The organism is Methylobacterium sp. A54F (assembly GCF_053346035.1).
This window is the reverse complement of sequence record NZ_JBKFBF010000015.1, coordinates 55,719-108,970: the sequence shown is the minus strand read 5'-3', so window position 1 is coordinate 108,970 and position 53,252 is coordinate 55,719. Positions and strand designations below refer to the sequence as shown.

57 protein-coding genes and 2 riboswitches (1 of these 59 only partly in view) are annotated in these 53,252 nt (G+C 73.0%); of the genes, 35 read left to right on the top strand and 22 right to left on the bottom strand.

What is annotated here, in order from left to right; genetic code table 11:
* Positions 1-19 precede the first annotated feature (19 nt).
* From ACLBXP_RS21740 to ACLBXP_RS21715, 6 genes are all read left to right on the top strand, one after another.
* Positions 20-790, top strand: coding sequence for a DsbA family protein (locus ACLBXP_RS21740; protein ID WP_447669902.1), 771 nt, complete (start codon positions 20-22; stop codon positions 788-790).
* Positions 791-897: 107 nt separating this feature from the next.
* Positions 898-1,401: a type II 3-dehydroquinate dehydratase gene (gene aroQ / locus ACLBXP_RS21735; protein ID WP_447669901.1), complete on the top strand. Its 504-nt coding sequence runs from the start codon at positions 898-900 to the stop codon at positions 1,399-1,401.
* An 11-nt stretch (positions 1,402-1,412) separates the two neighbouring features.
* Positions 1,413-1,892, top strand: coding sequence for an acetyl-CoA carboxylase biotin carboxyl carrier protein (gene accB, locus ACLBXP_RS21730; RefSeq protein WP_447669900.1), 480 nt, complete (start codon positions 1,413-1,415; stop codon positions 1,890-1,892).
* A gap of 5 nt (positions 1,893-1,897) precedes the next feature.
* The gene (gene accC / locus ACLBXP_RS21725) at positions 1,898-3,250 is read left to right on the top strand and encodes an acetyl-CoA carboxylase biotin carboxylase subunit (protein ID WP_447669899.1); all 1,353 of its coding nucleotides are present in this window, start codon (positions 1,898-1,900) and stop codon (positions 3,248-3,250) included.
* Positions 3,251-3,318: 68 nt separating this feature from the next.
* Positions 3,319-3,984 carry a leucyl/phenylalanyl-tRNA--protein transferase gene (aat, locus tag ACLBXP_RS21720; RefSeq protein ID WP_447669898.1) on the top strand — a complete coding sequence of 222 codons (666 nt, stop codon included), beginning with the start codon at positions 3,319-3,321 and terminating at the stop codon, positions 3,982-3,984.
* 107 nt (positions 3,985-4,091) lie between these two features.
* Positions 4,092-5,156: a PAS domain-containing protein gene (locus tag ACLBXP_RS21715; RefSeq protein WP_447669897.1), complete on the top strand. Its 1,065-nt coding sequence runs from the start codon at positions 4,092-4,094 to the stop codon at positions 5,154-5,156.
* A gap of 35 nt (positions 5,157-5,191) precedes the next feature.
* Here the strand turns inward: ACLBXP_RS21715 and ACLBXP_RS21710 are convergent, their stop codons facing one another.
* The 5 genes from ACLBXP_RS21710 to ACLBXP_RS21690 form a co-directional block, all read right to left on the bottom strand.
* Positions 5,192-5,869 carry a DUF2155 domain-containing protein gene (locus tag ACLBXP_RS21710; RefSeq protein ID WP_447669896.1) on the bottom strand — a complete coding sequence of 226 codons (678 nt, stop codon included), beginning with the start codon at positions 5,867-5,869 and terminating at the stop codon, positions 5,192-5,194.
* 107 nt (positions 5,870-5,976) lie between these two features.
* Complete coding sequence (locus ACLBXP_RS21705; protein WP_447669895.1) at positions 5,977-6,393, bottom strand: NADH:ubiquinone oxidoreductase subunit NDUFA12; 417 nt, start codon at positions 6,391-6,393, stop codon at positions 5,977-5,979.
* A gap of 126 nt (positions 6,394-6,519) precedes the next feature.
* On the bottom strand, positions 6,520-6,984 hold the full coding sequence (locus ACLBXP_RS21700; RefSeq protein WP_447669894.1) for a hypothetical protein: 465 nt from the start codon (positions 6,982-6,984) through the stop codon (positions 6,520-6,522).
* A complete protein-coding gene (locus tag ACLBXP_RS21695) occupies positions 6,981-7,307 on the bottom strand; it encodes a hypothetical protein (protein WP_447669893.1) in 327 nt (108 codons plus the stop codon). Before ACLBXP_RS21695 ends, ACLBXP_RS21700 begins: the two co-directional genes overlap by 4 nt.
* 366 nt (positions 7,308-7,673) lie before the next feature.
* The gene (locus tag ACLBXP_RS21690) at positions 7,674-7,802 is read right to left on the bottom strand and encodes a hypothetical protein (RefSeq protein WP_447669892.1); all 129 of its coding nucleotides are present in this window, start codon (positions 7,800-7,802) and stop codon (positions 7,674-7,676) included.
* On the opposite strand from ACLBXP_RS21690, the gene ACLBXP_RS21685 reads away from it, so the two are divergent.
* Entirely contained in the window at positions 7,801-11,535 is a 3,735-nt protein-coding gene (locus ACLBXP_RS21685) for a vitamin B12-dependent ribonucleotide reductase (protein WP_447669891.1), read from the top strand. The genes ACLBXP_RS21690 and ACLBXP_RS21685 overlap by 2 nt on opposite strands.
* Positions 11,536-11,650: 115 nt before the next feature.
* Here the strand turns inward: ACLBXP_RS21685 and ACLBXP_RS21680 are convergent, their stop codons facing one another.
* From ACLBXP_RS21680 to ACLBXP_RS21655, 6 genes are all read right to left on the bottom strand, one after another.
* Positions 11,651-12,472 carry an oxidoreductase gene (locus ACLBXP_RS21680; protein WP_447669890.1) on the bottom strand — a complete coding sequence of 274 codons (822 nt, stop codon included), beginning with the start codon at positions 12,470-12,472 and terminating at the stop codon, positions 11,651-11,653.
* Positions 12,473-12,635: 163 nt separating this feature from the next.
* Positions 12,636-14,033 (bottom strand): MATE family efflux transporter, encoded by a 1,398-nt coding sequence (locus ACLBXP_RS21675; RefSeq protein ID WP_447669889.1) that lies wholly within the window; start codon positions 14,031-14,033, stop codon positions 12,636-12,638.
* A gap of 162 nt (positions 14,034-14,195) precedes the next feature.
* Positions 14,196-14,744, bottom strand: a complete 549-nt coding sequence (locus ACLBXP_RS21670; protein ID WP_447669888.1) for a PaaI family thioesterase — start codon at positions 14,742-14,744, stop codon at positions 14,196-14,198.
* 298 nt (positions 14,745-15,042) lie between these two features.
* The gene (locus ACLBXP_RS21665) at positions 15,043-15,585 is read right to left on the bottom strand and encodes a TetR family transcriptional regulator (protein ID WP_447669887.1); all 543 of its coding nucleotides are present in this window, start codon (positions 15,583-15,585) and stop codon (positions 15,043-15,045) included.
* 83 nt (positions 15,586-15,668) lie between these two features.
* The gene (locus ACLBXP_RS21660; RefSeq protein ID WP_447669886.1) at positions 15,669-18,776 is read right to left on the bottom strand and encodes an efflux RND transporter permease subunit; all 3,108 of its coding nucleotides are present in this window, start codon (positions 18,774-18,776) and stop codon (positions 15,669-15,671) included.
* Positions 18,773-19,858 (bottom strand): efflux RND transporter periplasmic adaptor subunit, encoded by a 1,086-nt coding sequence (locus ACLBXP_RS21655; RefSeq protein ID WP_447669885.1) that lies wholly within the window; start codon positions 19,856-19,858, stop codon positions 18,773-18,775. The genes ACLBXP_RS21660 and ACLBXP_RS21655 overlap by 4 nt, the downstream gene beginning before the upstream one ends.
* Positions 19,859-20,083: 225 nt before the next feature.
* Here ACLBXP_RS21655 and ACLBXP_RS21650 point away from each other — a divergent pair, with 225 nt between their 5' ends.
* Positions 20,084-20,326 (top strand): DUF2171 domain-containing protein, encoded by a 243-nt coding sequence (locus ACLBXP_RS21650; protein WP_447669884.1) that lies wholly within the window; start codon positions 20,084-20,086, stop codon positions 20,324-20,326.
* Positions 20,327-20,417: 91 nt separating this feature from the next.
* A complete protein-coding gene (locus ACLBXP_RS21645) occupies positions 20,418-20,630 on the top strand; it encodes a hypothetical protein (protein ID WP_447669883.1) in 213 nt (70 codons plus the stop codon).
* Between the two features lie 33 nt (positions 20,631-20,663).
* Here ACLBXP_RS21645 and ACLBXP_RS21640 read toward each other — a convergent pair whose 3' ends face one another.
* The 3 genes from ACLBXP_RS21640 to ACLBXP_RS21630 all read right to left on the bottom strand — a co-directional run bounded on the left by ACLBXP_RS21640 (position 20,664) and on the right by ACLBXP_RS21630 (position 21,988).
* Positions 20,664-20,891, bottom strand: coding sequence for a hypothetical protein (locus tag ACLBXP_RS21640; RefSeq protein ID WP_447669882.1), 228 nt, complete (start codon positions 20,889-20,891; stop codon positions 20,664-20,666).
* A 96-nt stretch (positions 20,892-20,987) separates the two neighbouring features.
* Complete coding sequence (locus ACLBXP_RS21635) at positions 20,988-21,263, bottom strand: adenylosuccinate synthase (RefSeq protein ID WP_447669881.1); 276 nt, start codon at positions 21,261-21,263, stop codon at positions 20,988-20,990.
* A 200-nt stretch (positions 21,264-21,463) separates the two neighbouring features.
* A complete protein-coding gene (locus ACLBXP_RS21630) occupies positions 21,464-21,988 on the bottom strand; it encodes a MarR family winged helix-turn-helix transcriptional regulator (RefSeq protein ID WP_447669880.1) in 525 nt (174 codons plus the stop codon).
* A 114-nt stretch (positions 21,989-22,102) separates the two neighbouring features.
* On the opposite strand from ACLBXP_RS21630, the gene ACLBXP_RS21625 reads away from it, so the two are divergent.
* From ACLBXP_RS21625 to ACLBXP_RS21575, 11 genes are all read left to right on the top strand, one after another.
* Positions 22,103-23,386: an amidohydrolase/deacetylase family metallohydrolase gene (locus tag ACLBXP_RS21625; RefSeq protein WP_447669878.1), complete on the top strand. Its 1,284-nt coding sequence runs from the start codon at positions 22,103-22,105 to the stop codon at positions 23,384-23,386.
* A gap of 10 nt (positions 23,387-23,396) precedes the next feature.
* Entirely contained in the window at positions 23,397-24,266 is an 870-nt protein-coding gene (locus tag ACLBXP_RS21620; protein ID WP_447669877.1) for an alpha/beta hydrolase, read from the top strand.
* Positions 24,263-26,617, top strand: coding sequence for a xanthine dehydrogenase family protein molybdopterin-binding subunit (locus ACLBXP_RS21615; protein ID WP_447669876.1), 2,355 nt, complete (start codon positions 24,263-24,265; stop codon positions 26,615-26,617). Before ACLBXP_RS21620 ends, ACLBXP_RS21615 begins: the two co-directional genes overlap by 4 nt.
* Complete coding sequence (locus ACLBXP_RS21610; RefSeq protein WP_447669874.1) at positions 26,614-27,492, top strand: FAD binding domain-containing protein; 879 nt, start codon at positions 26,614-26,616, stop codon at positions 27,490-27,492. The genes ACLBXP_RS21615 and ACLBXP_RS21610 overlap by 4 nt, the downstream gene beginning before the upstream one ends.
* A complete protein-coding gene (locus tag ACLBXP_RS21605; RefSeq protein ID WP_447669873.1) occupies positions 27,489-28,715 on the top strand; it encodes a xanthine dehydrogenase family Fe-S subunit in 1,227 nt (408 codons plus the stop codon). The genes ACLBXP_RS21610 and ACLBXP_RS21605 overlap by 4 nt, the downstream gene beginning before the upstream one ends.
* A gap of 34 nt (positions 28,716-28,749) precedes the next feature.
* Entirely contained in the window at positions 28,750-29,898 is a 1,149-nt protein-coding gene (locus ACLBXP_RS21600) for an ABC transporter substrate-binding protein (protein WP_447669872.1), read from the top strand.
* Positions 29,899-29,968: 70 nt separating this feature from the next.
* The gene (locus tag ACLBXP_RS21595) at positions 29,969-30,841 is read left to right on the top strand and encodes a branched-chain amino acid ABC transporter permease (RefSeq protein WP_447669871.1); all 873 of its coding nucleotides are present in this window, start codon (positions 29,969-29,971) and stop codon (positions 30,839-30,841) included.
* Positions 30,838-31,890, top strand: coding sequence for a branched-chain amino acid ABC transporter permease (locus ACLBXP_RS21590; protein ID WP_447669870.1), 1,053 nt, complete (start codon positions 30,838-30,840; stop codon positions 31,888-31,890). The genes ACLBXP_RS21595 and ACLBXP_RS21590 overlap by 4 nt, the downstream gene beginning before the upstream one ends.
* Positions 31,887-32,699, top strand: coding sequence for an ABC transporter ATP-binding protein (locus ACLBXP_RS21585; protein WP_447669869.1), 813 nt, complete (start codon positions 31,887-31,889; stop codon positions 32,697-32,699). The genes ACLBXP_RS21590 and ACLBXP_RS21585 overlap by 4 nt, the downstream gene beginning before the upstream one ends.
* Positions 32,692-33,396 carry an ABC transporter ATP-binding protein gene (locus tag ACLBXP_RS21580; protein ID WP_447669868.1) on the top strand — a complete coding sequence of 235 codons (705 nt, stop codon included), beginning with the start codon at positions 32,692-32,694 and terminating at the stop codon, positions 33,394-33,396. Before ACLBXP_RS21585 ends, ACLBXP_RS21580 begins: the two co-directional genes overlap by 8 nt.
* The gene (locus ACLBXP_RS21575; protein ID WP_447669866.1) at positions 33,389-33,715 is read left to right on the top strand and encodes a Rieske (2Fe-2S) protein; all 327 of its coding nucleotides are present in this window, start codon (positions 33,389-33,391) and stop codon (positions 33,713-33,715) included. Before ACLBXP_RS21580 ends, ACLBXP_RS21575 begins: the two co-directional genes overlap by 8 nt.
* 9 nt (positions 33,716-33,724) lie before the next feature.
* On the opposite strand, the gene ACLBXP_RS21570 is transcribed toward ACLBXP_RS21575, so the two are convergent.
* On the bottom strand, positions 33,725-34,552 hold the full coding sequence (locus ACLBXP_RS21570) for an EamA family transporter (RefSeq protein WP_447669865.1): 828 nt from the start codon (positions 34,550-34,552) through the stop codon (positions 33,725-33,727).
* A gap of 152 nt (positions 34,553-34,704) precedes the next feature.
* Here ACLBXP_RS21570 and ACLBXP_RS21565 point away from each other — a divergent pair, with 152 nt between their 5' ends.
* Together ACLBXP_RS21565 and ACLBXP_RS21560 are read left to right on the top strand one after the other, a co-directional pair.
* Positions 34,705-35,586: a LysR substrate-binding domain-containing protein gene (locus tag ACLBXP_RS21565; RefSeq protein WP_447669864.1), complete on the top strand. Its 882-nt coding sequence runs from the start codon at positions 34,705-34,707 to the stop codon at positions 35,584-35,586.
* Positions 35,587-35,649: 63 nt separating this feature from the next.
* Positions 35,650-37,089, top strand: coding sequence for a phosphatase PAP2 family protein (locus ACLBXP_RS21560; protein WP_447669862.1), 1,440 nt, complete (start codon positions 35,650-35,652; stop codon positions 37,087-37,089).
* 263 nt (positions 37,090-37,352) lie between these two features.
* Here the strand turns inward: ACLBXP_RS21560 and ACLBXP_RS21555 are convergent, their stop codons facing one another.
* Complete coding sequence (locus ACLBXP_RS21555) at positions 37,353-38,012, bottom strand: SDR family NAD(P)-dependent oxidoreductase (protein ID WP_447669861.1); 660 nt, start codon at positions 38,010-38,012, stop codon at positions 37,353-37,355.
* Between the two features lie 92 nt (positions 38,013-38,104).
* On the opposite strand from ACLBXP_RS21555, the gene ACLBXP_RS21550 reads away from it, so the two are divergent.
* The 5 genes from ACLBXP_RS21550 to ACLBXP_RS21530 all read left to right on the top strand — a co-directional run bounded on the left by ACLBXP_RS21550 (position 38,105) and on the right by ACLBXP_RS21530 (position 42,626).
* Positions 38,105-39,028 (top strand): LysR substrate-binding domain-containing protein, encoded by a 924-nt coding sequence (locus tag ACLBXP_RS21550; RefSeq protein WP_447669911.1) that lies wholly within the window; start codon positions 38,105-38,107, stop codon positions 39,026-39,028.
* A gap of 674 nt (positions 39,029-39,702) precedes the next feature.
* On the top strand, positions 39,703-40,590 hold the full coding sequence (locus ACLBXP_RS21545; RefSeq protein WP_447669860.1) for a sulfonate ABC transporter substrate-binding protein: 888 nt from the start codon (positions 39,703-39,705) through the stop codon (positions 40,588-40,590).
* Positions 40,591-40,610: 20 nt separating this feature from the next.
* Positions 40,611-41,414 (top strand): aliphatic sulfonate ABC transporter permease SsuC, encoded by an 804-nt coding sequence (gene ssuC / locus ACLBXP_RS21540; protein WP_447669859.1) that lies wholly within the window; start codon positions 40,611-40,613, stop codon positions 41,412-41,414.
* A 4-nt stretch (positions 41,415-41,418) separates the two neighbouring features.
* Entirely contained in the window at positions 41,419-42,249 is an 831-nt protein-coding gene (locus ACLBXP_RS21535; RefSeq protein WP_447669858.1) for an ATP-binding cassette domain-containing protein, read from the top strand.
* 134 nt (positions 42,250-42,383) lie between these two features.
* A complete protein-coding gene (locus ACLBXP_RS21530) occupies positions 42,384-42,626 on the top strand; it encodes a hypothetical protein (RefSeq protein WP_447669857.1) in 243 nt (80 codons plus the stop codon).
* 4 nt (positions 42,627-42,630) lie between these two features.
* Here the strand turns inward: ACLBXP_RS21530 and ACLBXP_RS21525 are convergent, their stop codons facing one another.
* Together ACLBXP_RS21525 and ACLBXP_RS21520 are read right to left on the bottom strand one after the other, a co-directional pair.
* The gene (locus ACLBXP_RS21525; RefSeq protein WP_447669856.1) at positions 42,631-43,302 is read right to left on the bottom strand and encodes a class I SAM-dependent methyltransferase; all 672 of its coding nucleotides are present in this window, start codon (positions 43,300-43,302) and stop codon (positions 42,631-42,633) included.
* A 90-nt stretch (positions 43,303-43,392) separates the two neighbouring features.
* Positions 43,393-43,887: a ferritin-like domain-containing protein gene (locus tag ACLBXP_RS21520; protein WP_447669855.1), complete on the bottom strand. Its 495-nt coding sequence runs from the start codon at positions 43,885-43,887 to the stop codon at positions 43,393-43,395.
* 186 nt (positions 43,888-44,073) lie between these two features.
* Positions 44,074-44,169: riboswitch (glycine riboswitch) on the top strand.
* 1 nt (position 44,170) lies between these two features.
* Positions 44,171-44,263: riboswitch (glycine riboswitch) on the top strand.
* 292 nt (positions 44,264-44,555) lie between these two features.
* On the opposite strand from ACLBXP_RS21520, the gene ACLBXP_RS21515 reads away from it, so the two are divergent.
* From ACLBXP_RS21515 to ACLBXP_RS21505, 3 genes are all read left to right on the top strand, one after another.
* Positions 44,556-45,698 (top strand): pyridoxal-phosphate dependent enzyme, encoded by a 1,143-nt coding sequence (locus ACLBXP_RS21515; RefSeq protein ID WP_447669854.1) that lies wholly within the window; start codon positions 44,556-44,558, stop codon positions 45,696-45,698.
* A gap of 48 nt (positions 45,699-45,746) precedes the next feature.
* A complete protein-coding gene (locus tag ACLBXP_RS21510; RefSeq protein WP_447669853.1) occupies positions 45,747-46,868 on the top strand; it encodes a DSD1 family PLP-dependent enzyme in 1,122 nt (373 codons plus the stop codon).
* 105 nt (positions 46,869-46,973) lie between these two features.
* Positions 46,974-47,906, top strand: a complete 933-nt coding sequence (locus tag ACLBXP_RS21505) for an ornithine cyclodeaminase family protein (protein WP_447669852.1) — start codon at positions 46,974-46,976, stop codon at positions 47,904-47,906.
* Positions 47,907-48,073: 167 nt separating this feature from the next.
* On the opposite strand, the gene ACLBXP_RS21500 is transcribed toward ACLBXP_RS21505, so the two are convergent.
* Positions 48,074-48,343: a hypothetical protein gene (locus tag ACLBXP_RS21500; RefSeq protein ID WP_447669851.1), complete on the bottom strand. Its 270-nt coding sequence runs from the start codon at positions 48,341-48,343 to the stop codon at positions 48,074-48,076.
* Positions 48,344-48,621: 278 nt separating this feature from the next.
* Here ACLBXP_RS21500 and ACLBXP_RS21495 point away from each other — a divergent pair, with 278 nt between their 5' ends.
* Positions 48,622-48,894 (top strand): hypothetical protein, encoded by a 273-nt coding sequence (locus ACLBXP_RS21495; protein ID WP_447669850.1) that lies wholly within the window; start codon positions 48,622-48,624, stop codon positions 48,892-48,894.
* Here ACLBXP_RS21495 and ACLBXP_RS21490 read toward each other — a convergent pair.
* Entirely contained in the window at positions 48,824-49,312 is a 489-nt protein-coding gene (locus ACLBXP_RS21490) for a hypothetical protein (RefSeq protein WP_447669848.1), read from the bottom strand. The two genes, ACLBXP_RS21495 and ACLBXP_RS21490, sit on opposite strands and share 71 nt — an antisense overlap.
* Positions 49,313-49,472: 160 nt before the next feature.
* On the opposite strand from ACLBXP_RS21490, the gene ACLBXP_RS21485 reads away from it, so the two are divergent.
* From ACLBXP_RS21485 to ACLBXP_RS21470, 4 genes are all read left to right on the top strand, one after another.
* Positions 49,473-49,772, top strand: coding sequence for a hypothetical protein (locus ACLBXP_RS21485; RefSeq protein WP_447669847.1), 300 nt, complete (start codon positions 49,473-49,475; stop codon positions 49,770-49,772).
* A gap of 153 nt (positions 49,773-49,925) precedes the next feature.
* Complete coding sequence (locus tag ACLBXP_RS21480) at positions 49,926-50,081, top strand: hypothetical protein (RefSeq protein WP_447669845.1); 156 nt, start codon at positions 49,926-49,928, stop codon at positions 50,079-50,081.
* A gap of 213 nt (positions 50,082-50,294) precedes the next feature.
* A complete protein-coding gene (locus tag ACLBXP_RS21475) occupies positions 50,295-50,642 on the top strand; it encodes a hypothetical protein (protein ID WP_447669843.1) in 348 nt (115 codons plus the stop codon).
* Positions 50,643-50,683: 41 nt separating this feature from the next.
* On the top strand, positions 50,684-52,078 hold the full coding sequence (locus ACLBXP_RS21470) for a hypothetical protein (RefSeq protein WP_447669841.1): 1,395 nt from the start codon (positions 50,684-50,686) through the stop codon (positions 52,076-52,078).
* Between the two features lie 356 nt (positions 52,079-52,434).
* On the opposite strand, the gene otnC is transcribed toward ACLBXP_RS21470, so the two are convergent.
* The gene (gene otnC, locus ACLBXP_RS21465) at positions 52,435-53,118 is read right to left on the bottom strand and encodes a 3-oxo-tetronate 4-phosphate decarboxylase (RefSeq protein ID WP_447669840.1); all 684 of its coding nucleotides are present in this window, start codon (positions 53,116-53,118) and stop codon (positions 52,435-52,437) included.
* 10 nt (positions 53,119-53,128) lie between these two features.
* Positions 53,129-53,252, bottom strand: the final stretch of a protein-coding gene (locus ACLBXP_RS21460; protein WP_447669910.1) for a LacI family DNA-binding transcriptional regulator. It continues 887 nt past the right edge of the window; the window shows 124 of its 1,011 coding nt (coding positions 888-1,011); the start codon falls outside the window, past its right edge; its stop codon occupies positions 53,129-53,131.

The following is a 53,252-nucleotide window of genomic DNA, read 5'->3' as shown; positions in this document are numbered from 1 at the left end:
GCGCGCCCCGCGAGGACGCATGCCCCTGTTTCGCCCGATCTCGATCCTGGCCCTCGGCCTCGCCCTCGGGGGGCCGGCGCTGGCGCAGCAGCCGGCGGCGCCGTTCACGGACGCGCAGCGCCAGGCCATCGAGGCCATCATCAAGGACTACCTGGTGAAGAACCCGGACGTCCTGCAGGAGGCCATCGCCGAGGGCGAGAAGCGGCAGCTCGAGACGCAGCGCCTCGCCCAAGCCGCAGCGCTCAAGGAATCGCACGAGGCCCTCGTCAACGGCCCGCACGACGTGGTCGCCGGCAACCCGCAGGGGGACATCACCCTGGTCGAGTTCTTCGACTACAATTGCGGCTACTGCCGCAAGGCGCTGGGCGACGTGCAGGCGCTCATCAAGGGCGACCCGAAGCTGCGCGTCGTGATCAAGGACTTCCCCGTCCTCGGCCCGGAATCGCTGGAGGCGAGCCAGATCGCGGTAGCGGCCAAGCAGCAGCTCAAGGGCGACAAGCTGTTCGAGTTCCACCAGAAGCTGCTGGAGTCGAAGGGCCGGGTGAACGGCGCCAAGGCGCTCCAGGTCGCCAAGGACATGGGCCTCGACACCGCCAAGCTGCAGAAGGACGCGCAGGGCCCCGAGGTGAAGGCAGCGCTCGCCGAGAACCGCGGCCTCGGCGACAAGCTCGGGCTCTCCGGCACCCCGGCCTTCATCGTCGGCGACGAGATCATCCCGGGCGCCGTCGGCGTCGACCCGATCCGCAAGACCATCGGCGACGTGCGCCAGTGCGGCCATGCCTCCTGCTGAGGACGCCCGGCGGCTGAGGCGCGCGCTCTTGTCGCGCCCGGCGCGCTTCGTCTAAGAGCGGCCCCTCACGGGCCCGGCTCCGGCCGGGCGCTCCATGCTCCGGTGCCATGCACGCGATCCACGTCCTCAACGGGCCGAACCTCAACCTCCTCGGTCGGCGCGAGCCCGGGATCTACGGAACCGCGACGCTCGCCGACATCGAGGCCGACCTGCGGGCCCGCGCCGGGCGGCGCGGCCTGGAGCTGTCGTTCCGGCAGACCAACGCCGAGGGCGAGCTGGTGGGCTTCGTGCAGGAGGCGGGGCTGTCGGGCGCCGGCATCCTCATCAACGCGGCCGCCTACACCCACACCTCGGTCGCCCTGCGGGACGCGATCAGCGGCTCGGGGGCGCTCGCCGTCGAGATCCACCTCTCGAACGTCCATGCCCGCGAGGCCTTCCGGCACGTCTCGCTGATCGCCCCGGTCTGCGCGGGCGTGATCTGCGGCTTCGGCCCCCGGAGCTACGCCCTCGGGTTCGACGCCCTCGCCGACCTGATGGCCGCGCGCGACAGCGTCGCCCTCAAGGTCGTCGAGACGCCCAGAATCGCCCGCAAGAAGAAATCGCCTGCGTGAAGACGGATCCGATGCCCAAGCACGAACCCATCGACCCCGAGCTCGTGCGCGAACTCGCCCTGCTGGTCACCGAGACCGGCCTCTCCGAGATCGAGGTCGAGAAGGGGGACCTGCGCATCCGCGTCGTCCGCCGGATCGAGCCCGTGACCGTCCAGGTCGCGGGGCCCGCCCCCGTCGCGGCCGTGGCGGCCCCCGCCCCGGTGGCGCCCGTCGCGATGCCGGGGGCGGCCCCCGCCGCGAAGGCGGGCGCCGGCCACCCCGGCGCGGTCCCCTCCCCCATGGTCGGCACCGCCTACCTGCGGCCCTCGCCGGACGCCAAGGCCTTCGTGGACATCGGCTCCCAGGTCGCGGCCGGCGACAAGGTGCTCCTCGTCGAGGCGATGAAGACCTTCAACGAGATCGTGGCGCCCCGCGCCGGCACCGTGACGGCGATCTTCGTCGAGGACGGGCAGCCGGTCGAATACGGCGAGCCGCTCCTCGTGATCGAGTGAGCGCGATGTTCGACAAGATCCTGATCGCCAACCGCGGCGAGATCGCGCTGCGCATCCTGCGGGCCGCCAAGGAGCTCGGGATCGCGACCGTGGCGGTCCATTCCACGGCGGATGCGGACGCCATGCACGTGCGCCTCGCCGACGAGAGCGTCTGCATCGGCCCCCCCGCCGCCCGCGAGAGCTACCTCAACATCCCCTCGATCATCGCCGCCTGCGAGATCACCGGCGCCGACGCGGTGCATCCGGGCTACGGCTTCCTCTCGGAGAACGCCCGCTTCGCCGAGGTGCTCGCCCACCACAACATCGGCTTCATCGGTCCGAAGGCGGAGCACATCCGCGTGATGGGCGACAAGATCGAGGCGAAGCGCACCGCCAAGCGCCTCGGCATCCCCTGCGTGCCGGGCTCGGAGGGCGGCATCGAGGACGCCGACGAGGCGAGGCGCGTCGCGGCCGAGATCGGCTATCCGGTCCTCGTCAAGGCGGCCTCGGGCGGCGGCGGGCGCGGCATGAAGGTGGCCCGCTCCGAGGCCGAGCTGGAGCAGGCGGTGAGCCTCGCCCGCACCGAGGCCAAGGCGGCCTTCGGGGACGATGCCGTCTACCTCGAGAAGTACCTGGAGAAGCCGCGCCACATCGAGGTGCAGGTGCTCGGCGACGGCCGGGGCGGAGCCGTCCACCTCGCCGAGCGCGACTGCTCCCTGCAGCGGCGCCACCAGAAGGTCTGGGAGGAGGGCGGCTCGCCGGCCCTCAACGAGGCGATGCGGGCCGAGATCGGCGGCATCTGCGCCAACGCCATGAAGGAGCTCGGCTACCTCGGCGCCGGCACCGTCGAGTTCCTCTACGAGGACGGGCGGTTCTACTTCATCGAGATGAACACCCGCATCCAGGTGGAGCATCCCGTCACCGAGATGATCACCGGCATCGACCTCGTGAACGAGCAGATCCGGGTCGCGGCGGGCGGCACCCTGTCGGTGACGCAGGCGGACATCCGGGTCGAGGGCCACGCCATCGAGTGCCGCATCAACGCCGAGCACCCGGCGACCTTCCGGCCCTCGCCCGGGCAGATCACCTACTACCACCCCCCGGGCGGCCTCGGCGTGCGCGTCGATTCCGCCGCCTTCCAGGGCTACCGCATCCCGCCGAACTACGACTCGCTCATCGGCAAGCTGATCGTGCACGGGCGCACCCGCAACGAGTGCCTGATGCGGCTGCGCCGGGCGCTCGACGAGTTCGTGGTGGACGGGGTGGACACCACGCTGCCCCTGTTCCGGACGCTGGTGCGCAACGCCGACGTCCAGAACGGCCTCTACGACATCCACTGGCTGGAGCACTTCCTGGAGACCGAGGGCCTGGAGGCCTGACGGGCACCGGCGTTTCGTCGGCCCGGCCCCTGGCGTTCCGACCCGGGCCGGGCCAGATTTGTCGGATCATGCACGATGGCGCCCGCGTGGAGATCACCCCGGAGATCCTGCTCAAGGCCTACGCCGCGGGCATCTTTCCGATGGCGGAGGACGCCAGCGACCCCACCCTCTACTGGGTGGAGCCCCGGGCCCGCGGCCTGCTGCCGCTCGACGGGTTCAAGGTCTCGCGCCGCCTCGCCCGCACCGTCCGCTCCGACGCCTTCGAGGTCCGCAGCGACACCGACTTCGACGGCGTGATCGCGGGCTGCGCGGCGCCCCGGCGGGACAGCGAGCGCACCTGGATCAACGGCCGCATCCGCGACCTCTACGGCGCCCTGTTCGACCAGGGCCACGCCCACACGGTGGAGGTCTACGCCGAGGGGCGGCTCGTCGGCGGGCTCTACGGCGTCTCCCTCGGCGCGGCCTTCTTCGGCGAGAGCATGTTCCACGAGGTCCGCGACGCCTCGAAGGTCGCCCTCGTGCACCTGATGGCCCGGCTGCGGCGCGGCGGCTACCGCCTCGCCGACACCCAGTTCGTCACGGAGCACCTCGCCCAGTTCGGCGCCCGCGAGGTGCCGCGCCACGTCTACAAGCGGCTGCTGGCCGACGCCCTGGGGCACCGGGGGGACTGGGCGGCCTGGCCCCGCCCCGCCTCGGGGGCCGAGGCGCTCGAAGCCCTGGGCGCCGCGCCCTGACGGGCGGGCCCGGGCTCGATTGGATCGCCGCGACGACTTCCGGTATGCGTCGAGGACAGTCCGTCACCCGTCGGTCCGGAGCCGTACCGGCAAGCGGAGGCCGTTGCGTGAGCCCACGAACCGCTGGCTCCCTGCTCGACGGAGCCGGTATCGCCTTCTCGTCGCAGGCCTCGCTGCGCCTGATCGAGGGGCTCGGCCTGATCGGCACCTGGAGCTGGACCTTCGCGTCGGACGAGCAGACCTGGTCCCTCGGCCTGTACCAGCTCCTCGGGCTGGAGCCGGGCGACGTGGTGCCGAGCTACCAGGCGCTGCTCACCCGCCTCCATCCGCAGGACCGCGCCGTTCTCGACAGCCCCCAGCAGATCCGCCAGGGCGAGCCGCTCGGGAGCCAGACCGTCGTGCGCGTCCTCCGCCCCGACGGGTCGCAGCGGCTCCTGTCCAGCCGGACGGAGCTCTACGTCGCGCCGGACGGACGGCCCCGGGCCGCGGCGGGCACCCTCCTCGACGTCACGGAGACGGAAGGGCTCGCGCGGGTCCGCCAGGCGGAGGCGAGGGCCCGCCGCGCGCTGTTCGAGGCGACCCAGACTTGGTTCACGGCGCAGTCCTTCGCGCCCGCCGACCTGATCCGGTTCCAGCCCAGCCCCGAGCTGGTCGAGCTCACCGGCCGCCCTCGCCTGGACCTCACCGAGGACATCGCGCAGGCCATCGTGCCCCCGGAGCGCCGGCACTGGCACGACACGTTCGGCGCCCTGATCGCCGCCGACAGGCCCTTCGTCGTGACGCCGAGCATCGTCCTGGCGGAGGGCGGCGCCCGCCGGCTGCGCGCCTACTACGTGCCGGTGCGCGAGCAGGGCCGCACCCGGGACTGGATCATCGTCAACGGGCCGGCCGAGGCCGCCCCCGCGGTGGCGGGCGGTGCGGTGTCCGGCGCGCTGCGCCAGGGGCTGGAGCAGGCGGTGTCGGGACGCCACCTGCGGGCCGCGCGGGCACTCGTCGGCTGGTCGATGCAGGACCTCGCGGCGGCGAGCGGCATCTCGTTCTCGACGATCCGTCGCCTGGAGGAGGACGCCGTCCTCGGCCGCTCGCACCACGCGGCGGTGGGCGCGCTGCGGCGGGCCGGAATCCGCTTCGCGCTGCTCGACAGCGGGGTCATCGCCGTCGCGCGGGGCTGACGGGCGGGCCTAGTCGGAATCCGCGATCCGGATCCTCAGCGGAACAGGGCGTCGAACAGCCCCTGCGGCTGGGGCGGCGGCGGGGGGGCCGGCGCCGGGCCCTCGTTCGAGGGGAAGAACTTGCGCGAGGGCTTCTGGCGGGGCTGCACGGGCACGCCGCGGGGCGCCTCCACGTCCACTTGGCCGGCCGAGTTGACCTGCTGGGCCGTGCGGGTCGGGTCCTTGTCGCCGCGGTTGCCGCGCTTGCGCCCCTCGGGCTTGGCGGCCATCGCGGGCACGTCCTCCTGCTCCTTGGCCTCGACGGTGATCTCGCTGCCGCCCTTACAGTCGACGAGCCAGACGTCGTAGATCGGGTGCTCGATGGCGTGGAGGCCGGGGCTCGCGGCGAACATCCACCCCGTGAAGATGCGCCGGTACTTGTTCTCGAGGGTGACCTCGTCGACCTCCAGGAAGGCCGTGGTCTTGGCGCTCTCGGTGGGGGGTCGCGTATAGCAGACCCGCGGGGTGAGCTGCAGGGCGCCGAACTGCACCGTCTCGTCCACCGCCACCTCGAAGGAGACGATGCGGCCGGTGATCTTGTCGAGGCCCGAGAACACTGCGGTGGGGTTCTTGATCTTGTCGGCCTGGGCCGGCAGCGCGGTCAGCCCGCTCAGGAGAGCGGCCGCGGCGAGGGCGGCGGACCGGAGCGGGGCGCGGGCGGGATTGCGGCTCAAGGCGGGACGCCCTCTCGGTCGGGCGCGCGGCGCCGATGCGCGGCGCGCCGGAAGTCTCCAACGTCCCGGCCTTCAACACCCGAACGGTGGTGGAATGAGGGCGGCGCCTACTCGCCCGGGGTCCAGGGCACGTAGTCGCCGGTGGCGGCCGGGCGCGCCCCCCAGGAGAGCTGCGAGCCCTTCGGCCGGTAGGCGTCGGGCGAGCCGGTCTGGTTCTCCACGTGGGGCTTCTGCCACTCGCGGGGGCTGTAGGCCTCCTCGCTCGGCGGGACGTCGACATTGTGGCAGAGCCAGCCGCGCCAGCCGGGCGGCACTTTCGAGGCGTCGGCGTAGCCGTTGTAGACCACCCAGCGGCGCTCGGAGCCGACCGAGGCGTCGATGAGCGGCCCCTGAGCCCGGTAATAGGTGTTGCCGAGCTCGTCCGTGCCGACGAACTGCCCGTTCCGCGCGGTGTAGAAGGCGAGCGACATCGTCTGCCCGTTCCACCACGTGAAGATGCGCAGCAGCGTGTCCTTGAGCGCCATCGCAGTCCTTCCCGGCCGTCCCTGCCGGCCGTCCTCGCGTGGGCGGTTATGGGGAGGGCCGCCGCTCCTGTCCAGCCGCGGGCCGCGCGGGCTCGGGTCGCAGGCGGGGCGCCCCGGGGTGTCGTGTCACCCGGGACGCTGCCTGAGCAGGAGTTGCACCGCGAAGGCGACCCGCTCCCGCGGAGCCGCCCGACGCAGGCTCTTCAGCGCCGCGTCGGCCGTCGCGATCGCGGCGAGGGCGTCGGCACGCGTCACCCGGTGCAGCGGATCGTAGTCGGCATTGTGCCGCTGCTCCTGCAAGGTGCGGAAGGCATCGCCGACGACGATCAGATCGGCGGGAAACCCCATGGGACGGAGTTTCTCGCAGGCCCTGCGCGCCTCGCCATGGTTGAGCGCCCGGTAGGCGTGGCGCCAGGCGATCGCGGCCCGGTTCGGCCCCGCGCCGACCAGCCGGTCCGCCCCGTCCTTCGCGACACCGTGGAACAGCGCATAGTAGGCGGTGCTGATCGCCCGCTTGAGATCCGACTGCTTCGGCTTGCCGGCTCCGGCCCGCGCAAGGCGACGGGCGGTCACGAGGAGATCGTCGCTCATCGCCCCGCGTGGCCAGCTGCGCGGAGGCGCGGAGCCCTCTCCGGCACGCGGTGGGCGATGTGGGCGAAGCGGCGCTCCTTCAGCGCGAAGAGCCGATCGTTGAGCTTCGTGATCGTGCCGGCCGCGACCTGCGGATCGGGCTCGGCATCGGGGGCGCCGTAATGGACCGAAACCAGGAGGGCCGGGTCGCCGGAGGTGTCCTCGACCGCCGCGACATCGACGCGCTCGACGCCGAAGCGGCCGAGCTCCCCGCGGACGACGGCCTCGATCGCCTCGCGCAGATCCCCTGAGATCTCCGTGCCGGCCATGACCCGTCCCCGCATCGTGCCCAGGGCTCGATGGTCGATCCCCATCACCAAAAACGCAATAGGATTCCGCTCCGCTGAAGGTTCCCAGGTGTCGCGCGGGCGCAACGCCGGGGTTTTCTCGCGGTCGCGCGCGCCAGCCAAGCGGGCCAACGCAATTTCAGGCTGTGGACGCAAAAATTTTCCGCCGTGAATCCCTGAGGCCGAAAGCGCACTTACGCGGGCGCCGGAGATATCCACAGGTTTTCCCCTCAGGACACAACATCTAGTCAGGAACATAGCCGGCGCACACCAGTTGTTGACGCAGAGGGGGCCCGAGCGTTAAGGTTCGGGTCATGGTTCGGCGGTCGGCGGCTCAGGGATGGGCGGGGCTCCGCGGAATCCTCACGTCATGTCCACGGTCCGGGCCGCATCGTTCGTGCGGGCGGGATCGCTGCCCCGGAACGGGTCCATGCCCCGCGCAGTGCCGCGGGCCGAGGCGCATCGCGCCTCGTCGGGAGAGGTGTGTTTCATGCGGTTCGAGCGTCGCTACACCACGGCCGGGCAGTCTCCCTATGCGGCGATCGCCTTCCGCAAGACCCTGAGCGAGATCCGCAACCCCGACGGCTCGGTGGTGTTCCGGCTCGACGGCATCGAGGTGCCCGAGAGCTGGAGCCAGGTCGCGAGCGACGTGCTGGCCCAGAAGTACTTCCGCAAGGCCGGCGTGCCGGCGCGCCTCAAGCGCGTCGAGGAGAACGACGTGCCGAGCTTCCTGTGGCGCTCGGTGCCGGACGAGGCCGCGCTGGCCGAGCTGCCCGAGGAGGACCGCACCGGCTCGGAGACCACGGCCGCGCAGGTGTTCGATCGCCTTGCCGGCTGCTGGACCTACTGGGGCTGGAAGGGCGGCTACTTCACCTCGGAGGACGACGCGCAGGCCTTCATGGACGAGCTGCGCTACATGCTCGCCCGCCAGATGGTGGCGCCGAACTCGCCGCAATGGTTCAACACCGGCCTGCACTGGGCCTACGGCATCGATGGGCCGGGCCAGGGCCACTATTACTGCGACTACCGGACCGGCACGCTGACCCGCTCGGCCTCGGCCTACGAGCACCCGCAGCCGCATGCCTGCTTCATCCAGTCGGTCGCCGACGACCTCGTGAACGAGGGCGGCATCATGGACCTGTGGGTCCGCGAGGCGCGCCTGTTCAAGTACGGCTCGGGCACCGGCTCGAACTTCTCCGCCCTGCGCGGGGAGAACGAGAAGCTCGGCGGCGGCGGCAAGTCGTCGGGCCTGATGAGCTTCCTCAAGATCGGCGACCGGGCGGCCGGCGCCATCAAGTCGGGCGGCACCACGCGGCGCGCCGCCAAGATGGTGATCGTCGATATCGACCACCCGGACATCGAGGCCTTCATCGACTGGAAGGTGAAGGAGGAGCAGAAGGTCGCCGCGCTGGTGACGGGCTCCAAGGTCGTCGCCAAGCACCTCGGCGCCGTGATGAAGGCCTGCACCCAGTGCGAGGCCGAAGGCGACGCCTGCTTCGACCCCGAGCGCAATCCCGCCCTCAAGCGCGAGGTCAGGGCCGCCCGCAAGGCGATGGTGCCGGACGCCTACATCAAGCGCGTGATGCAGTTCGCCCGCCAGGGCTTCACCAAGATCGAGTTCCCGGTCTTCGACACCGACTGGGATTCGGAGGCCTACCTGACGGTGGCGGGCCAGAACTCCAACAACTCGGTCTCGCTGACCGACGACTTCCTGCGGGCGGTGGACGCGGGGGCGGACTGGCACCTCAAGGCGCGCACCAGCGACAAGGTCGCCAAGACGATCCCCGCCCGCGACCTCTGGGAGCGGATCGGCGAGGCCGCCTGGGCCTCGGCGGATCCGGGCCTGCACTTCAACACCACGATGAACGACTGGCACACCTGCCCGGCGGGCGGGCGGATCCGGGCCTCGAACCCGTGCTCCGAGTACATGTTCCTCGACGACACGGCCTGCAACCTCGCCTCCACGAACCTGCTGACCCTCTACGACCGCACGACGAAGCGCTTCGACGTGGAGGCCTACGAGCACCTCAACCGCCTCTGGACGGTGGTGCTCGAGATCTCGGTGCTGATGGCGCAGTTCCCCTCGAAGGAGATCGCCGAGCTGTCCTACCGCTACCGGACGCTCGGCCTCGGCTACGCCAACATCGGCGGCCTCTTGATGACCATGGGCCTGCCCTACGACTCCCGGGAAGGCCGGGCGCTGGCCGGCGCGCTCACCGCGATCATGACGGGCGTGGCCTACGCCACCTCCGCCGAGATGGCGGCCGAGCTCGGGCCCTTCCCGGAATACGCCGAGAACGCCGACGCGATGCTGCGGGTGATCCGCAACCACCGCCGCGCCGCCCACGGCGAGGCCGGGAGCTTCGAGTTTCTGAGCATCGACCCCGTGCCGCTCGACCTCGCCAACATCCCGCAGGCCGATCTCGGCGCCCACGCCATGGCGGCCTGGGACCGGGCCCTGCAGCTCGGCGAGGAGCACGGCTACCGCAACGCCCAGGCCACCGTGATCGCGCCGACCGGCACGATCGGCCTCGTGATGGATTGCGACACCACCGGCATCGAGCCCGACTTCGCGCTGGTGAAGTTCAAGAAGCTCGCCGGCGGCGGCTACTTCAAGATCATCAACCGCGCCGTGCCGGACGCGCTGCGCAGCCTCGGCTACCGCGAATCCGAGATCGCCGAGATCGAGGCCTACGCGGTGGGCCACGGCTCGATGGGCCAGGCGCCCGCGATCAACCCCGGCAGCCTGCGCGCCAAGGGCTTCACGGACGAGAAGATCGCGGCCGTCGAGGCGGGCCTGAAGTCGGCCTTCGACATCAAGTTCGTGTTCAACCGCTGGACCCTCGGCGACGACTTCCTGAAGGGCGCCCTCAAGGTGCCGGCGGACAGGCTCGCCGACCCGACCTTCGAGCTCCTGCCGTTCCTCGGCTTCAGCCGGCGGGACATCGAGGCCGCCAACACCCACGTCTGCGGGGCGATGACGCTGGAGGGCGCGCCGCACCTGAAGACCGGGCACTACGCGGTGTTCGACTGCGCGAACCCCTGCGGGCGCATCGGCAAGCGCTACCTCTCGGTCGAGAGCCACATCCGCATGATGGCGGCGGCGCAGCCCTTCATCTCGGGGGCGATCTCCAAGACCATCAACATGCCCAACGACGCCACCGTCGAGGATTGCAAGGAGGCCTACAAGCTGTCCTGGCGCCTCGCCCTCAAGGCGAACGCCCTCTACCGCGACGGCTCGAAGCTCTCCCAGCCCCTCAACGCCGCCCTGATCAGCGACGAGGAGGACGAGGACGACGCGATCGAGGCGGTGATCCAGGCGCCGGCCGCCGCCAAGGCGACGCAGCTCGCGGAGCGGATCGTCGAGCGGGTGATCGAGCGCGTCGAGCGCATCCGCTCCCGCGAGAAGCTGCCGCACCGGCGCAAGGGCTACACGCAGAAGGCGGTGGTGGGCGGCCACAAGGTGTATCTCCGCACCGGCGAGTACGACGACGGGCGCCTCGGCGAGATCTTCATCGACATGCACAAGGAGGGCGCCGCCTTCCGGAGCCTGATGAACAACTTCGCCATCGCGATCTCGCTGGGCCTGCAGTACGGCGTGCCGCTGGAGGAGTACGTCGAGGCCTTCACCTTCACCCGCTTCGAGCCGGCGGGCTTCGTGCAGGGCAACGACGCCATCAAGAACGCGACCTCGATCCTCGACTACGTGTTCCGCGAGCTCGCGATCTCCTACCTCGCCCGCATGGACCTCGCCCACGTCGACCCGTCCGAGATCGGCAACACCGTGCTGGGTGGCGGCGTCGGCCAGGACCGGCGCGACGAGGGCAAGGCCGGCGCCGCGGTGGCGAACGTGGTCTCCCGCGGCCTGCTGCGCGGCTCGGCCGACCGGCTCACCCTGATCCAGGGCGGCCCGGGCGGAACGATGCCCGCCGCGCCGGCCGGCGGCGTGGTCCACGCCATGCGGGGCGCCACGGCGCTGAAGGCCGAGGCCCTGCCCGCAGGGCAGGCCGAGATGCTCGCAGAACCCGCGCCCGAGAGCGTCGCCGACACCCTGCCCTTCGCCCGGCCCGAAAAGGCCGAGCGCACCGTCGCGGACCGCCGCGCGGAGGCGAAGATGAAGGGCTACGTCGGCGAGGCATGTCCGGAATGCGCGAACTTCACGCTGGTCCGCAACGGCACCTGCCTGAAGTGCGACACCTGCGGCAGCACGACGGGGTGCAGCTGAGGCGGGGCCTCTGAAGGGGGCCGTTGGCAGGCGGCATAGCCTGCCAACGGCTCCGTGAGACGCGTGGGCGCTTATCCGGATACCACGAGCCGTTCCGTCGCGAGGCGGAGTCCGGTCACGGGATCCGGGGGAGGCCGATGTCCTTGCGAAAGCTCCTGTCGAAGGCGCTCGCGGGCACGAACCGGCGCAGGAGGCTGACCTGCCGGGCCTTCGGCCCCGCGGTGTAGCGCAGTTTCGGGACCGCCGCGGTCGCGGCCGTCACGACCACCTTGGCGACGACCTCGGGGGTATCCGCGGTCTTCATGGCGTCGGTCAGGAAGCGGGCCCGGCCGGTGCGGTCCGCCTCGTAGATCGGAAGCGGCGCGTCTGATTGGATCATGTTCCGGTCGAAGGCCGTCCGCGTGTAGGCCGGCTCGACGAGCACGACGCGGATGCCCTGCCCGCGAACCTCGTGATCGAGCGACTCCGAGTAGCCTTCGACGGCATGCTTGCTCGCGCCGTACAGCGCCATGAACGGGGCCGGGATGAGCCCCAGCACCGAGCTGATGTTGATGATGCGGCCCCCCTTCTGCGAGCGCATGACGGGGAGGACCGCACGGGCCGTGCGGACGATGCCGAACAGGTTCACGTCGAACAGGGCCTGAGCCTGCGCGACGGACGATTCCTCGGCGGCGCCGCTGATGCCGAAGCCGGCATTGTTGACCAGGAGGTCGATCCGCCCGGTCTCGCGGACCACCGCTTCGACCGCATCCGCAACGGAGGCGTCGTCGGTGATGTCGCAGACCAGCATCCCGACCCCGCTGCCCGCATCGGGGGCCGGCTTCCGGCTCGTGCCGAAGACGCGGTACCCTGCCGCCCGCAGGGCCTTCGCGGTCTCGAGCCCAATGCCGGACGTCGCGCCGGTCACGAGGGCTGTCCGGGTGATGCTTCGGGTCATGGAATCCTCCTACGTTGCGGCGCCGGAGCGCCCGTCGTAGATATATTACGATCGTAATTTAAATGGGCAAGCGGAGACCGCCCATCGCGCTGGCTGGAGAGGCGGCGCGATATCGGCGGGCCGGAGCGTCGAAGGTCCGGTCGGAGGGTCGGCCGTCCTCGGCTCAGGACGGGGACGATGCGAGGGCGTTCGGCGCCGCGGACAGGTTGGGCGCGGGCGCGATCCGGAACATCCGTCCCGTGCCGAAGGCGATGCCGTTGACGAGGCCCATGGTGACGAGCCCGGCCGCCAGGGCGAGGAACATCCCGGCCGGCCCCGAGCCGAGCACCGACGCGATCCAGGCACCGCCGAGCGCCACCCCCATCCGGAGCAGGCTGGCGGCCAGCGGCCAGCCGACGCGGCCGGCGCCCTGAGCGGCGAAGTAGAGGGCCAGCCCGAACCCGAAGAACCCGTAGAATGGGCCGACGATGCGCAGGTAGGACGAGCCCGTGGCGAGCATCGCCGGATCCGTCCCGAACAGCCCGAGCCACCCGGCGGGATGCAGGGCGGCGAGGAGCCCGATGGCCTCCGTCAGGACGCCCGCCGCGACGGCGCCGGTCAGGGCGGCCTGGCGGGCGCGGGCCGGGTTGCCGGCGCCGAGGGCCGTGCCCACGACGGCGGCGATGGGCGAGCCGAGGCCGAAGACGAGGGGGACCAGGAGGTATTCGAGGCGCGCGCCGGTGCCGTATCCGGCCACGGCCGCGGGCCCGGCCGTGCCGACGAACCCCGTCGCGGCGATGACCGTGACGTTCGAGGTCATGCTGGCGATGCCGGAGAGCAGGCCGATCCGCAGGATCTCGCGGGACGGTCCCCAGGCCAGCCGGGGCGGACGGCGGCTCGGCTGCAGGACACCGCGCCCAGACCAGAGGTAGGCGGCGAAGACCGCGGAGCCCGCGGCGTAATAGGCCGCGAACGCGACGCCGCCCCCCACGACTCCGAGCGCGGGGAGCGGCCCCCAGCCGAGGATCAGCGCAGGCGAGAGCGGGATCAGCACCACGGCCCCGACGCAGGTGACGATGGCCGGGAGCGCCATGTTGCCGGTGCCGCGGATCACCGCCGCCAGCGCGTTGAACAGCCAGATCAGGATCGCTCCGCCGAAGACGACGTTCGCGTAGGCGGTCGCGGCCCGGAGCGAGCCGCCGGTCCCGCCCATCAGCGCGTAGAGGGAGGGTCCGAGGGGCAGCGCGAGGAGGCTCGTCGCGACACCGAGGCCCAGGCCGAGCGCCGCCGCATGCCAGGCGAGGAGCCCGGCCTCCGCCTGCCGCCCGGCGCCCAGCGCGCGCGAGACCGCCGACTGGATGCCGCCGCCCATGCCGCCGGCGGAGAGCATCTGGACGAGCATCACCACCGGGAAGACGAGGGCCATGCCGGCCAGTGCGTCGGTGCCGAGGCCCGCGACGAAGTACGTCTCGATCAGGCCGATCGAGGTCTGGACCAGCATCACCACGACGTTCGGCGCGGCCATCCGCGCCAGGGTCGGCACGAGGGGCGCTTCGAGCAGGCGGCGCGTGCGAATATCCATGGCAGAGCCCTCACGATGTCATGACCGGCGGGCAGGACGGCCCGATGGCCGGCGCGATGCCCTGGCCGCCGCCGATGCGGAGCTGGATCAGCCCACCCAGGATCCCGCGTGACGTCACGGGCGCTCCTCGCCTGAGCGGGCGGGCGGCCGCGTCGTGCCCGGTCAGCCGGCGGCGGGAGACGGACGCGCGCCCGGCAGATCGAACAGGAGGCAGGTGGTGCTCGCGGTCGCCAGCAGGCGGCCGGACGCGTCGCTCAGGCGGGCTTCGGCCACCGCCTGCTGACGGCCGGCGTGGACGACCTGGCCGACGGCACTCAGCAGGCCGGACCGCTCGGTGGCCGCCCGCAGGAAGTTCACCTTGAACTCGAGCGTCGTGTAGCCGCGTCCGAGCGGCAGGGTGGAATGCACGGCACACCCCATGACGCTGTCGAGGAGCGTGGCGAGGGAGCCGCCGTGCACGGATCCCAGCGGGTTGAAGAGATACTCCGCGGCCGGCATGCGCATGCTGGCCGTGCCCAGATCGACCGAGACGAACTCGATCCCGAGCAGCTGGATCACCGGCGGCGGCGGGATCTCCCCCGCGATGAGCGCGCGCAGGAAATCGATGCCCGCGAGGCCCTGTCCCGCCGCGGCGGTGGTGCGGGGGTCGTCCCACTGGACGATCCGCCTCCGTGGCGGCGCCTGCCCGTGCGAGAGCGCTTCGTCAGCCATCCGTGTACCTCGCTCGGGAGATTGCCGAAGGGCGTCCCCGTGGGGAGCCGCGGGTCGCCGGGAATCGGCAGCGCCGATCCGAACACCGGTCTATTTGATGTTGTACGTAATCTATTTTGATGCCGCCCGCAATCCGGACGTCGCGACATGGGCCGGGCATCGCGGCGATCGACCGCCGGGGTGATGCGAGGGACGAGCCCGACCGCGTCCGGATCCGTCGAACGGCGCGGAGGCCTGCAGATGACTGTTGCGATCCGTCTTCGCTCGGGACGGCGAAGCGCGCCGGCCCCCGGATCGCCTACGGGGCGACCGCGGCATGCGCCGCCTGGATCAGTTCGTCCGCCAGCGCCTCGTCGTTGACGGCCCGGGCGAGGACGACCGCTCCGACGAGCGTCGAGAGCGTCGCGAGCGAGCGCTGCCGGCGCCGCTCCCGGGAGGCCTTCGGGGTCAGGTTCGCGAGGATCGCGGCCAGCCCCTCGACGCCGCGGGTGAACCGGCTCCGGACCGGGCTGCCGGGGGGCTCGCGCGAGACGTCGTTGGCCAGGGCCGCGAGGGGACATCCCTTGCCGGGCGACCGGACGTGTCCGACCGAGAGGTAGTTGGCGAGGATGGTGTCCACGGCGCCGCGCCGGTCCTCGGCGATGGCCGCATCGAAGGCCTCGGCCGCCAGGGCGTCCTTGTTGGCGAACTGCCCGTAGAAGCCGCCATGGGTCAGGCCCGCGGAGGCCATGATGTCCGCGACGCCGACGCCGTGGAGGCCGCGCTCGCGGAACAGGGCCGCGGCGACCTCGACCACGCGCTGACGGTTGAGCCTGGCCTGCTCCTGCGACACTCTCGGCATGGCTGAACCCCGCGAACTTCACCAGCACTATATATAGATGCATCCTGTCATCTAAAGAAGGACCGCACCCGGGCCCGCGGACCTCAGGACTCGGCCGGCACCGGCAGCGGGCCGGTCCCGGACGCGGCGGCCTGCGGCCTCGGCTCCCGCGCGACCCGGAACCAGAGGGCGTAGAGGGCCGGCAGGAACAGGAGCGTCAGAAGCGTGCCGACCCCGACGCCGCCGATCAGCACGTAGGCCAGCGCCCCCCAGAACACCGAGTGGGTGAGCGGGATGAAGGCCAGCATCGCGGCCGCCGCCGTCAGGATGACGGGACGGGCCCGCCGCACCGTCGACTCGACGATGGCGTCGTAGTCCGACAGGCCCGCCGCCCGGTCGTGGTGGATCTGGTCGACGAGGATCAGGGTGTTGCGCATCAGGATGCCCGACAGCGCGATCAGGCCGAGGATCGCGTTGAAGCCGAAGGGCTGGTGGAAGATCAGCAGGGTCGGGGCGGCGCCCACCAACCCGAGCGGGGCGGTGGCGAACACCATGAACATCGTCGCGAACGAGCGCACCTGGATCATGATCACGGTGAGCGTCACGATCAGCATGATCGGGAAGACCGCGAACAGGGACTTCATCGCCTTGGCGCTCTCCTCCACGGCGCCCGCCGCGTCGATGCGGTAGCCCGGCGGCAGCTTCGCCCGGATCGGCTCGAGGAGCGGCGCGACCTGGGCGTGGACGTCCGGCGGCTGTTTGCCGTCGAGCACGTCGCCCTGCACGCGGATGTAGGTCTCGCGATTGTAGCGCTTGAGCACCGCGTCCTCGCTGCGGCTCTCCAGGCGAGCGACCTGGGACACGGGCACCTGGCGCCCGTCCCGCGTGGCCAGCGTGAGGTCGCCGATGTCGCCGAGCGAGCGCCGCTCCGGGCCGGGGCTGCGCAGCAGGACATCGACCGAGCGCAGGTTCTCGCGCACCTGGGTCGCGGGCGTCCCGTTGAGGTAGCTCTGCAGCTGCTGGCCGGCCTCCTTCGGGGTCAGGCCGATCAGGCGCAGCCGCTCCTGGTCGAGGACGAGGCGCAGGTTCGGGGTCCTGTCGCCCCAGTCGCGGTGGACCATGCGCATGTTCGGGTTCGAGGCCATCGCGTCGGCGACCTCGGCGGCGATGCCGCGGATGACGTCGAGGTCGGGCCCGACCACCCGGAAGGCGACGGGGAAGCGCACGGGCGGCCCGAACACGATCTGCAGGACGCGCACGCGCGCCTCGGGGAAGCGGCCCTCGTCGACGAGCCGGCGCACCTTCCCGCGCAACGCGTCGCGGGCGTGGGAATCCGCCGTCTGCACGACGATCTGCGCGAAGGCGGGGTCGGGCAGCTCGGGATCGAAGGAGAGCACGAAGCGCGGCATGCCCTGGCCGATGTAGCTCGTGATCTCGCGCGCCTCCGGCAGCGCGCGCACCGCCGCCTCGACCGACTTCACCGTGGCCTCGGTGGTCGCGAAGGCCGAGCCCGCCGGCAGCGTCACCTCGACGATGAGCTCGGCCCGCTCGGAATTCGGGAAGAACTGCTGCTCGACCCGGCCCATGGCGGCCACCGCGCCCGAAAACAGCACCACGGTGACGCCGGCCGCGATCCACTTGTGGTCGACGGAGAGCCGCACGATCCGGCGCAGGCGCTGGTAGTTCGGCGTCGCGTAGATCGCGTCGTGCCCGCCTTCCACGCGCTTGATGTTCGGCAGCAGCTTCACGCCGAGATACGGCGTGAAGGTCACGGCCACGATCCAGGAGACGAGCAGCGAGAAGGACACCACCCAGAAGATGTTGCCGGCGTACTCGCCCGCCGTAGAGGCCGCGAAGCCCACCGGCAGGAAGCCCGCGATGGTCACCAGCGTGCCGGTCAGCATCGGCGCGGCGGTGGCGCTCCAGGCGTAGGTCGCCGCCGAGACCCGGTCGGCGCCCTCCTCCATGCGCACGACCATCATCTCGATGGCGATGATCGCGTCGTCCACGAGCAGGCCGAGCGAGATGATGAGCGCACCGAGCGTGATGCGGTCGAAGTCGCGGCCGGTGACCAGCATCACCACGAACACGGCCGACAGGGTGAGCGGCACCGCCAGCGCCACCACGATGCCGACCCGGAAGCCGAGCGCCACGAGGCTCACGACGATGACCACGCCGAGCGCGGTGAAGAACTTCACCATGAACTCGCGGATGGCGTCGTCGATGACCCTGGCCTGGTCGGTGATCTTCGTGAACGTGATGCCGGTCGGCGTCTCGTGGTGGATCGCCACCTCCTCGGCGTTCAGCGCCTGCCCGAGCTTGAGGCCGTCGAAGCCGGGCTTCATCACGAGGCCGAGCATCAGGGCCGGCTCGCCGTCGTTGCGGATCGCGAAGGTCTTCGGGTCCTCGTAGCCGCGCCGGACCTCGGCGATGTCGCCGAGCTTCAGGCTGCGGTCGCCCGCCGCCACGGGCAGGTTGCGGATCGCCTCGAGCCCGTCGATGGCGCCGTCGAGCCGGAGGTAGACGCGCGGGCCCGCTGCCTCGACGAAGCCCGCCGGGGTGACGTCGTTCTGGTTGGCGAGCGAGGCCAGGAGCTGCTGGCCCGTGATGCCCAGCGTCGCGAGGCGCTGATAGGAGATCTCGACGAAGATCTTCTGGGCCTGCTCGCCCAGGATGTTGATCTTCTCGACGCCCGGCACGCGCAGCAGGCGCTGGCGCAGGTCCTCGGCGCGCATCACGAGGCTGCGGTGCGGCAGGTCCTTCGCCTGAAGCGCGTAGAGCGCGAAGTAAATGTCCGAGAACTCGTCGTTGAACAGCGGCCCGAGCACGCCGCGGGGTAGGCCGGAGGCCTGGTCCGAGAGCTTCTTGCGCGCCTGGTAGAACTCCGACTGCAGCCTGGCCGGCGGCATGTTGTCCCTGAAGAACACCTTCATGAGCATCAGGCCGGGCCGGACCGTGGTCTCGACGCGGTCGTAGTAGACGAGCTCCTGCAGGCGCTTCTCCAGGGGGTCGGCGACCTGCCGCTGCATCTCGTCGGTGGTGGCGCCCGGCCAGGCCGCCGAGACCGCCATCGTCTTGACCGTGAAGGCGGGGTCCTCGCCGCGCCCGAGCCTCTGGAAGGCGTAGAAGCCGGCGCCCGTGAGGGCGATCAGCAGGAACAGCGTGACGGCCCGCTCGCGGACCGCCAGGGCGGAGAGGTTGAAGCCGCTCATTTGGCGACCCCCGTCATGCTGAGCGGGGCCTCGCGCACGATCTGGCCGGCCTTGAGCAGGTGGGCGCCGAGCGAGACGATGCGGTCGCCGGCCTCCAGCCCCGAGGCGACCTCCGCGCTCTCCTCCGAGAGGCGCGCGACGGCGACGGGCTGGGCCGCGACGGTTCCGGTGGCCGCGTCGAACCGCCAGACGGCCGAGCCGCTCCCGGAATCGAACAGGGCGGCGAGCGGCACCGCGACCGTCGGACGGCGCCCGGCCTCCGCCGCCTTCAGGCGGAGCGTCACGGTCGCGCCGAGGGCTGCGTCCTCGCCGCCGCCCGAGAGGATGTAGCGCGCCCGGTAGGTCCGCGTGGCCGGATCGGCGATGGCGGACAATTCGCGCAGCCGCGCCGGATAGGTCGCCTCGCCCTCGGCGTAGAGCGTGGCCGAGGCGGTCCCGTTGGCGAGGTTCCGGCTCGCCTCCGGCAGGAACACCTCCGCTTCGCGGGACCCGTCCCGCGCCAGCTTGACGACGGCCTGGCCGGCCGCGACCACCTCCCCCGGATAGGAGGGCACCTCCATCACGACGCCGTCGGCATCGGCCTGCAGCTCGGAGTAGCCGGCCTGGTTCTCGATCTGGCTCGCCTGCGCCTCCGCGGAGGCGAACTGGGCGATGGCCGCATCCGCGGCGGCCTTGTTCTGGTCGTAGGTCTGCCGGGAGGTCCAGCCCTCGCCGACGAGCTTGCGGCTGCGCTCCTCGTCGGCCCTCGCCTTGATCATCTGGGCCCGGGCGGCCTCGACCGAGGCGCGGGCCGCGTTCAGCGCGAGGGTGAAGTCGGTCCGGTCGAGCCGCATCAGCGGCTGCCCGCGCCGCACGTGGTCGCCCGGATCGACGAGGCGCTCGAAGATCTTGCCGCCGACGCGAAAGCCGAGGTTGCTCTCCGTGCGGGCCCGGACCACCCCGGTGTAGCGCGTCACGCCGCCCGTTCCGGGCGCGACCGCCACGGTCTGGACCAGCGGCGGCTCCGGCGTCACCGCGGTCTCGGCCGGCGTGCATCCCGCGAGAGCCAGCCCGGCCAGCCCAATCATCCACCGCGCATCCATCGCCGTTCCCCGTGACTGTGTGAGGGGGTAAAAGATTATGATCATCATCTATTATGACGTGGTCCGGTCGTCAATGGCCTGCGTGCTCGACGGTTCGCGGGTGTGCGACGGCGCATGCGGGACCGGCGAACCGCGCGGAGCAGCCGATCGGCAACCGGCGTGCTCGCAGGCGGAACATCGCTCCGCGCTGCCCTGTTGAGCCCTCACCGAACAGGGAGGCCCGAGATGGTGGACGCCAATCAGATCCGCGAGCACGCGACCGTGGTGGGCTCGGACGGCGGGCACGTCGGCACGGTCGACCACGTCGACAAGGGCGAGATCAAGCTCACCAAGACGGATCCCGATGCCGGCGGCCTGCACCACTACATCCCGCTCGACTTCGTGCAGGCAGTGGAGGGCGATCAGGTGCGTCTCGCCAAGCCCGCCGACGAGGTGAAGCGGGAGTGGAGCACCTCCGGCGCGGCCTGACCGGCCGCGCCGTCGTTAACGATATCTTAACCATGAGCGGGCCCAGTCTCGGCGGGGCCGGCGCACCCTCTGCCGCCCAGGGAGCGGATCCATGATCGTCCTCGTGCTGGCCATCCTCCTCGGCGGCGCAGGCACCTTCGCGCTGCTCAGCGCCCACGGCCTGCTCCTCGCGGCCCTGGCGGCGCCGATCGGCGGCAGTCTGGCCGGCCTCCTGGCGGCCCTCGTCCTCGGGATGCTGCGCCGGCGCACGGAAACGTCCAACGACACCTCCGTGCGGCGGACCACCGAGCTGCCGAGCTTCTGAGCCGGACACCAGGACCCCGTACCGGCGGGCGGCTCAGCGCCGCTCGCCCCGGTCGTCTGCGCCGCCAATCCGGCGCCAGAAGCCGTAGGCCAGGACCGCCGCCAGGGCACCGAAGGCCAGGATCGTCGGCGCACCCGCGAGTGCCCGTTCCAGCGGGCGCTCGATCTCGGCGGGCGCAAACCGCATCACCGATCGCGTGACGGCCCCGAGCAGGGCGAGGAAGAAGCCCAGGGCGAGGAGGTTCTGAAGCCAGCGGGGCATCGGTCAGGGCTCCGGGTCTGCGCCTGTTCGGCCGGGTCGATCGCGGGTTGCCGGACCGTGCATCGGGTTCCAGATCCCGCGCGACCTGGCGACCTCTCAGGCCGCGGCGATCTCGAATTCCATCCCGCGACCGGGCCCCTGGTCGGCGTAGTCCACGAGGACGAAGCCGCGCTCGCCGAGGGCTGCCTCCAGGACGTCGCGGTGCCGGCGGAACATCTGCCCGACCGCCAGCGGCGTCAGGCGCGGGTTGCCATGCCGGAGTTGGTCGACGCCGACATTCGCCGGCGCTCCCTCCCGGTCGGCGATGCGCACGAGCGCGCTCGCGAGTTCCGCCGCCTTCGTCTCGGATGCCGATTTCGGCCTGAACGCCATGGTGTCCTCCGGGTCTCGAAACGGGCGGCCGCCCGCCGAGGGGCCGCCCATATGTTCTATATTTGTTCTACACGAAGGCCGCGCTGGAGGCCATAGGGCCGGACGATCCCACCCCCTCACCCCATCCTGAGGTGCCCCCGCGGGGGGGCCGCCTCTGGATGAGGTCGCGCGGAGGATCCACCGTCCGCGATCGGAAGCTCTCAGGCGATGTCGGCGTGGCCCCGGCGGTGATCGTGGCCGGCGACGACGCGGCCCAGGAGTTCGGTGAGGCGCTCACGCTCCGGGGGGCTCAGCGCCGCGACCGTGAGGGCGTGCGCCTCGCGGGCCGCCGGCTCCATCGCGCCGTGGAGCGCCGCGCCGGCCTCCGTCAGGCGGCAGATCTGGGCGCGCCGATCGGTCGGCGAGGTGGCGCGGCTGATCAGGCCGCGGGCCGCGAGGCGCTTCAGGGCGCCGGTCGTGGTCGTCCGGTCGAGGGCGACCGCGCTCGCGAGCGTGGTCTGGTCGGCCTCCTGCACGTCGCGCAGCAGCGAGAGCAGGCTGTACTGCAGGGGGGTGATGCGAAAGGCGGCACACCGCTCTGAAAACAGGCTGACGTGGATCTGGTGCATCCGGCGGGCGAGGAAGCCGGGCCGCTCCGCCAGGGGCCAGGGCCCCTCCCCCGCACCGGCCGCGTCCGCCTTCGCAGACGGGGCCTCGGCCCCCGCCCGCGTGCCTGCCTCCGCCATCACCCTCTCCATAGAACGTCTCCAGACTTGGCACGACCCGTGCAAAGCGCAGTACACTGCGTTTCTTCCACGCAGCCGACTGATTCGGGTCGGCCGAGAACACGAGGTCGCGAGATGGACAATCGCCGCTACGATCTGCTCCTGCGCGGCGGGCGCGTCATCTGCCCCGCCTCCGGTATCGACGGGATCCGCGACGTCGCGGTGCGCGACGGCCGCATCGCCGCGGTCGAGGAGACGATCCTGCCCTCGACCGCCGCGGAGGCCGTCGACGTCTCGGGCAAGCTCGTCCTGCCCGGGATGATCGACACCCACGCCCACGTCTACCAGTACGTGACCGGCCGCTTCGGGCTGAACCCCGACATGGTGGGCGTGCGCTCCGGCGTGACGACGGTGGTGGACCAGGGCGGACCCTCCTGCATGACGCTGCCGGGCTTCCGCCACTTCATCGCGGAGCGGTCCGAAACCCAGGTGCTCGCCTTCCTGTCGGCCTACCTCGTCGGCGGCCTGGAGGGCCACTTCTACCCGAACCTCTACAGCCCGGACGGCGTCGACATCGACGCCACCGTGAAGTCGGCCACCGAGAACCGCGACCTCGTGCGCGGCATCAAGGGCCATGCCGAGATCGGCGGCTTCGCCCGCTGGGGCATCAAGGTGATGGAGATGGCCGCCGAGATCAGCCGGCGGGCGGACCTGCCGCTCTACGTCCATTTCGGCCAGCTCTGGGGCCTGCCGGAATCCGGCGCCAACGGCGAGGACGCCGACACCATCATGGAGCGGGTGATCCCGCTGCTGCGCCCCGGCGACGTGCTGGCCCACCCCTTCACCCGCCACCCGGGCGGCTTCATCAACGAGGACGGCGTGGTCCACCCCATCATCCGCGCCGCGATGGATGCGGGGCTGAAGGTCGATGTCGGCCACGGCAGCCACTTCTCCTACCGGGTGGCCCGCGCCTCGCTGCCGGCGGGCGTGATCCCCTACACGCTCGGCGCCGACATGCACGGCTACAACACCGAGGTGCCCGAGGTGCGAAAGCCCGCCGGCACGCCCGACGAGCACCACGACGACGAGAACCACCCCTTCCTGGGGCAGGCCCGCTTCAGCCTCACCCAGGCGATGAGCTCGATGATGGCGCTCGGCATCCCGCTGGAGGACGTGGTGCCGATGGTGACGACGCACCCGGCCGAGATGCTGCGCCTGAGCGACCGCATCGGCGCGCTGACGGTGGGCTTCGCGGCGGACGTCTCGGTGCTGCACGACGACCGCGGCCGCTTCCTGCTGCGCGACAACGAGGACACACGGGTGGTGGCCGAGCGCCTGCTGCGCCCCGCCTTCTGCCTGCGCGCGGGCCGGCGCTTCGAGGCCGATTCGCCGATCCTACCCCAGGCGATCGCGGCCTGAGGTGGCGCCGGTGCCCGCCTTCGCCCTCGACGACCCGAGCCCGCCCGACCCGCGCCGCGGCTGGGCGGCGCTCGACCGGGCGGCGCGGAGCGCAGCCTACGACAACAACGCGGCCGTTCCCGACAGCGCCGCGCAGGTCGCGGCCCGCAACGCGGCCTCCGACGCCTACCGGGCCGAGCACGGGCGGCACCTCGACATCCCCTACGGCCCCGGCGCGCGGACCGCGTTCGACCTCTACCCCGCCGCCGATCCGGCCGCGCCCTGCCTCGTCTTCGTCCACGGCGGCTACTGGCAGCGCAACGCGCGGGCCGACTTCGCCGCCTTCGCCGCGGGGCCGAACGCCGCCGGCTGGTCCGTGGCGATGCCGGGCTACACGCTCGCCCCCGAGGCGCGCCTCGCCGGCATCGTCGCCGAGATCGGCGCGGCCCTCGACTGGCTGGCGGAGCACGGGGCCGCGCACGGCATCGGCGGCCCGCTCGTCCTGTCCGGCTGGTCGGCGGGCGCGCAGCTCGCCGCCCTCCACCTCGGCCACCCGGCCGTGGCGGCGGGGCTCGCGATCTCCGGCGTCTACGACCTCGCCCCGATCCGCGACACGTACCTGAACGAGAAGCTCGACCTGTCCGAGGACGAGATCGGGACGCTCTCGCCCCTGCGGCTCCCCGTGGTGGAGAAGCCCATGACCATCGCCTACGGCAGCCGGGAGCTGCCCGCCCTGATCCACGACGCGCGCAACCTCCACGCCCTGCGCGGCGCCGCGCACGCGCCCGGCGCGCTGCTGCCGGTGCCGGGTGCCGACCACTTCTCGATCCTCGACGCGTTCCGCGAGCCCGACGGGCTCCTGGTGCGCGCGGCGCAGGCCCTCCTCGGAGGCCCCCGATGAGCGCCGAGGGCGTCGGGGCGCCCCTGCCCCGCAAGGAGGACGACCGCCTGATGCGCGGGCGCGGCCAGTTCGTCGGCGACATCCGCCTGCCCGGCCTGCAGGACGTGGCCTTCGTGCGCAGCCCGCTGGCCCACGCGCGCATCCGCGCGATCCACGTGCCGGAGGCCTACCGCGACCGCGTCTTCACCGCCGCCGACCTCGACGGCGTGCTGCCGATCCGCGCGGTCTCGGGCCTGCCGGGCTTCAAGGTCTCCGAGCAGCCGGTGCTCGCCACCGGCAAGGTCCGGCAGGTCGGCGAGCTCGTGGCGATGTGCCTCGCCCCGACCCGCGCCGAGGCCGAGGACATCGCGGCCTCGGTGGTCCTCGACCTCGAGGAGCTGCCCGCCGTCCACGACATGCTGGCGGCCCGCGAGCCGGGCTCGGCCCTCGTCCACGAGCACTGGGGCGACAACGTCTTCCTGGAGACCCTGGTCGACGTCGACATCGCCTCCGCCCTCGACGCCCCGATCCGGGTCAGCCGCACCATCTCGACGGGCCGGCAGTGCATGGCGCCGATCGAGGGCCGCGGCACCGTCGTCCACCTCGACCACCGCCTCGACCAGCTCGTCCTCCACACGGCGACCCAGATGCCGCACATCGTGCGCAACGGGCTCGCGGAATGCCTCGGGATCGAGCAGGGCCGCATCCGCATCGTCTCGCCCGACGTCGGCGGCGGCTTCGGCTACAAGGCGATCCTGCTCGCCGAGGACGTGGCGCTCGCCTGGCTGGCGCTCCGCTGCGGCCACCCGGTGCGCTGGCTGGAGGACCGGCGCGAGCACCTCACCGCCAACGCCAATTGCCGCGAGCACCACTACCGCATCACGGCCTACGCCGAGCGCGACGGACGCTTGCGGGGCATCGACTGCGAGGCGACCGTCGATTCCGGCGCCTACTCGGCCTACCCGTTCTCGGCCTGCCTGGAGGCCGCGCAGGTCGCCAGCATCCTGCCCGGCCCCTACGACTTCCCGAGCTACCGCTGCCGCACCTGGTCGGTGGCCACGAACAAGTGCCCGATCCTGCCCTACCGGGGCGTCGCCCGCACCGGGGTCTGCTTCGCCCTCGAACTCGTGCTCGACGCGGTCGCCCGCGAGGCCGGCGTCGCGCCGGAGGTCGTGCGGGAGAAGAACCTCGTGCGGCCCGAGCAGATGCCGTTCGAGAACATCACCCGCAAGCACTTCGACAGCGGCGACTACCCGCAGGCGCTCGCCCGCGCGCTCGACGGCATCGACGCGGGCGCGGTGCGGGCCCGCCAGCGGGCGGGCGAGCCGGACGGCCGCCGGATCGGCCTCGGCCTGTCGATCTACTGCGAGCAGGCGGCGCACGGCACCTCGGTCTATTCGGGCTGGGGCATCCCGATGGTGCCGGGCCACGAGCAGGCCTCCGCGCGGCTGACGCCGGACGGCGGGCTCGAACTCCGCGTCGGCGCCCACTCGCACGGCCAGGGCCTGGAGACGACGCTCGCCCAGGTCGCCCACGAGATCCTCGGCGTGCCGGTGGCCCGCACCCGCCTCGTCCACGGCGACACCGCCATGACCCCCTACTCCACCGGCTCCTGGGGATCCCGCGTGATGGTGATGGCGGGCGGCGCGGTGGCCGCGGCCTGCGAGGAGCTGCGCGCGCGCGCCGTGCGGATCGGCGCCCACCTCCTCCAGGCGCCCCCCGAAGCCTGCCGCTTCGCGGGCGGCCACGTGGTCGGCCCCTCGGGCGACGTCTCGCTCGAGGCCATCGCCCGCACCTGGTACCGGCGCCCGCAGGATCTCGCGCCCGACACCGACCCGGGCGGCCTCGAAGTCACCGCCGGCTACAAGCCGGAGCGCGATTCCGGCACCTTCTCGTACGCGGCGCACGCGGCGGTGGTGGCGGTCGATCCCGACCTCGGGGCCGTCGAGATCCTCGACTACGTCATCGTCGAGGACGGCGGCACGCTCGTGAACCCGCTCGTGGTGGACGGGCAGATCTACGGCGGCCTCGCGCAGGGGATCGGGACGGCGCTCCTCGAGGAGGTGCGCTTCGACCCCCGCGGGCAGCCGCTCGCCTCGACCCTCGCGGACTACCTGCTGCCCGGCGCCCCCGACGTGCCGATGGCCCGCATCAGCCACATGGAGACGCCCTCGCCCTACACCCGCTTCGGGCAGAAGGGCATCGGCGAGGGGGGCGCCATCGCGCCGCCCGCGGCGCTCGCCAACGCCATCAACGACGCGCTGGCGCCGCTCGGCGTCGAGATGCTGCACGCGCCCGTCACCCCCCGGCGGATCGTCGAGGCGGTGCTGGCCGCCGATCCGGCGGCGGCGCGCACCCGGGAGGCCGCATGAAACCCGCCCCCTTCGCCTGGGAGCGCCCGGCGAGCCTGGCCGCGCTCCTCGACCGCCTCGCCGAGGCGCCGGACGGCGTGAAGCTGATCGCGGGCGGCCAGTCCCTCGGCCCGATGCTGAACCTGCGCCTCGTCGAGCCCGAGCGCGTCCTCGACATCACCGGCGTGCCCGAGCTGCGCGAGGCCCGCGTCGAGGCGGGCGTGCTGGTGCTCGGCGCCTGCGTGACCCACGCCGACATCGAGGACGGCCGCGTGCCCGACCTGACCGGGGGCGCCCTGCAGCGGGTCGCCTCGGCCATCGCCTACCGGCCGGTGCGCAACCGCGGCACGATCGGGGGCAGCCTCGTCCACGCCGACCCCGCCGCCGACTGGGTGAGCGCGCTCACCGCCCTCGGGGCCGAGGTCGAGATCGCGGGGCGCGGCGGCCGCCGCACCCTGCCGGTCGAGCGCTTCGTGACCGGGGCCCTCGACGTCGCGCTGGAGCCCGGCGAGGTCCTCGTCGCCGTCCGGGTGCCCGCGATGCCCGACGGCGCGGCCTGGGGCTACGTCAAGCACTGCGCCAAGATCGGCGAGTTCGCCCACGCCATCGGGGCCGTTCGGATCGAGCCGCGGGCGGGCCGCGGCCGCGCGGTGATCGGCGCCGTCGAGGGACCGCCCGTCCTCTTCGCCGACGCGCGCGTGCTCTTCGGCGGCCGCATCGGCCCGGATTTCGCCGCCCGGTTCGACGCGGGCGCCGCCGACGCGGCCCTGGTCGCCGCCGGCATGGCCGACCGGGTCGAGCGCCACGTCCACGTCACGGTGCTGGCGCGCGCCGTCGCGCAGGCGGCCGCTCCGAATCTCCCCTCCTCCCTCAAGCCCGTTCCGGAGGCCGCATGAGCGCCGCGCTGGCGGATCACGGGAGTCGCATGGCGCTCGCGCTGACGGTCAACGGCCGGCCCGTGCGGGTCGAGGCCGAGCCGCGCAGCCACCTCGGCGACGTGCTGCGGGACGAGCTGAACCTCACCGGCACGCATCTGGGCTGCGAGCACGGCGTCTGCGGCGCCTGCACGATCCTCCTCGACGGGGAGCCCGCCCGGGCCTGCCTGACCTTCGCGGGCGCCTGCCCGGGCGCCGCCGTCACGACGGTCGAGGGGCTGGACGACGACGAGATCGCGCGGGCGCTGCGCGCGGCCTTCAACCGCGAGCACGCCCTCCAGTGCGGCTACTGCACGCCCGGCATGCTGGTGGCGGCCCGCGATCTCGTGCTGCGTCTGCCGGAGGCCGACGAGCGGCGGATCCGCATCGGTCTCTCGGGCAACCTCTGCCGCTGCACAGGCTACGCGGGCATCGTGCGGGCCGTGATGAGCGTGATCGCGGACCGCCGCGGCCTCGCCCCGGAGACCGGCGAGGCCCGGATCCTCGGGCCCGTGGGCGCCCGGCCCGGCGTGGCGGTCGAGTCGCCGCGCGCCGCCCCGCCGCGCCCCGTCGCGGCGACGGCGTCCGCCGTGGCCGGCGATCCGAAAGGCGACCCGAAGGGCGACTTGGCCGCGCACTTGGCCGCGCCCTTCGCGCCGGCCCACGCCTTCACGCAGACGATCGAGCTCGCCCACCCGCCGGAGGCCGTGTTCGCGGTGCTGGGCGACATCGAGGCGGTCGCCGCCTGCCTGCCGGGGGCCGTCCTCACCGGCCGGCCGGATTCCGAGACCGTCGAGGGCGGCCTGAAGGTGCGGATCGGGCCGATCGGCGCGACCTTCCGGGGCCGCGCCCGCATCGCGCAGGACCCCGCGGACCTGAGCGGACGGGTGCGCGGCGCCGGCGCGGATGCCGGCGGCCGCTCGGCCACCGAGGGCGAGATCCGCTACCGGGTCGAGCCCGGGGCGGCGCCCGGCACGGCCCGGGTCGCCCTCGACGTCGGCTACACCCTGACCGGCCCACTCGCGCAGTTCGGCCGCCCCGGCCTCGTGCGCGACCTCGCCGGCCGCATCGCGGCGGAGTTCGCCCGCAACCTCGACGCCCGGCTCTCAGGGGCCGCCGCCCCGGAGGCCGCCGGGCTCAACCCGCTCCGCCTGCTCCTCGGCCTCGTCCGCGCGCGCCTCGCCGCGTGGCTCGGCCGCGCCTGACCGCAATCCCGCCCCCGCACTGGAGATCCCGAGAATGTCCGGCAGGTTCACCCTCACCACCGCGATCCTGCTGGCGCTCGCCGCCACGGCCGCGCGGGCGGACGCGATCCGCATCGGCGTCAACGAGCCGCTCACCGGGCCGTTCGCGGCCTCGGGCACCTACGTGGTGAACGGCGCCCGGATCGCCGCCGACGAGATCAACGCCCGGGGCGGCGTCCTCGGCAAGAAGATCGAGCTCGTGGTCGAGGACAACAAGAGCAACCCGACCGAGGCCGCGGCGGTCGCCGAGAAGCTGATCACCAGCGACAAGACCCCGGTGATGATGGGCGCCTGGGGGTCGAGCCTGACGCTCGCGGTGATGCCCAAGCTCATGGACTACGAGGTGCCGATGCTGGTCGAGACCTCCTCGTCGGGCAAGATCACCACCTCGGGCAACCCGTACGTCTTCCGCATCTCGCCGCCCTCGGCGCTGGAGGCCGAGACCTTCGCGCCGATGGTGGACAAGCTCAAGCTCAAGAAGGTCGACTTCCTGGTGCTCAACAACGACTTCGGCCGCGGCGCGGCGGCCGATTTCGGCCGGATGCTGAAGGAGAAGGGCGTCCAGGTCGGGCTGACCGAGACCATGGACCAGGGCGCCCAGGACATGAGCGCCCAGCTCGCCAAGCTGAAGGCCTCGGACGGCGACACCATCATGATCACGAGCTCCGTCGATCAGCTCGTGCTGCTGTTCAAGCAGATGTCGGCCCTCGGCCTCAAGCGGCGCGTCATCACCACCGGCGGCTCGCAGAACCCCGACCAGATCATCGCCCAGGCCGGCTCGGCGGCGGACGGCACCCTGCACCTGACCACCTTCCTGCCCTGGCTCCCGGAGAAGACCCCGGACCCGAAGGCCACCGAGACCTTCATCGCGGAGTGGAAGAAGCGCGGCTTCCAGTTCGCGGGCGTCACCGAGAGCTTTCGCGGCTACGACGGCATCCGGGCGATCGCCCACGCCATCGAGAAGGCCGGCACGGCGGAGCCCGCCGCCATCGCCAAGGCCTTCTGGTCGGTCGACTTCACGGGGCTCAACGGCCCGATCCGCTTCGCCAAGTCCGGCCCCGCCGGCAAGGAGAGCGGCCAGAGCCGGCCCGACGTCTACCTCATCGAGATCAAGGACGGCCGCGTCATCGTGCCGACGCTCTGACGCCGCCCCGGCCGGCCTCCGGGCCGGCCGGGCCCGCCCACCGCACGGCCGCCATCGGCAGGGGTACCCCATGGACCAGCTGATCCAGCACCTCGTCAACACGCTGATCCTCGGGGGCACCTACGCGCTCCTCGGGATCGGGCTGACCCTGATCTTCGGGATCATGAACGTCGTGAACTTCACGCACGGCGCCCTCTACACGGTCGGGGCCTACCTGACCTACCTCGCGGTGGCGGCCCTCGGCCTCAACCTGTTCCTGGCGCTGCCGCTCGCGATCCTCGGGGGCCTCGTGCTCGGGGCGGCGATCGAGGTCGTGCTGCTCCGGCCGCTCCGGGGCTCGGACATCGACACCACCATGCTGGTGATGATCGGCGCCGGCATCGTCCTGCAATCGGGCACGCTCTGGATCTTCGGCGGCGTCGCCAAGGCGATCCCCTCGCCGTTCCCCGAGGCGCCGCTGCAGATCGGCCCGGCCTCGGTCTCCTGGCTGCGCCTGTTCGTGCTCGGCGCCGCCCTCGGCCTGATCGGGCTGACCTACGCGCTGATCAACCGGACGAAGCTCGGGCTCGCCATGCGCGCCGCCTTCCAGGACGCCGACACGGCGGCGCTGATGGGCGTCAACGTCCGGCGGATCTACACCGCGACCTTCGCGCTCGGCTCATCGCTCGCGGCGGCCGCCGGCGCCCTGCTCGGGCCGGTCTACGTCGTGTTCCCGCAGATGGGGGGCCTCGCCGAGCTGAAGGCCTTCGCGATCGTGATCCTCGGCGGCCTCGGCAACGTCACCGGGGCGGCGATCGGCGGCTTCATCCTGGCGCTCGCGGAGGAGCTCGGCGCCGGCTACATCTCGTCCGGCTACCGGGACGCCATGGGCTTCCTGATCATCATCGCGGTGCTGCTCTACCGGCCGACCGGCCTGTTCGCCCGGGCGGAGCGCATCGGATGAGCCGGCTCCTCCCTCCAAGGCTCCTCCCTCTCGGCCTGCTCGCGGCCCTCGTCGCCCTGCCGCTGGCGCTGGGCCCCAACCCCTACCTCCTCAACGCGCTGATCGTCACCGGCATCCTGACGATCGGCGCGATGAGCCTGAACCTGCTCCTCGGCTTCACCGGGCAGCTCAGCCTCGGCCACATCGCCTTCTTCGGCATCGGCGCCTACGTGAGCGCGCTGACGAGCCTCGGCTTCGACGTGGAGGTCGGCTTCGGCCTGCGCGTCGTCCACGAGCCCTGGCCGGCGGCGGTCGGCTTCCTGCTGGCCGTCGCGGCGGCGGGCCTATGCGGCTACCTGATCGGCCGGCTCTCCTTCCGGGTGCGGGGCGCCTACTTCGTGATCGTGACGATCTCCTTCGCGGAGGTCGTGCGGCTCGTCGCCCTCAACTGGGTGGAGCTGACGCAGGGGCCGCTCGCGCTCACCAACATCCCGGCGATGACGCTCGGCCTGCCGGGCCTCGGCATCTGGACGCTGAAGACGAAGTTGCAGAACTACTACCTCGTGCTCGCGGTCGGCACGCTCTGCTACCTGATCGTCGGGCGACTCGTGCGCTCGCGCTTCGGCCGGGCGATGCGGGGGCTCAAGGAGAACGAGTCGCTGGCCCTGTCGGTCGGCATCAACGCCACCCGCACGCTCACCGTCGCGGCGGTGATCTCGGCCGCGATGGCGGGCGCGGCCGGCAGCCTCTACGCGCACTACCTGCGCATCATCGACCCCGACGTGTTCCTGTTCTCCACCACCGTCAGCATGGTCATCATGGTGGTGGCCGGCGGCAAGGGCACGCTGATGGGCCCGGTGATCGGCGGCCTGATCTTCGGCCTCCTGCCCACGGCACTCCGCCCCGTGATGGCGCCCGAGGCCCAGTGGATCGTCTACGGGATCGTGCTGATCGTGATCCTGTTCGTGATGCCGCGGGGCATCGTGCCGGGGCTCACGGGCCTCCTCGCCCGCCGCCGGCCGTCGCGAGGCGGCCCCGCCCTCGAGCCCAGCCCCATGGTGCAGCGATGAATCCGATCCTCTCGGTCGAGCACGTCGGCGTGCGCTTCGGCGGCCTCGTCGCCATCGCGGACCTGCACTTCGCCGTGGCGGAGGGCGAGATCGTCAGCCTGATCGGCCCCAACGGGGCCGGCAAGACCACGGCCTTCAACGTGATGACGGGCTTCCTCAAGCCCAGCCAGGGGGAGGTGCGCTTCCGCGGCACCGGCCTGACGGGCCTCAAGCCGCACGAGATCACCCGGCTCGGCCTCGCGCGCACCTTCCAGCGCACCAGCGTCTTCCCGGACGACACGGTGTTCGACAACGTGATGATCGGCCTGCACCGCCAGGGCGCCGCCCTGAGCCGCGCCCCGCTCCTCGACGCGATCCTCGGCCGCGCGGGGGCGAGCGAGCGGGCCCTGCGGGAGCGGGCCGCGGCGCTCCTCGACTGGGTGGGGCTCGGCGCCCGGGCGCAGGAGACGGCCGGCGCCCTGTCCTACGGCGAGCAGCGCCTCGTCGGCGTGGCGCTGGCGCTCGCCACCGAGCCCGCCATGCTCCTCCTCGACGAGCCCGTCTCGGGGATGAACGCCTCGGAGACCCGCGTCTTCGTGGGGCTGATCCGCCAGATCCGCGAGCGCGGCGTCACCATCCTGCTCGTCGAGCACGACATGCCGATGGTGATGGAGGTCTCCGACCGCATCGTCGTGCTGAACTACGGCCGCCTGATCGCCGAGGGGCCGCCCGCGCGGATCCGCAGCGACCCGGCGGTGATCGAGGCCTATCTCGGCCAGGGCAGCGCCGCCCGCCGGGCGGCCGAGGCGGCGGAGGCGGCCCATGCTTGAGATCCGCGACCTCGTCTGCGGCTACGGCCACGTCACGGCCCTGAAGGGGCTCACGATCGAGGTGCGCGCGGGCCAGCTCGTCGCCCTCGTGGGGGCGAACGGGGCCGGCAAGTCCACGACGCTCCGGGCGATCTCGGGCCTCGTCCCGCCGCGCTCCGGCACGATCCGGTTCGGCGGCCGCGACATCGCGGGGGCGGAGCCCCGGCGCATCCTGGCGGAGGGCATCGCCCACTGCCCGGAGGGGCGGCGCGTCTTCCCGCACATGAGCGTCGCCGAGAACCTCGCCATGGGCGCCTACCTGCGCCGCGACCAGGCGGGCATCGCGGCGGACCGCGACCGGGTCTACGGGGAGTTCCCCCGCCTCGCCGAGCGCCGCGACCAGGCGGCCGGCACGCTCTCCGGCGGCGAGCAGCAGATGCTCGCCATCGGCCGCGCGCTGATGGCCCGCCCGAAGCTCGTGCTGTTCGACGAGCCCTCCCTCGGCCTCGCCCCCAACATCGTCGAGCGGATGTTCTCGGTCATCCGCGCGATCTGCGATGCCGGCACCACCGTCCTCCTCGTCGAGCAGAACGCCTTCGCGGCGCTGGAGCTGTGCGACTACGCCTACCTCATCGAGACCGGGCGCATCGTGCTCCAGGGCCGCGGGCAGGCCCTCATCGACGACCCGCACGTGCGGGAAGCCTATCTGGGTGGCTGAGGCGCGCGGCCCGCGGCGGATCCGGCTCGGCCCGGCCGATCTCCTGCGCGACCGGACCCTGGTGCCGGTCGCCGTGGGCCGCCGGCAGCTGCTCCTCGTGCAGGATGCGGGGCGGATCGTCGCCGCCGAGCGGGCCTGCCCGCACGAGGGCGCCGACCTCGCGCTGGGCCGTTGCGCGCGCGGCCGGCTGCACTGCCCGCGCCACCTCGCCTCGTTCGACCTGCGGGACGGATCGGTCTCGCCCGGCTGGTCCTTCCGGGCGCTGCGCCTGCTCCCCGTCGAGACCGCGCCGGACGGCCTCTGGCTGCGGATCGAGTAGGCGGGCGGGTCACCAGGCGAGGCACGCCGCGCCCGCCGCGACGGCCAGGCAGGACGCGATCCTGCGGGGGCTCAGCGCCTCGCCGAGGAAGAGCCGCCCGATGACGGCCGCGTAGACCACGCTGGTCTCGCGCAGCGCCGAGACGGGACCCATCGCGTCGTGCTGCATGGCCCAGATCACGATGCCGTAGGCCAGGAGCGAGACGAGCCCGCCGGCGAGCGCCAGCAGCGTCTGGGTCCCCGTATAGGCCGGGGGCCTGCCGCGCAGCGCCCAGTAGAGGGGCGGCATGGACAGGCTCCACAGCAGGAACATGCTGGCCGCGTAGGACAGGCTGTTCCCCGACAGCCGCACCCCGATCCCGTCGACGACGGTGTAGGCGCCGATCAGGACGCCTGTGGCGAGCGCGGCGGGCAGGAAGTCGGCGCGCAGGCGCCGTCCCTGCACGGCCAGCGAGAGGATGCCGCCGGACACCAGCGCGATCCCCGCGGCGGCGACGGGCCCGACCCCTTCGTGCGCGAACACCACCGCGCCGAGCGCGACGAGGACCGGCGAGGAGCCGCGCGAGATCGGATAGGTCTGCCCGAGGTCGCCCGAGCGGTAGGTCCGCACGAGGGACAGGTTGTAGCCCAGGTGGATGACGGCCGACGCGACCACGTAGGGCCAACTCGCCGCGCTGGGCCAGGGCAGCACCGCCACCGCGGCGGCGCTGACGCAGGCGATGGCGACCATCATCAGCGTCATCGACCAGAGGCGGTCGCTGCCCCCGCGCAGCACCGCGTTCCAGCCAGCATGCAGGATTGCGGCGCCCATCACGGCGGCGAGGACGAGCGGGGTCATGTGCGGGCGGAGCCCGCGTCGCGGCCGCTGATCGGGGCAAGGTCCGGCGTGCGCGTCATCCCGCATCCCAGTTCCGTCTCGGGGCGGCAGGAAACCCGGGTTCGGGCCATGTGTCGAATTGATAGCTTCACCCGGACCTATATAAAAAACCGATGCGCTACACGCAGCTCCGCTCCTTCCACGCCGTTGCCGAGGCCGGCAGCGTGACCGCCGCCGCCCGGACCCTGAACGTCAGCCAGCCGACGCTCACGACCCAGATCCGGGCGCTCGAGGAGCACTACGCGGTCGAGCTGTTCGTCCGCACGGGCGGCCGGCTTCACCTCACCGAGGCCGGCCGTCACCTTCAGCGGCTCGCGCAACGCATGTTCTCGGACGAGGCGGAGGCGCGCCATTTCCTGATGGAGAGCCGGGAGCTGCGCACGGGCCTCCTGCGAATGGGCGCCGTCGGCCCCTTCCACGCGACGGCGATGCTCATCGCCTTCCACGCGCGGTATCCCGGCATCGCGATCTCGGTGTCGGCCGGCAACTCGCAGTCGGTCCTGCAGGACCTCGTCGCGTTCCGGACCGATGTCGCGGTCCTGGCCTATTCGGGCAGCGACGCGCGGCTGTGGGTGTCCCTGTACAGCCAGGACCCGATCGTCGCGTTCGCCCGCACGGATCATCCGCTGTTCCGCCCGGAGCGCACCGACATCCGCCTCGCGGACCTGCACGGGGCGGCGATGGTGGCCCGGGAGGTCGGGTCGAACACGCGCCGGGCCACGGAGGCGGCGATGGCGCGGGCCGGGGTTCACCCGAGGGTCGTCATGGAGATCGGCAGCCGGGAGGCCGTGCGCGAGGCGGTGGCGAGCGGGGTGGGGATCGGCGTCGTCTCGCGGGCCGAGCACATCCCCGACCCGCGGACCCGCTGGCTGCCGTTCGCGGACGCCGAGATCTACAACGACGCGCACATCGTCTGCTTGCAGGACCGGCGAAACGCGCGAATGATCGGCGCCTTCATCGACGTGGCACATCCGAAGGGTATCGACGCAGCGTAGGGAGCGGGCTCCACGCTGCGAACGGGCGCCGGGACCCGGCGGACATCAGGGGAGGCTCCGGGTATGACGACGGCGATGCGATTCGGGCTTGCGGCCCTGTGCGCCCTGGTTCCGCTCCAGGCCGGCGCGCAGACCGCCGCCAACCTGACGGCCCTGCGGGGGCTCGCCCCCGTCGCCGCGCTGGCGGACACGCCCGAGGGCAAGGCGGCGCTCGCCGCCAACCTCGCGGTCACCGGGGACATCCAGACCGGCAGCCTGAAGCAGCCGCTCCTGCTGTCCTTCCCCGAGCAGCAACAGATGGCGCTGCGCGACGCCTTCATCACGGACGGCAACGCCGCGCAGCTCGCCGACGGCCTTGGCTCGCGGCTCGGCGACGCCTACCAGGCCAAGGCGCAGTACCGGGACTTCCAGACCTTCACGAACGTCGTGCCGTCGGTCGCGGACCTCCTCGGCTACACGAACAACATCACCAAGGCGGACTCGAACGCGGGCAAGTACTTCTTCGCCAACGCCACCACGGACGGCAAGGCGCCGGTCTCCGAGGCGGCGGCCGCCATCCTGGCGGCCAACGGCGGCACGACCGACGTGTTCGGCCGGGCCTACGGCCGTCCGGCCGGCGCCCAAGGGTCCAACGCCTTCGGCAACGCCCGCCCCTTCCAGACGGAGCCGCGCCTGATCGCGTTCCGGGGCGAGGACTATTTCGGCCGCCCCTCGCACAGCCTCGACTGGCTCCGGGGCCCGAACCAGAACCTGTTCGACAGCCCCTCCTACCCGAGCGGCCACACCACCTACGGTTACACCGAGTCGGTCGTCCTCGCGATCCTGGTGCCGGACCGCTACCAGCAGATGATCGCCCGCGCGGCCGAGTACGGCAACGATCGCATCGTCATGGGCGCGCACTACGCCATGGACGTGATCGGCGGCCGGGCCACGGCCCTGCACGCCGTCGCGCACCTGCTGGCCAACGATCCCGCCTACGTGGGGCAGGCCCGCCGGAACCCCGCCGTCCTCAACGGGATGAGCCACGGCTCGGACAAGGAGATCGTCATCACCGACTATCCGGCGGCGGTGAGGACCGCCCGGGCCGACCTCGCGGGCTTCCTCCGGGAGGCCTGCGGCGACACGGTCGCGGCCTGCGCGGCGGCCGACAGCGGGCGCTTCCGGGACCCCGCGGCCAACCAGGCGTTCTACGAGGCGACGCAGACCTACGGCCTGCCGGTCGTGCACCGGAGCACGGCCGAGGCACCCGCGGACGTGGGTCGGCTCGCGCCCGAGGCGGGCCACCTCCTGACGGCGGCCTTCCCGGCCATCACCCTGGCCGAGGCCAACGCGATCCTCACCGAGACCCTGGGGCCCGGCGGCGGCTTCCTCGACGACGGCTCCGCCTTCGGCGTGTACGCCCGCCTCAACCTCTACGCCGCCGGGGGCCGCGCGGCGGCGCTGGCCGCCGGCCGGGTGCGGGCCGAAGCGGCCGAGCCGACCCGGGCGGAGCGGGCGCGGTGATCGGCTGAGGGCCTGCCTGGCCGGGCGATCCGACAGGGGACTTCCGTTCCTGCGGCGATCCCTGGAGGCCTCCTTCGAGGCTCCGCTTCGCTGCGCACCTCAGGATGAGGTCGCGGGGTGGGGGAACCCGGACGGTGTCTCCCATTCTCTCACCTCATCCTGAGGTACCCCCGCAGGGGGCCTCGAAGGAGACCTCCAGGTCCCACCGCGATCCCCGGAACCCTCCGTCGACGCTCCGCACCTCAGGTCGCGGGCAGGGGCCCTCAGCCCCTCGGCGTATAGACGGCCTCGACCGCCCAGGCCTCCCGCGGCTGGGCGTGGAGCTGCCAGAACTGCTCGGCGACCGCCCGGGCATCCTCGGAGCCCGGGGTCACGAAGCCCGCGACCGTCACGGTCGCGACGTGGATGCCCGTCTCCCGGAAGCTCTCGAACAGACCTTGCGCCAGGGCGCGGATGCCGGCCTTGCCGATGCTGAGCGACAGGTAGTCGGGGTGCGGCTGCAGGGCGAAGCCGCCGCCGGTGAGCAGGATCGTGCCCGCGCCCCGCCCGGCCATCCCCGGGGCCGCCGCCTGGGCGGCTGCCAGGGCGCCGCCGACGTTCACGGCGAGGTCGCCGTTGAAGCTGTCGCGGGACTGGTCGGCGAGGCGCGCCTGGCGCATCGCGGCGGCGTTGTAGTGCAGGACGTCGATGCCGCCGAAGTCGCGCTCGACGCTCGCCACGAGGTCGGCCACGCTCGCCGGGTCGCCGGCATCGACCGTGCGGATCTCGGCCGCGTGGCCCCCGGCCGCGAGCTGCTCGGCCAGTTCCCCGGTCCGCGCCGCGTTCCGGGCGCTCAGGACCACCCGGAAGCCCTCGCGGGCGAAGCGGGCCGCGGTCTCGAGGCCCATGCCCGGGCCGGCGCCGATGCTGAGGAAGGTCTTCATCGTTCTGTCTCCTCGACGTTTCGATGGACCCGACGTAAAGCCTGCACCCCGCCGGGTTAATCCGGCCGACCCGCATTTGACCCGTGCAGACCATGCAGGAATGGCCCGAGCGCACGAGCCTCGATGAACTCGCCGCCTTCGTGGCGGTGGCGGAGGCCGGGAGCTTCGCGGCCGCCGCGAAGGCCCTCGGGCGGGACGCCTCCGTGCTCTCGCGGCGCGTGTCCCAGCTGGAGCGGACGCTGGGCGTCCGCCTGCTCTCGCGCACCACCCGGCGCATCGCCCTGACCGAGGCCGGCGCGCTCTACCACCGGCGCATCCAGGCCCTGCTGGAGGAGCTGGCCAGCGCGAGCCGCGAGGCGAGCGACCACGCGGCCACGCCGCGGGGCCTCGTGCGGGTCTCGCTGCCCCTGACCTTCGGGCGCCAGTGGGTCTCGCCGCTGCTGCCCGGCTTCCTGGCCCGGCACCCCGAGATCCGCCTGGACCTGCGCTTCACCGACCGCTTCGTCGACCTCGTCGCGGAGGGCATCGACGTGTCGATCCGGGTCGCGGCGGGCCGGCCGCGCGACAGCTCGCTCACCACCCGCCGGATCGCCGCCTACCGGACCCTGCTCGTCGCCGCGCCGGCCTACCTCGCGGCCCGCGGCGCGCCGCGGATGCCGGGCGACCTCGCGACCCACGCCTGCCTCGGCTTCACGGGCTACGCGGCCTGGCCCGACTGGCCGCTGACCCGGGACGGCGCACGCCACACCCTGCGCCCCGCCTGCGCCCTCGTCGCCGACCATTCGGAGGTGCTGCTCGACGCGGCCATCGCCGGCGCCGGCATCACCTTCACGGCCGACTGGCTGGCGGGCCCGGCCCTGCGGGACGGCCGGCTGGTCGAGGTCCTGCCGGGCTGGGGCGGCGCGGAGGACGGCGGCGTCTACGCGGTGCTCCCCCCCGGCCGCCTCGTGCCGGCCAAGACGCGCCTGTTCGTCGACGAGGTCGCGGACGCGATCCGGGCGGGGTGGGTGCGCTAGCGGGCGCCGCGCGGGCGGAGGATGCCCTTCGGCTGTTCTGCAAAACGAACGGCGCGGGAGCCGTCCTCGAGTTGGAGGCGGGTTCCTCCGAGCCTGTTCGAGCGGATGATCTCGTCCCCTGACTCCCGCCTGCGGTGCTGGGATGGAGGCTGCCGGAGAGCGCGGCGATCCCTGGAGGACTCCTTCGAGGCTTCGCTTCGCTGCGCACCTCAGGATGAGGTCGCGGGGTGGGGGAACCCGAACGGCCTTTCCCATCCAACCACCTCATCCTGAGGTGCCCCCGCAGGGGGCCTCGAAGGAGACCTCCAGAACCCGCAGCGATTCCTGGAGCCCTCCTTCGGGGCCGCTCGCGCGCGCCGCAGGATGCGGTCGAACAGGCAAAAATCAGAAATCTCCCGATCCGGTCTCCGGGAGACGAATCCCCTCGCAGGCCTCGTTCTTTAAAACGTCCATTTCCTTGACCTCGGGGCCCCGCGCCGTCAGCCTTCAGAGGGTGCCGAGCGCGCGTTCGAAGCGCCGGCCCGAGACCCCGACCGACCCCGCAAGGCGACAGGCTCCATGAGCGACCCGACCCATCCTCGCGCCCGTGCCGCGTCCCTTCTCCCCTCCGCCGTGCCGAGCCGCCGCGCGGTGCTGGCCGGCGCCCTCGGGGCGGCCGCGCTCGCCGCCGGCCGGTGCGGGCGGCCGAGCCCGGCCACCTGCGGATCGGCTACCAGAAGTACGGCACCCTGGTGCTCCTCAAGGGCAAGGGCCTCCTGGAGCAGCGGCTGAAGCCGCTCGGCTACCGGGTGAGCTGGGCGGAGTTCCCCTCCGGACCGCCCCTCCTCGAAGCCCTCAACGCCGGGGCCATCGACCTCGGCTCGGCCGGCGAGGCGCCGCCGATCTTCGCGCAGGCCGCGAACCCCGACCTGCGCTACGTCGCCAACGAGCCGCCCGCGCCCCTCGGCGAGGCGATCCTGGTGCCCCGGGACAGCACGGCGCAGTCGGTGGCGGACCTGCGGGGCCGGACGATCGCGCTCAACAAGGGCTCGAACGTGCACTTCCTCCTCGTGCGGGCGCTCGCCGCGGCGGGCGTGCCCTACGACGCCGTGAAGCTCGCCTTCCTGGGGCCGGCGGATGCCGGCGCCGCCTTCGCCCGCGGAGCGGTGGATGCCTGGGCGATCTGGGACCCCTACCTCGCTTCCGCCGAGCGCAGCACCGGCGCCCGCACCCTGGCGACGGGCGAGGGCCTCGCCCCGAACCGGCAGTTCTACCTCTCGACGCGCTCGGCGACGGAGGCGCACCGGGAAGCCATCACGGCGGCGCTCGCGGCCATCGGCGAGATCGACGACTGGGCCCGCAGCAACCCGGACCCGGTCGCCGCCGAGCTCGCGCCCTCCGTGGGCATCCCGGCGCCGATCCTGGCGGTGGCGCTGCGCCGCCTCGCCTACGGGCTCACGCCGATCGGCCCCGAGACGGCGGCCGACCAGCAGCGGGTGGCGGACGCGTTCCACGCCCTCGGCCTGCTGCCCAAGCCCCTGGTGGTGGCCGAGGCCGTGTGGTCCCCGGTCCGCAACGGCTGACCACCGGAGCACGCAGACCCATGGCTCACCTCACGGCCCGCGCCCCCGACACCCGCCTCGCCCGCGCCGGCGCGCGGCTCGCGCCCTGGCTCCTGCCCGCGCTGGTCCTCGGCGGCTGGCAGGCGGCGGTCTCCCTCGGCCTCGTCTCGAACCGCTTCATGCCGGCGCCCCTCGACGTGGCGCGGGCCGGCCTCGCGGCCGCGCGGACGGGCGAGCTCTGGACGAACCTCGGCGTCAGCACCCTGCGGGCGCTCGCGGGCTTCGTGGTGGGCGGCGGCATCGGCTTCGTCCTCGGCCTCGCCAACGGCCTCTCGCGCTGGTCGGAGCGCCTCACCGACACCAGCGTGCAGATGGTGCGCAACGTGCCCCACCTGTCGCTGATCCCCCTGGTGATCCTCTGGTTCGGGATCGGCGAGGAGGCGAAGCTGTTCCTGGTGGCGCTGGGGGTGTTCTTCCCCATCTACGCCAACACCCTGCACGGCATCCGCTCGGTCGATCCCGGGCTCGTCGAGATGGGCCGCGTCTACGGGATGACCCGCTTCGACCTGTTCCGGCGCGTGGTGCTGCCGGGCGCCCTGCCCTCCATCTTCGTGGGCCTGCGCTACGGCCTCGGCATCATGTGGCTGACGCTGATCGTCGCCGAGACGATCTCGGCCTCCTCGGGGCTCGGCTACATGGCCATGCAGGCCCGCGAGTTCATGCTCGTCGACGTCGTCGTGCTGGCGATCCTCATCTACGCGGCGCTGGGCAAGCTTGCCGACGCCCTGACGCGGGAACTGGAGCGCCTCTGCCTTGCCTGGAACCCCGCCTACCGGACGGCCTGACCCCATGCTCCTCGACGCCACCCGCCCCCCCGCCGAGACGCGGCCCGCCGACGCCGCGCCGGCGCCCGCGGCCACCTCCCGCGCGCCCCGCGGCCTCGCCGTCACCGTGCAGGGCCTGAGCAAGAGCTTCGGCGAGGGCCCGAGCGTGCTCGCCGGCCTCGACCTGTTCCTGCCCGGCGGCGGCTTCACGGCGGTGGTCGGCCGCTCGGGCTGCGGCAAGAGCACCCTGCTGCGCCTGATCCTCGGGCTCGAAGCCCCGAGCACGGGGCGGATCCGAGTGGAGCCGCCCGCGGAGGCGCCCCGCGCCGCCGGCCCGCGGCGCATCATGTTCCAGGAGCCGCGCCTGCTGCCCTGGGCGCGGGTGATCGACAACGTGACGGTCGGCCTCGCCGGCCAGGGCAGCCGCGCGGAGCGCCGGGCGCGCGCAGCCGCCGCCCTGGAGGAGGTCGGCCTCGCCGACAAGGCCGGGGCATGGCCCGCGACCCTCTCGGGCGGCCAGCGCCAGCGCGTGGCGCTCGCCCGCGCCCTCGTCAGCCGGCCGGGCCTCCTCGCCCTCGACGAGCCCCTGGGGGCCCTCGACGCCCTGACGCGCATCGGCATGCAGGACCTGATCGAGCGGATCTGGCTGGCGCAGGGCTTCACGGCGCTCCTCGTCACGCACGACGTCGGCGAGGCGGTGGCGCTCGCCGACCGCATCCTCGTGCTCGATGCCGGGCGCGTCGCCCTCGACCTGCGGGTGGACGTGCCCCGCCCCCGCCGCCGGGGCGATCCGCGCCTCGCGGCCCTCGAAGGGCGCATCCTCGAGGACCTCCTCGGCGGGGCGCAGGGGGGCTGAACGGGGCCCCGGCCCCACCGCGAAAAGATTCTTTTCCCCCGCAGCTTCGCGGGAGAACGACCCTCTCCGGCGCGCCGAATCTTCGGAAGTCCCGTCCCTTGAGCGGCGGGTCGCCGAGGGCGACATTCCTGACCATGCGCGCGCGTTCCAACCAGCAGGTCCCGGCCTACGATCCGTTCGGCGAGCCCGTCGAGGCGGGCCGCGGCTGCGCGGCCGCGTCGGGGGACCGGCCGGCGCGCAACGCCGCCGTCGCGGTGTTCTGGGGGCTCGCCCTGCTGCTCGTCGGCGGCCGGATCTATCTCGGCGACCAGCCGGTCCAGCAGGTCGTCGCGAGCGCGCAGGCGCAGGTCGCCGCCCTCGTCACCGCGATCCGCTGAGCCGTCAGCGCTCCCCCGCGACCAGCACCTGAGCCCGCAGCGGCTGCACCAGCACATGGTCGCCCGGCTGCCCTGACGCGGCACCCGCGAAGGCTTCCGCGACCTCGGCCCGGCGCGCCTCGGCCGCCGCCCGCCGCGCCGGATCGACCGCGACGGCGCGCGCCACGAAGGCGTCGAGGTCGGGGAACCGCTCGGTGCGCACGAAGGTGACGTCGCGCAGGCACCGCAGCACCCCGGAATCCACCGCGCGCGCGAGGGCCTCCTGCGCCGCGGCCCGCACCGCCGTCTCGTCCTCGATCGGCCGCAGGGCCGCGAAGTAGCTGCCCTCGGCGAGGGGCTCCACCACCACGATGCGGCCGCCCGGCGCCACGACGCGCGCCATCTCGGCGAGCGCCGCGCCGGGGTCGGCGGTGTGGTGCAGGGCGTTCAGGCAGACGGCGCCGTCGAAGGCGGCGTCGGGGAACGGCAGCGCCTCGGCGCGGGCCGCCTCGAAGCGGGCCTCCGGCACCGCGGCGGCGGCCGCCGCGACGGCTTGCGGGTTCGGGTCGATGCCCGTCACCCGCGCGCCGCGCCCGGCGAGCACCCGCGCGAGGCCTCCTGCGCCGCAGCCCACGTCGAGGAGGCGTCGCCCCGCCTCCGGCGCGAAGGCTTCGCGAACAAGCGACGACACGTCCATGACTGGCCCCGCGGTGGCGAAAACGGCCCGCGGAGCTTGCCACCGCGGGCCGCTCGGGGCCAGGGCCGACCGGCCCTCCCCCGGCCCGGCTCAGGCCGCGACCTGCTGCAGGCTCTCGGCGAGCTGGCTGGCGAATTCGTCGCCCTTGTAGATCTCCGAGACCGCCTGCCCGAGCTTGCTCGCGTCCTCGGTCCGCCCCAGCGCCTTGGCGTAGGCCGCCGCCGAGCCGAAGCCGGCGAGGCCGTAATGCGACATCCGCTGATACTGGGCGATGATCTCGATGTCCTGGAGCCGGCCGTCGGTCGGCGCCTCCTGGATGCCGTGCTTCCGGGCCTCGGTGACGAGCCCCTCCATGCCCTTGCAGAAGTCCGGCTCGGCCTTTCCGCCGCACTGCTCGATGAGCGACTTGAGCACGCCGGTGTGCTTCTCGATGCCGCCGACCGAATGTTCCAGCATCTGCTTCAGCTTCGGATCGCTGGCGTGGCCGCTCAGGTCGCGCACGGCCCGGGTCATCTGGTCGTTTGCCGACCAGAGATCCTTCATTTCCTCAAGATAAACTTCCTGAAGGTTGTTTGGCGCGGACATTTATCGACTCCCGATTGTATCTTGTCTTGGCCAACCGGGGTCTGCCCCTGATGTTCCTGCGCGATGGAGCCCCTGCGCTGCCCTGGCGCGGGGCGTCCCGAGTGACATTTCCCCGGCCCCTGCAACGCCCGGCCGGGCCCCCGCCTTGCGGCGTCCCGCGGCCGGCGGTAGCCAGGGCCCGTCCACGACGACGATGCGGGAGAGACCGGGGCGCGCGAGCGCACCGGCGCCGACGGAGCAACCGCCCCGGAAACTCTCAGGCACATGAACCGCATCGTCAGGACAATCTGGAGAGTGGTGCCGCGAGCACCCACCGAAGGGGACGTCCGGCGCGCCTGAGCGCCCGGATCAAGCTCTCAGGTACCGGGACAGATGGGGCGCCTCGGCCGGCAACGACGCCGGCTCCTCGCGTCCGCACGTCCCGGGAGACCCGACCCATGCCTGCCCCGATCATGCCCGCCCCGGCCCCGACCGGCCCCGCCGGCGCGCCGCAGCCTTGCGCGCAGCCCCTCCGCGCCGGAACCCTCAGGGCCCGCACCCGGCGCGGGCGGGCCGCCTGATCGGCTCCCGCCATCCGCCCCTCTTGATCCGCCCCTCTTGGCCCGGCGCCTGCGTCGGGCCCGCCACCCAGATCCCGCCCCCAGATCTCGTCCACCCCGAGGCACCGCATGAATCCGCACGCCGCGCCGGCCTACCTCGACCCCGCGACCGGTGAGACCTACCCGATCGGGGAGCCGCGCTGGTGCTCGGCCGCCGGCACGCCCCTGTCCGTGACGCCGCTGCCCGGCCTGTCGCGGGACGGGATCGAGACCGGCCGCCGCTCGCTGTGGCGCTACGCCGCCGCCCTGCCGGTGGCGGTGGCCGATCCCGTGACGCTCGGCGAGGGCTGCACGCCCCTCGTCCCGCGCCGCTGGCAGGGGGCGGATGCCCGCTTCAAGCTCGAATGGTTCAACCCCTCCGGCAGCTTCAAGGACCGGGGCGCCGCGGTGATGATCTCGATCCTGCGCCAGCAGGGCATCACCCGCATCCTCGAGGACAGCTCGGGCAACGGCGGCGCCGCCATGGCGACCTACGGGGCCGCCGCCGGGATGGGCGTGAAGATCCTCGTCCCGGCCTCGACCTCGCCGGCCAAGACCGTGCAGATGCGCGCCTGCGGCGCCGAGGTGGAGCTGGTGCCGGGCACCCGGCAGGATACGGCGGACGAGGCCGTGCGGCAGGCCGAGGGCATCTTCTACGCGAGCCACAACTGGCAGGCCCACTTCCTGCAGGGCACCAAGACGCTCGCCTACGAGTTGTGGGAGGACCTCGGCTTCCGGGCCCCCGACAACGTCATCATCCCCTGCGGCGCGGGCAGCAACGTGCTAGGCTGCGACCTCGGCTTCGGCGAGCTCCTGGCCCGCGGCGAGATCGAGCGCCTGCCCCGCCTCTTCGCGGTGCAGCCCGAGAACTGCGCGCCGCTCCACGCGAGCTTCGTCGCGGGGGCGGACGACCTGGTGCCCGTCGAGACCCGGCCGACGCTGGCGGAGGGCACCTCCATCGCCCGGCCCGTGCGGGCCCGCGAGGTGCTCGCCGCGGTGCGGCGCTCGGGGGGCGCCACCGTCGCGGTGCCGGAGGCGGCCATCGCGGCCGCGCTGACGGAGCTCTCGGGCATCGGCTTCTACGTGGAGCCGACCTGCGCCACCGCGGCCGCCGCCCTCACGGCCCTCCTGCGGGCCGGCACGATCGACCCCGGTGAGACCACGGTGGTGCTCCTCACCGGCACCGGCCTGAAAGCCACCCCGCGCATCGCGGACCTCATCGGCGCCGCCTGAGGCGGCCGCCCCGACCCCGCATCCAGAGACCGAGTAGGAGACGATACGATGGGCATCAACATCCCGGCCGCCATCGGCACCCGCATCGAGGACGTCGACACCCCCTGCCTGATGGTCGACCTCGACGCCTTCGAGCGCAACGTCGACAAGATGGGGCGCTTCATGAAGGAGCACGGCCTGCGCCACCGGGCGCATGCCAAGACCCACAAGTCCTCCGACATCGCGGTCTACCAGATCGAGAAGGGGGGCGCCTGCGGCGTCTGCTGCCAGAAGGTCAGCGAGGCCGAGGCCCTCGTCAGCGCCGGCATCCGCGACGTGCTGGTCTCCAACCAGGTGGTGTCGCCGAAGAAGATCGAGCGGCTGGCCGCCCTCGCGACCCGGGCCCGCGTCCTCGTCTGCGTGGACGACCTCGGCAACGTCGACGACCTCTCGGCGGCGGCCCAGAAGTACGGCGTCACCCTCGAATGCCTCGTGGAGATCGACGTCGGCGCCGGCCGCTGCGGCGTCGCGCCCGGCGAGGCCGCGGTCGCCATCGCCCGCAAGATCGACGCGGCGCCGGGCCTGACCTTCGCGGGGCTGCAATCCTACCAGGGCAAGGCCCAGCACGCCTACGACTACGCGGAGCGCAAGGCGCTGATCCAGGCGGCCATCGACGACACCGCCCGCACCGTGGAGATGCTGAAGGCCGAGGGGCTCACCTGCGGCATCGTCGCGGGGGCGGGCACCGGCACCTTCGAGATGGAAGGGACGAGCGGCGTCTACAACGAGCTGCAGTGCGGCTCCTACGTCTTCATGGACGCCGACTACCAGCGGGTGAAGGATTCGGACGGACGCTTCATCTCGGACTTCGAGAACAGCCTCTTCATCTACACCTCGGTGATGAGCAAGACGAAGGCCGACAAGGCGATCTGCGACGCGGGCCTCAAGGCCCAGAGCATCGACAGCGGGCTTCCCGTGATCCACGGCCGCGACGACGTGCAGTACATCAAGTGCTCGGACGAGCACGGCGTCATCGCGGACCCCGGCAACGTGCTCAAGCTCAACGAGAAGCTGAAGCTCATCCCCGGCCACTGCGACCCGACCGTCAACGTCTACGACTGGTACGTCGGCGTCCGCAACGGCCGCGTCGAGGCCCTCTGGCCGGTCACGGCGCGGGGCATGTGCCTGTAGGGCCGGCGGCCCGTCCCGGGCGCGCCGGGTCCCTCAACCCGGCGCCTCCGAACGCCCCCCCCGCGAACACGACCGACGCCTCCACCCCCAACCCGGAAGAGACCCATGCGCTTCATCTCCGAGGAGCAGTCCGCGGCGCTCGTGACCCACGAGATCGCCTTCGAGGCCGCGCGCGAGGCGCTGGTCGCCGCCGTCGCGGACGGGACCACGCTGTTTCCCGCGGTGCTCGGCCACGGCTCGGCGCCGACGAACCGGTTCTCCATCAAGTCGGCCTCGACGGCCGAGTACGCGGGCCTCAAGGTCGGCTCGTTCTGGCCCGGCAACCCCGACAAGGGCCTGCCGCGGCACAACTCGGTGATCCTGCTGTTCGACCAGGCGGTCGGGCGCGTCGACACGGTGATCGAGGCAGGCCGCGTCAACGCCTACCGGACCGCGGCGGCCGACGCGGTGGCGGCGAGCGTGCTGGCGCGGCCGGATTCGGCGACGCTCGCGGTGTTCGGCGCCGGCAACCAGGCGGAGTTCGAGGTGCGGGCGCTCGCCCGGGTGCTGCCGATCCGCGAGGTGCTGGTGGTGACCCGCGACCCCGCCAACGCGCGCGCGCTGGCCGAGCGCCTGGCCCCCGAGGGCCTCGCGGTGCGGGCTGCGGAGGCGCGGGCGGCCTGCGAGGCCGCCGACGTGATCGTGACGGCGACGCCCGCCCGCGCCCCGCTGTTCGAGGGGGAGTGGGTCCGGCCCGGCACCCACGTCGCCGGCATGGGCTCGGACGCCAAGGGCAAGCAGGAGCTGCCGGTCTCGCTCCTGGAGCGGGCGAGCCTGTTCTGCGACCTGCCGGCCCAGGCCGTCCTGATGGGGGAGTACCAGCACGTCGCCGAGGCCATCGCGGCCGGGCGCCTGCGCATCCGGGCGATCGGCGAGGTGCTGGCGGCGGGCGAGCGGGGCCGGAGCGCGGACGACGAGATCACCGTCTTCGACAGCTCGGGGATCGCCCTGCAGGACCTCACCATCGCCCGGCGGATCCTCGACCTCGCCGGGCGCTAGGCTGCCGTCAGGCGCCGAGGAAGACGCTCGCGGAGCCGACGACGGTGGCGACGAGGCCGCCCGCGGAGACGGCGATCATGGCGTAGGAAAACCACTTGAGATCCATGGGGGACAAGCTCCGATCCGGATGACGTGACGGGGGGTTGCGGTGAGCGGGGCGGCCCGGATCAGCAGGCCGAGCCGCCGGCGGTCTGGCCGTACTGCTTCACGGGACGGGCCTGCTGGTTGGCGTTGCCCTCGCTCGCGGAGCTCGGCGCGCAATAGGCGCCCGGCACGGCCGGGACCCGGCGCAGCGTGCCGGTCGTGAACGGGTCGGCGGGCCCGAACGCGCCCATCCACTCGACCGGGGCCCGGCGCTCGTAGGCCAGGGCGGAGGTCGCGGGCAGGGCGGCGCCCAGCATCAGGAGGGCGGCGGCAGCGGCAATACGATTCTTCATGAAGGAGATCTGTTCCTGTTCTTGTCGATCGACCCGGACCTCATGCCCTGGTCTTGCCTGAACAGAATATGGGGCAGTTCCGGTCCCGGCGACGTGTCGCCCCGCACCCGGCGGCCGGGATTAAAGTTTGCCGGCGCGATGCGGGTGGCCGCGGGTGCCCACGAGGGTGTTGCCCGGAAGCCTGCGGGCGGCCGGGCCCGGCGTCGGCGGGCCCGAATCCGCTTGCTCCCGGCCCCGGCCGAGCTATCTTCGATGTGCGAACAAATCAGGAACTCAGGATGCCGCGCAGGGTGAAGGGCGACTTCGACGCGCTGACCGAGGCGCAGCTCCTCGCCGGGCTGATGACGGCGCGCCGGGTCGCGGCCGAGAGCCTGACCCGCACCGTCGGCGACGCGCCGATGCACCGGCGCATCGCGGACCTCCTCGAGGCGATCGACGTGGTCGCCGAGGCCGCCACCGGCGACCGCAGCTTCCTGCACGTCAGGCCCGCGGCCCGCCCCGCCCGGCGGCGACCGCCCGCCCGGCCCGGAGGCGTCGCGGATCCGGAATGAAGTCGCGGTCCGTCAGCGCGGCGGCCAGGAAGGCGAACAGGCCGAGGTGCAGGGCGAGCGCCGCGGCCCCCGCCTCCGCGCCCCGCCACAGCGCGACCGCGCCCCCCGCCATGAGGCCGGGCGCCGCCGCGTAGACGAGCCCGCGCCAGGACCGGGCGGGCCGGGCGAGCCGGGCGAGCCGCCACCAGGCCGCCGCGAAGGCCGCTCCGGCGAACAGGCCCTTGAGCAGCGCCATGAAGCGGAGGAGCCGCGCGAGGTCGGCCTCGACCCCGTCCGGGCCGGTGCCGAGGCTGGCGGCCACCGCCACGGCGGCGACGAGCCCGAGGACGAGGGCCGGACGCCCGACGCGAATCGGGCCGCGCGCCCGGACGGCGCCGGCCGGGACCCCGGATACGCTGGACACGGCGCTGGACGGCATCGAACACCTCCCCGGACAATCCGCCGAGACTACGCCCAGTCCGGCGAACCGCAACCGCCCCGGCGGCCTGCTTCCTAAGGCCGCGCCCGCCCGGCCGCCCGGGATCCACCGCCGGCGGCGGGCGGATGTACACTCGGGGACCGCGCGGTCAGGAGACCCCATGCACGCAGTGATGAGCACGGCGGAGTGGATCGGGCTCACCCTCGCCTTCCTGGCGCCCCTGCCGCCCGAGTGGGAACGCGACGCCTCCGGGCGGCCCGACCTGCCGCGGCCCAACGGCCTCGTCGTCGGCCTCGTCGCGGGCTTCCTGCTCGCCGTGACCCTCGTGCCGCTCGGCCTCGCGCTCGCCGAGAACCGCACGCTCACGGCCTTCGGGGCCCAGTGCCGCGCCGCGGGCGGCCGCGTCACGCACCTGCCGGCGGAGGACGGGAAGCCCTATCGGTGCGATCACCGGAACTAGGGCGGCGCTCCGGAGGGGGCGGCCGCCCGTGCCTGGCACGCTTCCCGCTACGCCCTTTAGGGGACGCGACCGGCGCGCCCGCACGGGCTCTCATGCGGGCGGGCCGGGTGGAACCCGCCGCGGCCCGCGTCATTGCCTTCCGGGGTGCCCGCCATGCTCATCCGCAAGGAAGCGACCTTCGACGGGGTCTGGACCGTCTTCGTCGGCTCCAGCCTCTGCATCAGCGACCTGACCGGGCCCGAGGCCGACGCCCTCGTCGAGGCCTTCAGTCAGGTCGTGCGCGCGCAGGTCCTGCACGCAACGGCGTGATCATCGCCAGCCGACCAGCACGACGAATCCCGAGAACGTGAAGGCCGAGGCCATGATGGTGAGGGCGACGAGGTCCATGCCGCTCCGGTAAGGGCGCGGCGGGCCGCCGGCCATCGGGCCATCGGCCGCTGCGGCAGGCTGTCCGGAATCGGTTTTCCCAGTGTTGCCCCTTCGTTCTTGCGGGTGCGCCCCCGAATCGGCGATAGCTCGACCATGCGCCTGCGGACGATCCTCGCTGCCCTCTCGGTCCTCGGTGCCGCTCCCTGCGCGGCGGCCGAGACGGCCGGCGGCGAGACGGGGCGTCTGGAGCAGCGCTGGCACGATTGCCTGCGCGAGGCCTACGGCCGCCAGCCGCCCGGCCAGAGCCGCGCCGCCTCCGAGCGGAGCGCCCTCGACGAGTGCCGCGAGCGCGAGGACGCCCTGGTCTCCGCCCTGATGGCGAGCCGGGCGGAGGCGGATGCGGCCCGCGGCGGCCGCTCGCTGACGGCACGCGCCCGCGCCTGGGCGGCCGCCTACGTGGTCGACCCCGTCACCGCCTGGCTGTCGGCCTGGACCCGCTGAAGCGTCTCGACGCCCTTCGCGAGCGTCCCTACCCTGGCCGCATGGCCGTTTCCCGCATCCCAGCCCGCCTCCGCCCCGCCCTCGTCGCCGTCGGGCTCTGCGCCGCGGCATGGTCCACCGCGCGGGCCGAGGATGCGCCCGGCCTCGCCTGGCCCCTGCCGGGGGGACGCCTCGAGATCGCCAAGCCGTACGGCGGCTCGGAGATCCGGATCGGCGTCTCCTCCCGGACCGCCGGGGCCATCGACAGCCTGACCTGGGGCGGCCTGCAGTTCGTCAACAGCTTCGATCACGGCCGGGAGCTGCAATCGGCCGCCTCGTTCGACGGCTACGGGGAATGCCTGAACCCGACCGAGGCCGGCAGCAACGCCGACGGCATCGGCCCCGCCAGCACGAGCCTCCTCACCGCCCTCGGGGCCGGCCCCGACTGGCTCCAGACCACGACCCGGATGGCCTGGTGGCTGCGGCCCGGCGAGGGCGCCGGTACCTGTCCCAAGGGGCTCGCGGGCTACACGAGCGCGCGCTCCGACATCACCCTGACGAAGCGCGTCACGATCGGCGCCGCGGGCGTCGCCAACGCGGTGGCCTACCGGGCGACCTTCACCCTGCCGCAGGCCCACACGATGGGGGCCTTCGAGGCGGCGACGGGCTACATGCCCGCGACCTTCTCGCAGTTCTTCACCTACGACCCCGCCACGGGCACGCGGGCGCCCATCGACGACGGGCCGGCGGAGCAGACCCTTCCGGTGATCTTCGCGACCCCGGACGGCGGGCACGCCATGGGGGTCTACGCGCCCGGGCTGCCGCAGGCGCAGTTCCCGGGCTCGGGCTACGGCCGCTTCCGCTTCGCGAACCTGCCAGGGGTCGGCAACGCAACCGTGAAGTGGAACTGCGTCTTCCGCGAGCAGCCCCTGGCGGCGGGCGACCACAGCTACACATGCTACGTCGTCGTCGGCACCCTGGCCGAGGTGGAGCAGGGCATCGGCGCCCTGCGGGCGGCCCTCGGCCAGGGATCGCCCCCCGCCCCGCGCCCGACCACCGAGGCCGTCCACCCGGCCCCCGCCACGGCGAGGCCCCCCGCCCCGGCAACGGCGCTGTATGTCGGGATGCAGGGCGGCTGCAACGCGGGCGTCGTCACCACCGAACCGGCCTACAAGGGCTGCGCCACGGCACCGATCGGCGCGACGGTCGGGGCCGAGGGCGTCCACGGCCCGGCCGTCTACGCGGGCATCACGGCCGGGCTGAACGCGGGCGTCGTCTCCAGCAACCCGCGCCATCTCGGCGGCGATTCCCGGCCGATCGGCTTCCTGCGGCCGGCGGGCTCCGGCGGCACGCCGGTCTTCATCGGCCTGCAGCCGAACTGCAATGCCGGCGTCGCCTCGACCAACCCGGCCCACCTGAACTGCCGGAGCGCGCCGATCGGCGAGACCCTGCGCTGAGCGGAGGCTGGCGGCGCACGAAGGCCCCGTGCTAGTGCGCCGAGCCGGAGCCGCCCTCCCGCCACAGCGCCCGCCCGATGCTCGCGATCCGGATCGCCGTCCTGCTCTTTCTGCTGCTGCTGCCGCCGATCACCTTCGGGGTGGCGCAGTGGTTGCTGATCTGAGGGCTGCCGATCTGAGGCCGCCGATCTGAGGCCGCGGAGCCACACGATCCCGCGCTGAAGCAACATCGGGAAACAACCCGCGACGCGGCAGCGGCCCCCGGGTTAGGACTGGCGCGCCGCGCTTCCCGCCCGATCAGTCCGGATTGCGCGGCCGGCGAGCCGGCCCTCCGCGATGGTGGGCCGGCCCGCCGCTCAGGGCGCGGCGTGCGGGTGCGCGTGGCCGTCGTCCGTCTCCGGGTGCTCCAGGCCGAAATGCGCGACGAGGTCCCGCACCTGGTCGGGCGTCAGCATCCGCGGATTGAGATTGCGCAGGAGGAGGTAGAGCTTGGCGGTCTCCTCCAGCTCCTCCGTGGCGAAGACCGCCCCTTCGAGGCTTTCCCCCGCGACGACGGGCCCGTGGTTGGCGAGCAGCACCGAGGCGTAGCGCCCCGCGAGGCCCCGGATCGCATCCGCCACCGCCGGGTCACCGGGGCGGTAGTAGGGCACCAGCGCCACGGCGCCGGCCCGCATCACCGCGTAGGCGGTGAGCGGCGGCAGCACTGCCCGCGGATCGATCTCGGGCAGCATCGAGACCGCGACCGCGTGCGTCGAGTGGAGGTGCACGATCGCCCGCGCCTGCGCGCGGGTCTCGTAGACGGCCGCGTGCAGGGGGATCTCCTTGGTCGGCTTGTCGCCCGAGAGGACGCGTCCGTCCGGGGCGAGGCGGGTGATCCGGGCCGGGTCGAGGAAGCCCAGGGAGGCGTTCGTCGGGCTCACCAGCCAGCCGCCGTCGTCGAGGCGCACCGAGATGTTGCCCGACGAGCCCGGCGTCAGGCCGCGCTCGAACAGCGAGCGGCCGTAGCGGCAGATCTCCTCGCGCAGGCGGCTCTCGCTCATCGTAGGTCCCTCACGCGGTGGCGCCCGGAATCAGCTCGAAGCCGAGGTCGATCCGCTGCCCCGGCGCCTCCGCGCCGAGGAGCTCGGCCGCGACCGCGCCGATGCGCCCCCGGGGGGTGCGCACGGTCGCGAGG

What these genes read in the sequence shown, in the direction of transcription:
- ACLBXP_RS21740 (WP_447669902.1), top strand. Translation starts at nt 20, where the DNA reads ATGCCCCTGTTTCGCCCGATCTCGATCCTGGCCCTCGGCCTCGCCCTC.
- aroQ (WP_447669901.1), top strand. Translation starts at nt 898, where the DNA reads ATGCACGCGATCCACGTCCTCAACGGGCCGAACCTCAACCTCCTCGGT.
- accB (WP_447669900.1), top strand. Translation starts at nt 1,413, where the DNA reads ATGCCCAAGCACGAACCCATCGACCCCGAGCTCGTGCGCGAACTCGCC.
- accC (WP_447669899.1), top strand. Translation starts at nt 1,898, where the DNA reads ATGTTCGACAAGATCCTGATCGCCAACCGCGGCGAGATCGCGCTGCGC.
- aat (WP_447669898.1), top strand. Translation starts at nt 3,319, where the DNA reads ATGCACGATGGCGCCCGCGTGGAGATCACCCCGGAGATCCTGCTCAAG.
- ACLBXP_RS21705 (WP_447669895.1), bottom strand. Translation starts at nt 6,393, where the DNA reads ATGGCGCTCAAGGACACGCTGCTGCGCATCTTCACGTGGTGGAACGGG.
- ACLBXP_RS21700 (WP_447669894.1), bottom strand. Translation starts at nt 6,984, where the DNA reads ATGAGCGACGATCTCCTCGTGACCGCCCGTCGCCTTGCGCGGGCCGGA.
- ACLBXP_RS21695 (WP_447669893.1), bottom strand. Translation starts at nt 7,307, where the DNA reads ATGCGGGGACGGGTCATGGCCGGCACGGAGATCTCAGGGGATCTGCGC.
- ACLBXP_RS21685 (WP_447669891.1), top strand. Translation starts at nt 7,801, where the DNA reads ATGCGGTTCGAGCGTCGCTACACCACGGCCGGGCAGTCTCCCTATGCG.
- ACLBXP_RS21690 (WP_447669892.1), bottom strand. Translation starts at nt 7,802, where the DNA reads ATGAAACACACCTCTCCCGACGAGGCGCGATGCGCCTCGGCCCGCGGC.
- ACLBXP_RS21680 (WP_447669890.1), bottom strand. Translation starts at nt 12,472, where the DNA reads ATGACCCGAAGCATCACCCGGACAGCCCTCGTGACCGGCGCGACGTCC.
- ACLBXP_RS21675 (WP_447669889.1), bottom strand. Translation starts at nt 14,033, where the DNA reads ATGGATATTCGCACGCGCCGCCTGCTCGAAGCGCCCCTCGTGCCGACC.
- ACLBXP_RS21670 (WP_447669888.1), bottom strand. Translation starts at nt 14,744, where the DNA reads ATGGCTGACGAAGCGCTCTCGCACGGGCAGGCGCCGCCACGGAGGCGG.
- ACLBXP_RS21665 (WP_447669887.1), bottom strand. Translation starts at nt 15,585, where the DNA reads ATGCCGAGAGTGTCGCAGGAGCAGGCCAGGCTCAACCGTCAGCGCGTG.
- ACLBXP_RS21660 (WP_447669886.1), bottom strand. Translation starts at nt 18,776, where the DNA reads ATGAGCGGCTTCAACCTCTCCGCCCTGGCGGTCCGCGAGCGGGCCGTC.
- ACLBXP_RS21655 (WP_447669885.1), bottom strand. Translation starts at nt 19,858, where the DNA reads ATGGATGCGCGGTGGATGATTGGGCTGGCCGGGCTGGCTCTCGCGGGA.
- ACLBXP_RS21650 (WP_447669884.1), top strand. Translation starts at nt 20,084, where the DNA reads ATGGTGGACGCCAATCAGATCCGCGAGCACGCGACCGTGGTGGGCTCG.
- ACLBXP_RS21645 (WP_447669883.1), top strand. Translation starts at nt 20,418, where the DNA reads ATGATCGTCCTCGTGCTGGCCATCCTCCTCGGCGGCGCAGGCACCTTC.
- ACLBXP_RS21640 (WP_447669882.1), bottom strand. Translation starts at nt 20,891, where the DNA reads ATGCCCCGCTGGCTTCAGAACCTCCTCGCCCTGGGCTTCTTCCTCGCC.
- ACLBXP_RS21635 (WP_447669881.1), bottom strand. Translation starts at nt 21,263, where the DNA reads ATGGCGTTCAGGCCGAAATCGGCATCCGAGACGAAGGCGGCGGAACTC.
- ACLBXP_RS21630 (WP_447669880.1), bottom strand. Translation starts at nt 21,988, where the DNA reads ATGGCGGAGGCAGGCACGCGGGCGGGGGCCGAGGCCCCGTCTGCGAAG.
- ACLBXP_RS21625 (WP_447669878.1), top strand. Translation starts at nt 22,103, where the DNA reads ATGGACAATCGCCGCTACGATCTGCTCCTGCGCGGCGGGCGCGTCATC.
- ACLBXP_RS21615 (WP_447669876.1), top strand. Translation starts at nt 24,263, where the DNA reads ATGAGCGCCGAGGGCGTCGGGGCGCCCCTGCCCCGCAAGGAGGACGAC.
- ACLBXP_RS21610 (WP_447669874.1), top strand. Translation starts at nt 26,614, where the DNA reads ATGAAACCCGCCCCCTTCGCCTGGGAGCGCCCGGCGAGCCTGGCCGCG.
- ACLBXP_RS21605 (WP_447669873.1), top strand. Translation starts at nt 27,489, where the DNA reads ATGAGCGCCGCGCTGGCGGATCACGGGAGTCGCATGGCGCTCGCGCTG.
- ACLBXP_RS21600 (WP_447669872.1), top strand. Translation starts at nt 28,750, where the DNA reads ATGTCCGGCAGGTTCACCCTCACCACCGCGATCCTGCTGGCGCTCGCC.
- ACLBXP_RS21595 (WP_447669871.1), top strand. Translation starts at nt 29,969, where the DNA reads ATGGACCAGCTGATCCAGCACCTCGTCAACACGCTGATCCTCGGGGGC.
- ACLBXP_RS21590 (WP_447669870.1), top strand. Translation starts at nt 30,838, where the DNA reads ATGAGCCGGCTCCTCCCTCCAAGGCTCCTCCCTCTCGGCCTGCTCGCG.
- ACLBXP_RS21585 (WP_447669869.1), top strand. Translation starts at nt 31,887, where the DNA reads ATGAATCCGATCCTCTCGGTCGAGCACGTCGGCGTGCGCTTCGGCGGC.
- ACLBXP_RS21580 (WP_447669868.1), top strand. Translation starts at nt 32,692, where the DNA reads ATGCTTGAGATCCGCGACCTCGTCTGCGGCTACGGCCACGTCACGGCC.
- ACLBXP_RS21570 (WP_447669865.1), bottom strand. Translation starts at nt 34,552, where the DNA reads ATGACCCCGCTCGTCCTCGCCGCCGTGATGGGCGCCGCAATCCTGCAT.
- ACLBXP_RS21565 (WP_447669864.1), top strand. Translation starts at nt 34,705, where the DNA reads ATGCGCTACACGCAGCTCCGCTCCTTCCACGCCGTTGCCGAGGCCGGC.
- ACLBXP_RS21560 (WP_447669862.1), top strand. Translation starts at nt 35,650, where the DNA reads ATGACGACGGCGATGCGATTCGGGCTTGCGGCCCTGTGCGCCCTGGTT.
- ACLBXP_RS21555 (WP_447669861.1), bottom strand. Translation starts at nt 38,012, where the DNA reads ATGAAGACCTTCCTCAGCATCGGCGCCGGCCCGGGCATGGGCCTCGAG.
- ACLBXP_RS21550 (WP_447669911.1), top strand. Translation starts at nt 38,105, where the DNA reads ATGCAGGAATGGCCCGAGCGCACGAGCCTCGATGAACTCGCCGCCTTC.
- ssuC (WP_447669859.1), top strand. Translation starts at nt 40,611, where the DNA reads ATGGCTCACCTCACGGCCCGCGCCCCCGACACCCGCCTCGCCCGCGCC.
- ACLBXP_RS21535 (WP_447669858.1), top strand. Translation starts at nt 41,419, where the DNA reads ATGCTCCTCGACGCCACCCGCCCCCCCGCCGAGACGCGGCCCGCCGAC.
- ACLBXP_RS21530 (WP_447669857.1), top strand. Translation starts at nt 42,384, where the DNA reads ATGCGCGCGCGTTCCAACCAGCAGGTCCCGGCCTACGATCCGTTCGGC.
- ACLBXP_RS21525 (WP_447669856.1), bottom strand. Translation starts at nt 43,302, where the DNA reads ATGGACGTGTCGTCGCTTGTTCGCGAAGCCTTCGCGCCGGAGGCGGGG.
- ACLBXP_RS21520 (WP_447669855.1), bottom strand. Translation starts at nt 43,887, where the DNA reads ATGTCCGCGCCAAACAACCTTCAGGAAGTTTATCTTGAGGAAATGAAG.
- ACLBXP_RS21515 (WP_447669854.1), top strand. Translation starts at nt 44,556, where the DNA reads ATGAATCCGCACGCCGCGCCGGCCTACCTCGACCCCGCGACCGGTGAG.
- ACLBXP_RS21510 (WP_447669853.1), top strand. Translation starts at nt 45,747, where the DNA reads ATGGGCATCAACATCCCGGCCGCCATCGGCACCCGCATCGAGGACGTC.
- ACLBXP_RS21505 (WP_447669852.1), top strand. Translation starts at nt 46,974, where the DNA reads ATGCGCTTCATCTCCGAGGAGCAGTCCGCGGCGCTCGTGACCCACGAG.
- ACLBXP_RS21500 (WP_447669851.1), bottom strand. Translation starts at nt 48,343, where the DNA reads ATGAAGAATCGTATTGCCGCTGCCGCCGCCCTCCTGATGCTGGGCGCC.
- ACLBXP_RS21495 (WP_447669850.1), top strand. Translation starts at nt 48,622, where the DNA reads ATGCCGCGCAGGGTGAAGGGCGACTTCGACGCGCTGACCGAGGCGCAG.
- ACLBXP_RS21490 (WP_447669848.1), bottom strand. Translation starts at nt 49,312, where the DNA reads ATGCCGTCCAGCGCCGTGTCCAGCGTATCCGGGGTCCCGGCCGGCGCC.
- ACLBXP_RS21485 (WP_447669847.1), top strand. Translation starts at nt 49,473, where the DNA reads ATGCACGCAGTGATGAGCACGGCGGAGTGGATCGGGCTCACCCTCGCC.
- ACLBXP_RS21480 (WP_447669845.1), top strand. Translation starts at nt 49,926, where the DNA reads ATGCTCATCCGCAAGGAAGCGACCTTCGACGGGGTCTGGACCGTCTTC.
- ACLBXP_RS21475 (WP_447669843.1), top strand. Translation starts at nt 50,295, where the DNA reads ATGCGCCTGCGGACGATCCTCGCTGCCCTCTCGGTCCTCGGTGCCGCT.
- ACLBXP_RS21470 (WP_447669841.1), top strand. Translation starts at nt 50,684, where the DNA reads ATGGCCGTTTCCCGCATCCCAGCCCGCCTCCGCCCCGCCCTCGTCGCC.
- otnC (WP_447669840.1), bottom strand. Translation starts at nt 53,118, where the DNA reads ATGAGCGAGAGCCGCCTGCGCGAGGAGATCTGCCGCTACGGCCGCTCG.